The organism is Syntrophorhabdaceae bacterium (assembly GCA_036504895.1).
Lineage (GTDB): Bacteria > Desulfobacterota > Syntrophorhabdia > Syntrophorhabdales > Syntrophorhabdaceae > PNOM01.
The window spans coordinates 1-57,671 of record DASXUJ010000065.1 but is presented as its reverse complement, the minus strand read 5'-3'; the positions used below and the strand labels follow the sequence as shown (position 1 = coordinate 57,671).

Below are 57,671 nucleotides of genomic sequence, written 5' to 3'. Positions count from 1 at the left end.
CTCTGCGCCTTTCACGCCTGCTCTTTCCCGAATGTCGGAGGCATAGCCTGGACCGCATCATGGAGCGTTTCGGGATTACCTGCACGGAGCGCCACCGGGCGTTGGGCGATGCAACCGTGGTCTGGGATTTCATGAAGACCCTTCACGACCGGTTTCAGAAGGAGGAGTTGACCCAGGCGGTCGCGAAGCTCTGCAAGACTCCCATATACCCGCCCCTTGTCGAGGAATACCAGATCAGAAATCTCCCTGAGACTGCGGGGGTCTACATGTTTTACAGCCAGGAAGGCACGCCCCTCTACGTGGGCAAGAGCACCAACATCAAGGGTCGCGTACTGGGCCACTTCTCCGACGGCCATGGCTTCGTGAAAGAGGCCCACATCCACCGGCAGGTGGCTGACATAAAGGCCGTTCCTACCGCGGGCGAGCTGGGGGCGCTGCTGCTCGAGGCGCGTCTTATCAAGGAACTTCAGCCTCTTTACAATCGGCGCTCCAAGGGAGGAAAGGGCCTCATCGCGGCGGTGAAGACGGAGGATGCTTCAGGATATGGGACCATACTGCTCAAGCCTGCATCGGATCTCAGTCCGGAGGCGGTCAGGCAGACGGCAGGCATTTTCAAGACCCTGAAACAGGCGAAGGAGTACCTCTGGCACGCAGCCTCGGAGCACCGGCTCTGTCCCTGTGTTTTGGGGCTTGAAAAAGGCAAAGGCCCCTGCTCTTATCGGCAGCTCGAAAAATGCGAAGGCCCATGCGAGGGCGTGGAGACGCCTTTGCGCTACAATATGAGGTTTATTGAGGCCTTGGAAGGGCGCAGCATCAGGACATGGCCCTTTGCCGGGCCCATACTCATCGAAGAGCGGGCCGAAGGCGCGGAAAGGGGAGAAGCCTTCATCATCGATCAATGGTGTCTCCTCGCTTCCTTTGAATATGACGAACAAGGCAGAAGACCTACGTATCAGAGCGCCCCTGCTTTCGATCACGACATCTACAAAATAATACTTCACTATTTCAGACGGCCGGGAAAGAAACTCAATCTTCGCGAGATAAGCCGCGCGGACCTCGAGAACCTTTAGCCTTACCGGAGTAGACTTCCAAAATTTAAATTGTGTATACAAACTTCTTGACAAGGTCCATTTGTTTTCTTACTATCTTGGTACAGTTATATAGAGAAGTTTGTAAAGCGCACATAGAATCATCAAAGGAGGCTGCCATGAAAGGTATCGTCGCCGTAATGATCCTGGTCTTTACGTCCCTTTTCTCTCTTCCCTGCAGTGCCGCGGAAGAGAAAGTCATCACCCTCAGGTTCTCGAACGTCTACAATAACCTGCACAAAAATGGGATACTTGCGGAACAGTGGTGCAGGGAGGTGGAGAAGAGGACCAACAACAGGGTAAAGATCGATTATTTCCCCGGCGGCACCTTGAGTCCCGGCGCCCAGATATATGACAGCACGGTAAAAGGCATATCGGATATCGGCGCGAGCGTCCTGAGTTACACGAGGGGGAAATTCCCCATGACGGAGATGCTCGATCTGCCGCTCAACATGAAGACAGGCTATCTGGCGACGAAACTGATCAACCAGTTTTACCAGAAATTCAAACCCAAAGAATTCGATGACGTGAAGGTCCTCCTCCTCCACGCCCACGGTCCGGGTCTCCTCCATACCACGAAAAAACCGGTCACCAAGCTCGAAGAGGTGAAGGGAATGAAGATACGCTCCTCCGGCATCAATTCAAAGATTGTCCAGGCCCTTGGGGCGGCGCCGGTGGGCATGCCCATACCCGAGACCTACGACGCCCTGATGAAAGGCGTGGTCGAAGGGGTCATGGTACCCATTGAGGCCCTGAAAGGGTGGAAACTCGGAGAAGTGGTGAAATACACGACCGAGGATTACGGCGCCTGTTATTCGAGCGGCATGTTTTACGTGATGAACAAGGCGAGATGGAACGCCCTGCCTGCCGATATCAAGGCCATAATCGAAAAAGTGAATGAAGAGTGGATCGAGAAACAGGGCAGGCTCTGGGACGAGATCGATAAAGAGGGCCGGGAATTCGCCCTGGCGAGGGGGAATAAATTTGTCACCCTTTCCAAAGAGGAGGACGCCCGATGGGCCCAGAGGGTGAAGCCTATTATCGAAGAGCACGTAAAAGAGATGAAGTCAAAGGGCCTGCCCGCGGATGAAGCCCTGAAATTCTGCCAGGACTATGTCAAGGCTCACCAGAAATAAAGAGGAGAACGAGAAGGAGGCATTGAAAAGATGAAAAAGATCAAAGCCTTAGTTGTATGCGGGGTTTTTATGGCCCTTGCCCTGATGCTGACCCTGCCCGCTTCGGGAGGGGCCGAGACCATTACCTTAAAGGCGATCACCGCATGGCCCAAAACCGCACCCGATAATAAGCCGTTTCAGATCTTTTCGGAGACGGTGGAGCGGCTCGTGGCGAAGAAATATCCGGGCGAACTGAAGATCAATTACGTGGGTGGTCCTGAAGCGGTAAAGACCCAGGACCAGGTCCAGGCCCTGCAGCGGGGTATGGTAGATATCTGCTATACCACGAACGCCTACTATGTCTCGGTCCTGCCTGAGGTTGACGCCATGAAGCTCTCCGAATTCGCTCCGGCGGAAGAGAGGGCGAAAGGCGCCTGGGCGTTCTGGAACGACCTCCACGAAAAGAAGCTGAAGATCCATTATCTCGGCCGCCTGGGCCATGATATGAAGTTTTACCTTTACCTGAATAAGCCCATCAAAGCAGCTGATTTAAGGGGCCTCAATATCCGCGTCTCGCCCATGTACCTTCAGGTAATCAAAGGTCTCGGCGGAAACCCGGTGGTTATACCTCCCACGGAGGTATACGCTGCCCTGGAGAGAAACGTGGTCGACGGCTATTGCTGGGTCTCGGTGGGCATCCGCGACTGGGGTTGGCAGAGGGTGACGAAGTATATCGTGGAGCCGGGCTTCTACCGCGGCCCCAACCCCATACTCTTTAATCTCGCCACGTGGAATAAACTGCCCAGGAAGTTCCAGGACCTCCTGAACGAAGCGGCAATCGAGGCGGAGAAGACCGTGGTCGCCTATTTCGAGGACCTGGCGAAAAAGGAGAGACCGCTCCTCATAAAGGAAGGCATCCAGGTAATCGATCTGCCTGCCGCGGAAAAAGAGAAGTTTCTGAGGGTGGCCTACGAGGAGGGCTGGAAGGATGTGCTCCAGAAAAACCCCCAGACAGGCCCCGAACTGAAGAAGCTCCTCACGAAAGGAAAATAGTTTACACTGCGGGCCGGGAATCCCGGCCCGCGAAGGTATATCCAAAACCAGAGGCATTTAGGATAATGACGGGAGGTTGAAGTGGCGGAAGATAGAGCCGAGCTATACCGGAAACGGGAAAAACTCTTTGAAGACGTGGTGGCCCTTCGGAAGCCGGAGAAGGTTCCTATCATGGTCTCCTTCGGATTTTTCCCTGCCCTCCATTGCGGCATGACGATTGAAGAGGCCATGTACGACCCGGAGAAGATGTGGGAGTCCCAGTGGAAGATCACCCTCGAATTCAACCAGGACATGGAGCAGAACCCTTATGCCCTGAGGTTTCTGGGTCCCCTGCTCGACGTTCTTGATTTCAGGCAGCTTAAATGGCCGGGCCGTGGCCTGCCACCGGACGTGACGTACCAGTTCGTTGAGGGCGAGTATATGGCGGCGGAAGAATACGACCATTTTCTCGCAGATCCGTCGGATTTCATGATGAGGCGATACCTGCCCCGCATATGCGGCTCCTTGAAAGGGCTCGAGAGCTTCCCTGCCTTCACCGGCCTTGTCACCTATGCCATGGGCCTGCCCTTCGGCTTCATACCCTTCACCACGCCGGAAGTCATTGCAACACTTGAAGCGATGGTAAAGGCGGGAAAGGAGTCGCTTCGTATCGCATCCTATACCCGGCGCTTTTCCGAAGAGGCGCGGGAGCTGGGCATCCCCATCCAGACAGGCGCCATGACCCAGGCGCCCTTCGATACATTAGGGGACTATTTCAGGGGAACAAAAGGCCTCATGCTCGATATGTACAGGAGGCCCGCAAAAGTCCTTGCCGCATGCGAGAAGCTTCTCCCCATCATGTTCGATATGGCGGTACGGGGCTCGAAGGCCTCGGGAAACCCGCGGGTCTTCATCCCGATCCACAAGGGGCTCGACGGCTTCATGTCCATCGAGCAGTTCAAGAAGTTCTTCTGGCCCACTCTTAAGGACCTTATGGTTGCCCTCATCGACGCGGGGCTCACGCCCTGTCCCTTCTGGGAAGGCAACTGCACGACCCGCCTGGAAGTGATAAAGGATATCCCGCCGGGAAAGGCGTGCTACAAATTCGAGGCCACCGATATGGTAAAGGCCAAGGAGATATTGAGGGAGACGGTCGCGATCAGGGGCAACCTGCCCCTCTCCATACTCGCCACCGGTACACCGGAGCAGGTGAGGGAATCGGTAAAGAGGCTCATCGATACTGCGGGGAAAGACGGGGGGTTCATTATGGACGCATCCACGGGTCTCGATGATGCGCATTATGACAATATAAAAGCCATGTTCGAGGCAACGCGGGAATACGGAATCTATTAGGGGCAGTCTCTAGTCGCTAGTCTCTAGTCGATAGTCTCTAGTCGATAGTCTCTAGTCGATAGTAGCGACAAGGGCAAAAGGGCAGTGAATAGCTTAAAGGCAGTCAATAGTCGATAGTAACAGCAAGGCTTAACGCACTACATTACAGACAGGGGGTACCAATGAGAAGAAAGAAGATGCAAGTGGCGATCGTCGTACTGGTGAGTATCCTTTTTCTTGCACCTTCGGCCTTTGCCGCCGATGCGATCAAGGTGGGCGTGGTCGACAGTTATTCGGGGGGCGCCGCCTCACTGGCCAACGATAACCTTAAAGGTCTGAAGCTGGCTATCGGAGAGGTAAACGCCAAAGGTGGCGTTCTCGGGAAGAAGATCGAAATAATGACGCGGGATGACAAATTTCAGCCGGGCACCGGCCTTCCCCAGGCGAGAGATCTCGTACTCAAAGAGGGTGTGGACCTCCTCGTGGGCACCTACAACAGCGCCATCGCCCTTGCCATCTCCGAATTCGCAAAGAAGGAAAAAATCCCCTTCCTCGTCACGGGTGCAAAGAGCGAGAGGATTACCGGCCAGTTCGGCCACCGGTATGTCTTTCTCATGGATGAGACTACCGTCATGCCCGGCAAGGCCGCGGCAGCGGTACTCGCAAAGAAGCCCTATACGAAATACTGGATCGCGGGCGACGATTTCGAATTCGGCCATGCCCTGACCGACTCGGTATGGAACCACCTCAAGGCGCTAAACCCGAAGGTCCAGCTCCTGGGGAAGACCTTCTGGAAAATGGGGGAGATAGACTTTACACCCTATATCACCCAGATCATGTCGGCAAAGCCCGACTGCCTCATCATGGGCTCGAGCGGGGCCACGGTCATCGCCTTCCAGAAAGCGGCCAAGGCCACCGGTCTCTCAAAAGCGGTGCCTGAGTACCAGCATACGGCGATCGACTACGCGATCCTCAATGCCCTCGGGCTCAACGCGCCGGAAGGGGTATATGGGACGGCCCATTACCTCTTCTACTATCCCCAGACACCGGAGAACAAGGCATTCGTGGAGACCTACCGAAAGGCCTACAATTCTTATCCCACCATGCCCTCTTATTTCGGCTACATCACCGGCCACTTTATCGCGGAGGCGTATAAAAAGGCGGGCAAGGTGGACAAGGAAAAATTCATCGATGCCCTGGAAGGGGCGGTCCTTGAGAGGAGCCCTGTAGGCAGGCTCGAACTCCGGGCATGTGACCATCAGGTCATGCACCCCACATTCTTCGGCGTCACGAAAAAGGTGCCCGAGTATAAAGACTTCCTCATCGGCACGGATATAGCGACTGTCTCCGCGAGAGATGCGGCGCCTACGTGTGAGGACATAGCGAAGGCGCGGGCGAAGGGAAAATGACAAAGACAGTCTCTAGTCTCTAGTCGTTAGTAACGGCAAGGGATTAGAGGCAGTCGATAGCTTAGAGGCAGTCGATAGTCGATAGTAATGGCAAAGGCTTAGAAGCAGCGAAAGAGCGGAAAAGGGAAAGAGGGTCAGGAAGATTGCGGAAGAGGCGACGGGTGTCGCCTCTTCTTTTTAGTGCGCCCCTGCGCGAGTTGTTGCAGGTTCCTCCTTAAGGTCATCCATTGAGAAAAGAAATTATTGATATGAGTACCGGCGATGGTTATAAGATGAGGAGAGGCGGAGAGATTGGCAAAATTATGGAGGGAGAGGGCATAACTAGCGGCGGATAAGACCGCAGGAAGGGCTCACCTTGTCATGAAGTGCCGAATGATTTTCCTTCTTATCATGGTCCCTATTTATGTAGGAGTTTTTTATCCCGCCATCGCTCAAAATTTTGAAGGAGCCAGGAAAGAGCGGATCGGGCAAGAGGGAGTGACGGTCTTTGCCGACGGCTCGGTTCAAGTGACGGCGAAACTGAGAGAGGAATTCGAGCGGCCATTCAATATCGAGCTACTGGTGCAAAGCGCACAGGAGAGATTTGCAATTGAAACGAATATTATTGCGGTGGCGAATGTTAAAGAGGCCTTTGAAGTTCAAGAAAGACATACTTACCGGAGAGACGGCTATCTTTTTGTAAGGATCGAATGTGGGGGCGGGAATGCCTCGCGTTGTGATCGGAATGTAGTGTTTAGCCTCAGATCGGGCCGTCTCCAGCGTCTTGGCGAGGTCGCCGCCGGGGAACGGGACTCATTCAAGAAATCCGGGAGAAATGGATTTTTTTATGATATCTACGATAAGTTCGAGAACAATCGCATGACAGATCATGCCTCTGCGCCCATATTCGAGCTTGTTCTGTACGAGCAGGACGGACGGCTGGAGGCTGACCTGCCCCGCACCTGGCTTCACAATCAATCTATGTTCAAGAAAAAGGCAGCAAAGATCGATGCCGTTATGGCCGACAAATCTCTAAAGGCCTCGATAAGAGACCCCATATTGTCGGCGCTTATCATTTCAAATGCCGTGATTGCCAAATATTGTGAGAAAAAAGAAGAGGCTTCAAAGCTGAACGAATTAGCTGCATCCTATTTGAATGAAGAGGGGCAGGAGCTTTTTCGTCAGATATTGGATGAGGTGAAACCCGGGGAGTACCCTCTGCCGCCGCTCTGATAAAGCAAAATCTAATTTCGTTATCGTTATCCGTTATCCGATTTCCGTTTCCGATTTTATTCAGAATCAAACAATTCGTATCACCGCGATGACCTTCCCCTGAGGCTCTACGTTCGATGCGTCATAGTAGAGGGGCATCATGTACGGGTTGCATGGCTGGAGGCGAATTCTCTCGTTTTCGTAGTAGATTTTCTTTAGGGTTACTTCCTGCTCGTTTTTGAGCCAGCAGGCTGCGACGTCGCCGTTTTTTATGTCCGGGGTCTGCTCTATTATGACGATATCCGAATCGGCGATCATGGCGTCCACCATGGAATTTCCCTTTACTTCCAGGGCGAAGATATTCTTTTTACCCTTGGTGACAACAGGCGATACCTCCACCGTCCTTTCCGTAATGCCGCTCCACCTGTCGGCTGAGGGGACCCATATGGGCCGGCCCGCGGAGATGGTCCCCAGGATCGGTACTTCCACGAGCTGCCTTGTCTCGGCAGCGGGCAGTGATATGCTCCTGAAATTCTTTTTTGCCCTCGTGATGAGCCCTGCTTCTTCGAGCTTGTCGAGGTGGTACTGGACTACGGAGGTGCTCTTTATGGCGCAGTGCTCGGCGATCTCCCTGACGGTGGGGGCATAATCTTTCCCTGTTTTGAATTCCTGGATGAAGGCGAGGATATTGTCCCTTGTGGGAGAGGTTTTTCCCATTGTTAGAATAAATGTACTAGATAAAAGGTATTAATGTCAAGCACTTTTAGAAATATGTTGCTAAAGTAGAACACATGTTCTATAGTGACGATATGAGGATTGCCTGCGTCCATATCCCACGGTTCTATGTCCAGGTGGAGAGATTGAAGCGTCCCGGGCTTAAGGGGCGGCCGGTGGTGGTGGGGGGCCGCCCCGACGAGCGGGCCCTTGTGCTTGATTGTTCGGAAGAGGCCGGGGAAAGGGGAGTGCGTCCCTCCCTTACCGTGAAAGAGGCGTATCACCTCTGCCCCGGTGCGTGCTTTGTCTGTCCCGACAAAGAGGAGGCGGAGGTTGTGTGGGAAGAGGCGATCTCAATGCTCCAGTCTTTCAGTATGAGGATCGAGGCCCTTGAGATGGGGACCGCCTGCCTCGATATCACGAGAACCCTTAATATCTACGGGAGCGAGCGCTCCCTTGCCGCGCGCATGGTCCGGGAGATCAAAGGGGCCTGCTGCCTGGAGGCGAGGGTGGGCGTCGGCAACTCCATGTTCGTGGCCCGTAGCGCCGCATTCCTGGCGCGGCCCCATGTCCACATAGTCCCTTCCGGTAGGGAAAGGGAGTTTCTGGCCCCCCTTTCCGTGGAAGAGCTTCCCGTGGACGGGGAGATCAAGGAGCGCCTTGCCCTTCTGGGGCTCGACAGGCTCGAAAAGATTGCCGCCCTCTCCATGGAGGCCCTTGTCGCCCAGTTCGGCCGGCCGGGGAAGGTGATCCACGAGATCTCCCGCGGGGCCGGAGAGGTCCGTCCCATCCCCCGGATGGAAGGCGGGACCTGTCTTGAGAAGGAAGTGGTATGCGAGGCGCCCATAGAGGCGATGGGCTATTTGAGGGCCTCTCTCGATGAGGCCCTCAATGAGATTACGGCAGAGATGGCGAAGGGGAGGAGGTCGTGCCGCGTGGTAAGGCTCGTCCTCCATCTTATGAGCAACAAGACTATTGAGAGACAATGGATTATGCATGCGCCCACGTCCTCGAAGGAGGAGATGGTCCGCAGGATCATGGACGGACTCGTCACAATGAGCCTTGAGAGCCCCATAAGGGGATTTATCGTATATGTCCGGGGACTCACGCGGCGCGAGCCTGCCAACGACGGGCTCTTCATTGAAAAAGCGCGTGAGCGGGAGGGGCTCAAGGGCGTGAAAGATTACCTGAGGGCAAAATACGGAAGCCTCCCGCTGGTGAAGGTAAAGGAGACAGACCCCCATTCGCGCCTGCCGGAAAGGAGATTCGTCTTCGTAGAAGCATGAAAGCCTCTCCTTACGAGCCGGAAGCAGTCGACCTCCTGGTGGAGGATGGAATGCCGAAGGCGATCAGGATCGGGAAAAGAAGCGTCAGGGTCCTTCGGGTGCTCAATATGTGGCGCATAGACGAGGATTGGTGGCGATGCCCCGTCTCGAGGCTCTACCTCTCGCTGGAGCTCGAGAGCGGGAAGCGTACGACCCTGTTCAGGGATATGATGAGCGGCATATGGTACAGGCAGAACTACGGGGCGTGAGGACCGGATCATGAAGAAAAAAGGCGGCTTTTACGCGGAGCTTCACAGCCATTCCAATTTTTCCCTCCTCGACGGCGCGGCCCATCCGGGAGAGCTCGTGGCGAGGGCATCGGAGATAGGCATGGCCGCCCTCGCCGTCACGGACCACGACGGCCTCTACGGGGCCTGCATATTTTATAAGGCGGCAAAAGGGGCGGGCATCAAGCCCATAACCGGCGCGGAGCTTACCCTTGAAGGGGGCTTCCATATCACCCTTTTGGCGGAGAACGGGACCGGCTATATGAACCTCTCCCGCCTCGTCACGAAATCCCAGCTTTCAGGGGCCAAGGGTGAGCCCCATCTCTCTTCCATCGATCTGGAAGGCCATACGGAGGGGCTTATCTGCCTCTCGGGGTGCGCCAAAGGGGAGGTCGCCCGACTTCTGGAGAGGGAAGAGGAGGAGAGGGCATACCGTGCGGGACAAAGGTACCGCGCCCTTTTCGGAAAGGACCGGTTTTTTATCGAGCTTCAGAGCCATCTCAATCCCGGCGACATGAAGCAATGCGCCCGGCTTGCAGCCCTCGCAAAGAGGCTCGAGGTGGGCGCAGTAGCGACGAATAACGTCCACTATGGGGTGAGGGAGAATGTGAGGCTCCACGACGTCCTCGTCTGCCTTAAAAACCGGGTAACCCTCGACAACTCGTCCGCCTTCCGGAAGGCGAATTCCGAATACTTCCTCAAAGGGTATGACGAGATGGCGCGCCTCCCCGGGATCACCGAAGAGGCGATACGCCATTCCGTCGAGATCGCCGAGCGATGCGATTTCGAGCTTCAGTTTTCCTCTTATTCTTTCCCCGATTATCCCCTGCCGGAAGGGGAAAAGACCGTGCCCTACCTCAAGAGGCTCGCCTTCGAAGGGGCGAGGCGGCGATACGGGGAGCTTTCGGAGGCTATCAGGGAGAGGCTTTGCCATGAGCTCGAGCTCATCGAAGGGAAGGGCCTTTCAGGCTATTTTCTCATTGTCTGGGATATCATGGAATTCGCCCGTAAGGCGGGCATCCTTGCCCAGGGAAGGGGATCTGCGGCAAGCTCCGTGGCGGCCTATGTCCTCGGGATCACGCCGGTCGACCCCATAAGGCACCAGCTCTTCGTGGGCAGGTTCCTCAATGAGTCGGCGGTCCCTGATATCGACATAGATATCGGGACCAGGAGGAGAGAGGAGGTGATCCAGTATGTCTATGAGAAATACGGCGTGGAGCACGCGGCCATGGTCTGCACCTACGTGACCTTCCAGTCGAAAAACGCCATCAGGGAGGTGGGCAAGACCCTGGGTCTCCCCGCCCATGTGCTCGACAGAATGGCGAAGTCCGTCTCCTCCTACGGCAGCCGCCATGCCATGGAGGACCTCATGGATTTCCCCGAGTTCAGGGGCTATCTCAATACGGAGTCATGGCGCCATTTCCGGGACCTCTGCGGCCGGATCGCCGATTTCCCGCGGCACCTTTCGATCCACGTGGGCGGCATGCTCATTACCTCGAAGCCCATATCGGAAATCGTGCCCTTGGAACGGGCGAGGGCGGAAGGAAGGGTCGTCTGCCAGTGGGACAAGGATTCGGTGGATGACGCGGGGCTCGTGAAGGTGGACCTTCTGGGGCTCCGCATGCTCTCCATGATCGATGAGATCACCCGGCTCATCCGCGAGCGCCACGGGAAAGAGATGAGGTATGACGCCCTTCCCCCCGACGACCCTGAAGTCTACCGCATGATCTCCGACGCGGATACGATCGGCATATTCCAGGTGGAGAGCAGGGCCCAGATGCAGACCCTGCCGAAGGTCAGGCCGCGGTCCATCGAAGACCTCGCAATAGAGGTGGCCATCGTGAGACCGGGCCCCCTTCAGGGGAATATGATCCATCCCTATATCAGGAGAAGGCAGGGCGTCGAGCCGGTCGAGCATTTCCATCCCCGCCTCTCGTCCATTCTCGGCGAGACCATGGGGGTCATCCTCTTCCAGGAGCAGATCCTCCAGGTGGCCTGCGAGATCGCCGGATTCACCACGGGCGAGGCGAACAAGCTGAGAAAGGCGATGGGCCGGAAGAACGCGCGGGAAGAGCTCGAGAAGTGGCACGTGCGCTTCATCGCGGGGGCGAAGGAAAGAGAGGTGGGCGAGGAGACGGCCCACAAGATATTCGCCCATATATGCGGTTTTGCCGACTTCGGCTTCTGCAAGAGCCACGCGGCGAGCTTCGCGATCCTCTGCTATGCCTCGGCCTATTACAAACTGTATTACGCCCCGGAGTTCTTCTGCGCCCTCCTCAATAACCAGCCCATGGGTTTTTACATCCCCGAGGTGGTGACGGGCGACGCGAAGCGGCACGGGGTGGCTGTGCTCCCCGCCCATATCAATAAGAGCCTGTGGGAATGCTCGATCGAGGCAGGGGGCATAAGGATCGGGTTCAGGTACGTGAAGGAGATGGGGGAGGAGAAGACCCTTCCCATTTTAGAAGAGCGGGGAAAGGGCCCTTTCCTTTCCCTCGATGATTTTTATATCCGCACGGGCCTCGACAGGGAATCGCTGCGCCATCTCATCACTGCCGGGGCCTTCGACGACATCAAAAGGTCGAGGAGGCAGCTCCTCTGGGATGCGGGCGTCATGGACGCATCCGGCTCATACGGGATGGGGCTGAAGTCCAAAGAGAAAATCCCCCTTGACGAGATGACGCCCGGAGAGGAGCTGATCGCCGATTATGCCGTCCAGGGCTTCTCCGCATCAGGACATCTCCTCACCCTCTTCAGGAAGAGGCTCGACAATCTCGGGGCCGTAAAAAGTTCCGACCTTCCGAATTTTTCTACAGGCGAGCAGGTGAGGATCGGGGGCTATTGCGTCTGTTTTCAGGTGCCGCCCACCGCGAAAGGCTTTGCCTTTCTCACCCTCGAAGACGAAGAAGGTCTGATGAACGTTATACTGAAGCCGGCCCTGTACAAGAGATTCAAACCCCTCGTCCGCCTCGAGCCCTTTCTCTTTGTCGAAGGCACGATGGAAAAGAAAGACGGCATCATAAACGTCATGGTAAAAAGGATCGCCGACCTGAGAAAAGAGGTCCACACCTTATGGGGAGAGACGGGACCCGGGGCGAACGAAAAAATCGGGGGCTGAAAAGCCCCCGATCCTATTGACATGGAAAGACGGGATCATGTTGTCCCGCCTCTTTTTACAGGCTCATGGTCCGGTGAATATTGCCTGCGTTGTTCTTACCTTGTCCATGGTGAGTGTACACGTGGTCGCAGTCCCCGTGCAGGAGCCGGCCCAGTTCGTGAAGGTGGAAGTGCCGCTTGCTGCCGCAGTCAGGGTCACCGATGAATTCGCCGTAAAGGTGTTCACGCACGTGGTCCCGCAGTCGATCCCCGCGGGAGCGCTCGTCACGGTGCCCGTACCGGCCTTCCTGCTTACTTTTACCACCCTGAGATTGTAGGGCCCGGTAAAGGAGGCGATTGCGGTTTTCACCTTGTCCATGGTGACCGTGCACGTCCCTGTCCCGGTGCAGCCTGCGCTCCCGCTCCATCCCGTGAAGATCGAGCCTGCCGCGGGAACGGCGGTAAGGGTCACGGAAGTGTTCACCGTAAACGCATACTGGCACGTGGTCCCGCAGTCTATTCCCGCCGGAGCGCTCGTCACGGTCCCGTCGCCCCTGTTTACCTTCCGCTTTGTCACGGTCAGCTTCTGGGGACCTGCGAAATTAGCGGTTACCGGTTTTGCCGCGTCCATGGTGACGCTGCACGTGCCCGTCCCGCTGCAGGGGCCGCTCCATCCGGTGAATACGGCGTTACCCGTTGCAACCGCCGTGAGAGTGACAGGCGCACCGGGATAATAATTTTTGGCGCACGTGGAGCCGCAGTTGATCATGGTATCGGATGACGTCACGGTCCCGTCCCCTGCGCTCGTTCTCCTCTTTGTCACGCCCAGTCTGAATTTTTTATTATTGGTAGGGTAGAATACCGCTGCCACGCTGGTATCGGCGGTCATGGTCGCGGTGCAGGCAGGCAGCGCCCCGCTGCACGCGCCTGTCCAGTAGGCGAAGGCGGAGCCGGATGCTGCCGTGGGCGTAAGGGTTACGGCAGTGCCCGGTGCGAAACCCCCGGCGCACGTGGAGCCGCAATCTATTCCCGAGGGCGAGCTGCTCACCGTTCCGGCGCCGGGTCCCGGCTTGGTGACGGTGAGGGTAAAGGTGTCGCCCAGGGAGGAGTAGGCCTGATAAACATTAATTCTTTTCTTTGTAACATCCGGACACTTGCCCGTATCGGTGACGCTCGTTCCCGTGGAGGTAAAGGCTGCAAGGATCTGGTCGACAGTCAGCGCGCTGCTCTTGCTCTTCATGAGCGCCCAGGCACCTGCCACGTGAGGAGTTGCCATGGAAGTGCCGTTCCATGTGCCCCATCCGCTGTTGGGGATGGAGGAGGTGATCCCCGATCCCGGCGCAAAGAGGTTGAGGAAAGAGACGCTGTTGGAATAAGCAGCAACTGCGTCGCCACTGTCGGTTGCCCCCACGCTCACGGCAGACGAAATGCAGCCCGGAGCCCCCATTGAGCCGCAGTAGTAACTGTTGCCGCTTGCGATTACCGTCGCAATGCCGGCTGCTTTTAAACTATCTATTATTGGCTTTCTTGAGTCGTTGTCGCAGTTAGACGTAAATTGGCCACCGCCGAGGCTCATATTCGAAGAAGCAACGGTATAGGTGCTCCTCAGTGCGTACACTCGCTCGAGACCCTTTATTTGATCCGACGTATAGGAGAGAACGCAGGGAGTTCCGTTGCATGAGGAATAAGTGCCGGGAAAAAGAGAGAAGACCTGTATGGCGATTATGTTGGCTGCGGGCGCCACACCCGGGCCGGGACTGCCGGCTATTGACTCCCGTCCCGCAATGGTGCCGGCCACGTGGGTTCCATGGTCGCATTCACCCGCAGGGCAATTGGTGCCGTAGGGAAGGGCCGAACCCAGGGCAGTCGATTCGGATGCACCCCCCGGACACAAAGAAGTACTGCCGTAGGTACCATTGGTGGTAGAGTAACATGCCTCCGAGACTACCGCGCCGCTGAGGTAAGGATGGTTCTTGTCCACCCCCGTATCGAGGACCGCGACCGTAATCCCGCTCCCCTTGACCCCTGCCGTATGGAGGCTGTTCGCGCCCATGAGGGTAATATCCCAACCCGGATCAGCCGTGGGAGGGACGGGGATATCTTCCTGAACGTCAGCCACGCTGCCTGACGCGAGAAGGGTGTCCAGGGTCGCGCGATCCACATCCATGGCAAGATAGGGGACATAGGTATACTTGTGGGTTTGCGTGGGTTTCAAGCCACGCCCCGAAAGGTCGGCTATTACCCGGTCCTGGGCCGTCCTGATGGCGGAGCGCTGGGACTGAACGGCTGCCGGGGAAAGGCTTTTTTCCGGTGCATACTCTGTGGCGACCCGCACCAGGACCTTCACCCTGCCGAGCTCCTGGGCCCGTGATAAGAGGGCGTCGTAGCCGCCGGGGCTTACGACTTTTTTCTGAAGGTTATCCACGGTAAGGGCGTAGCCTGCACCGGGCAGGACAGACAAGACTGCAATTGCAACCGCACATGCCATTGCCATCTCTTTCCAAAAATGAAGTTTTTTGATCATTTGTTTCCCCCTGGGAAGTTTTCAATTATTGTCATCGAAATGCTACCATAATGTCGTCAAAAACGGTATTGTTCTGCCATAGATCCTCTTCTATATTGGGCGAAGCTCGACCTCTTCTTACACTTCAAGGGTTTATGCGGGTAAAGGAAGCACTCACCGTTTTTGCCTTGTCCATGGTGAGCGTGCAAGCCCTCTCCGTTCCGGCGCATGCACCCCTCCAGCCCGTGAAAACCGTATTCTCCGATGGGACGGCGTAGAGGGTGACCGGTGTATTGACGGTGAAGAAGGAGCGGCACGTAGTACCGCAGTCGATCCCCGCGGGCTCGCTCGTCACGGTCCCGTCGCCCCCTCTTGCCCTGCGCTTCGTCACCGTCAGCTTTTGGGGACCCGCGAAGGCGGCGATCGCTGTTTTTGCCTTATCCATCGTAACAATACATGTAGCCCCGGTGCCCGAGCAGGCCCCGCTCCAGCCCGTAAAGACCGCATCTCCCGTGGCGGCGGCGGTGAGTGTGACGGGCGTGCGGGGATAATAATTATAGCCGCAGGCGATCCCGCAGTCGATTCCGCCATCCGATGAGAAGATGGCGCCGTCCCCTGCGCTCACCCTTTTTTTCGATGTGGTAAGCCTGACCTTCGCATTTTTCGTAAGAAAAAAAGCCGCGGCCACAGTCGTATTGGCATCCATGCTGACCGTGCAGGAAGGCAATGCGTCGTTGCACGCCCCTGTCCAGTAGGCGAAGGTGGAGCCGAGGGCGGCTACGGGCGTCAGGGTGATCGGCCGGCCCCCCGGAAATGTGGCCGAACAGACGGCAGGGCAGCTTATACCCGAGGGCCTGCTCGCCACGGTTCCCGATCCGCTCCCTTTTCTGCTCACGGTGATGATATTTCCGAGGTTGAAAGTGGCGCCTATGAATTTGCTGCGGTCCATGGTGATGGTACATGTGCCCGTGCCGCTGCATTCCCCGCCGCTCCAGCCGGTAAATACGGAGCCGAGGGCGGGCGTGGCTATGAGGGTGACCTGCGCGTTGGCGCCATAGCTCGCCGAGCAGGAGGAGCCGCAATCGATCCCCGCGGGCGAGCTGGCTACCGTTCCGGCGCCGCTTCCGGACGTGGAAAGGGTGAGAGAGATGCCGCCGCCAAGGACGCCATAGCCCTTATTCACATCGATCCTCGGCTTCGTGACGAGGGAGCACTTTCCTGAATCAACGACCCTTCTTCCTGTCGATGTGAGAGCAGACAGAATCTCCTCCACTGTTGCGTCGGCCTTTTTACTTTTGAGCAGGGCCCAGGAGCCGGATACATGGGGTGCTGCCATGGAGGTACCGCTCCAGGTTCCCCAGCCGTTCCCGGGAAGAGAAGAGGTGATCTGCGAACCCGGCGCCAGAAGGGTAAGGAAAGAGGCGCTGTTGGAATAGGCCGCCACGGTGTCGCTGCTTTCCGTGGCCCCCACGCTGATTGCAGTAGAGATGCATGCAGGGGCCGACATGGAGCCGCAGAATGCGTCATTTCCACTCGCCCCTATTGTGGCAATGCCCGCTGCCCTCAGATTATCTATAATCGTTTTTATGGAGGAGTTACCCGCGTCGCATTCGGCGGGCGTGGCATACTGCCCCCCACCGAGGCTCATATTGACGGAGGCAATCGCATAAGTATCCCTGAGAGCGTAAACCCTCTCAAGCCCGGCGATCTGATCGGAGGTATAGGAGAGGACGCACGGGGTATAACCGGCGCCTCCGCAATAGAGGGCACTCTCGAAGCGGGAGAATACCTGGATTGCGACAATCGAAGCGCCGGGCGCCACACCGGGACCGGGACTGCCGGAGACCCCGGCCCTGCCGGCCACGGTGCCCGATACATGGGTCCCGTGATCGCACTCGCCCGCGGGGCAGACCCCCGTGGCATAGGGTAAGGCGGAGTCCGGCGCCGTGGAGGACAGAGCGCCTCCGGGGCAAAGGGAGGACCATGAGCCGTCCCCATCGGAGCCGTTACTCGAATAGCATGCCTCTTCCACGATTGCACCGCTTAGATAAGGGTGGTTTTTTTCAATGCCCGTATCGAGAACCGCGACGGTAATCCCATTCGCCGTAATACCGGCGGCATGAAGCGCAGGGGCGTCGATTAAGGCAATATCCCACCCCGGCTGGGTGGGGGGGACCGGAATATCTTCCTCCACATGCGTAATCCCCTCGGACGCGAGGAGAGTATCGAGGGCGGCCCTGTCCACCGTAAGGGCAAGGTACGGCACATAAGTATAGGCCCGGGCCCGCTCCGGTGCGAGTCCCCGGAGCCCGAGATCCTCCATCACCTTCTTCTGTGCGGATTTGATCCTGTCGCGCTGGATCTTGCGCGCGGTTCCGGACAACTGCGTCTCCAGGGCATATTCCACCTTGACCCCGGCAAGGATCTTGATCTTGCCTCTTTCCTGTATTTTGCGGATGAGGCCGCTGTAGCCCCCGGGGCTTGCCGCCTTCTTTTCCCATGTATCAAGGCCGAAGGCATAGCCGGAGCAGGAAAGCAGGACGAGGAGCCCAATGAGGGCAGCCGCCTTGATCCTGTTTCGGCGAATATCATCCTGTGCTGGAATCAAAGAAAATTTTCTCTCCTTTATGCGAGATCCTTCGGCAGGATCAATTCTACCACATAGTCCGTTGAAGTGGGATGTAATACAGGATTAACACTTCAGTTTCACACCAAAAAATTTAAAAACGGAAAATCGGTATCCCAAAAAAATGGGGACGGCCCGGAAGGGCCGCCCCCTCATAAAAGGCTGCGAAGACTATCCCGGCAGATGCCTATCTATTCGTCTGGGTTACGTTAAATACCTTCTTCATGGTGGTTCTGAGGTCCATGATCACGTTGATCCTGCCCGTTCTTGTCCTGCCCGGATTGGCCGGGACGTTATAGGTTACCTGGCCCCCGCTGATGCCGGCGCCGGACGTAACCTGGAGCCACGGGGCCGCCGCGTCGGCTGTTGCCGTCCATGCACAATCGGACGGATTGGTCACGATGCTGAAGGTTTTACCATTCTCACCCGCTTTCGTGACAGTGGCGCGGGGAGGAACAAAGGCTCCGAACGTGCATGGTTTGGCCTTTTGGTTGGTAGGGAGGGGGGTGCCATTTATGGATACGTCAGCAGCTCTTTCCAGAGAGCTGGTGTTGGCCGCGGCCTTGATCTTTACCGTTCCCCTGCCGTTCCTCCAGGTGAGGCCGGAGGCGGTGAGCCATGCCCCGTTCGGTGTTACCGTGGGGGCGGGGCAGGATGTGGAGGATGCCTGTATTCTCACGGTCGCCGTTCCCCCTCCAAAGTTGTAGATCACCGGACTGGTGGAGGTCACCGTATAGCTGCAGTTGGGGAAAGTTACATTCAAAGTCCAGAATTCCCTGGTCCCGTAAGGACCCCCATAGTAGTCCATGGAACAGGCATAATTCATATATATGGGCATGCGAAAGAGCCCGGTACGCCGCCCTGTAGTGGTGCCCCAGCTGTTCAGGACGATCCAATAATGCTTGCTCGTATCAGCGTCGTCGTCGTTATATCCCACGATCAATACGGCATGACCCGCGCCCTCACCTTCCACCCAGGTCCTCCCGCAGTAGGCGTCGGGGGTCCATAAGGTTGCTTCCGTGTGATTACCCCAAAAGTCGTAAAAAGCGTTCCACGAGGCATCATCGGTCAGGTAGAAGCCGAAATACATGGCCTTATTCTGATTCAACACGTTCTTGATATTGCTGATAGCCGTCTCTTGTGATATGTCCTGGGTGGCGATCTGCTCTGCTCCGATAGTGTTCATACGATAATTAGGGCTGGTGGCGATCGAGTTGCAGGAGACGCACGAAGAGGACCCTCCGCCGCAGCTTGCGGACCCATCCTGCCACGACGCATGACTGTTGCTCCACGGGATTGAATATCCGGTCTCGCCGTACCATCCCGCAAAATCAAAGATAGTCCCACCTTGGCACGGGTAAAAATCTGTATAGCATGAATTTAGAAACTGTAGGGAATTGCGGTTTCTGGCGATCTCCTGCACGCTTTGGGCAATTTCCAGGACGCCGGTAGACGCCCATGCCCAGCAGTTCCCGCAAGAGCCCTGGTTTCTTTGGGCCGGGATATAGTCGAGATGGTTAAGCAGGCTCAACGAGGACGAGCGTCCCGCTTTTCTCGCATTCGTCAGCGCTGCCCCCACATCTTCATCGATATACGCTTTAGGAGCTTTCTCATAAGCTTGTTTCCATCGAACCATGGTCTCAAAATCGGGACGCATGACGGCATAGGAAGAAGACTCAGCTCCGCTCACCAGAACCTCCGCCGAATATGCGATCGTGGAAAAGCCGATCGCAACCAGTACCGCACACAGAGTAAGTAAGATTTTCTTCACAGCCCCCTCCTCAGTGACATTGTCGATTCTCTTAGTCAAACGCGATTTTATATTCCCGATCGGCTCTCATCGGCATCTATCCGCGCCGGAAACGGGAATATTTGCACTACGATTCTCATTATACGACATTTAGCCCTATTTGGATAAAAAAGATTTATAATGCCACAGATATCAGTACATCGGCGAGTAGTCAGATATCGACAACGTGGTTGATCCCCGACCCGAGGTTTGGCGCACTAGCCCCGGAATAGCCGGTTTCTTTTTTTCCTCATCATGATGTATATTAGAAGAATGGACCCCGCGACTTCCAAGCCCCCTCCAACCAAGGGGAGGAGAGGGCTTGTTCTCCTCGTTGCCTTATTTCTTCTGCTCCTTCCTCTTCTCGTCCGGGCGGACCTGAACCGTTTCGCAATTGTGAGCGATACCCACGTCGGCTCCCCTGATTCGGTGTACCCCGAATTCATTCGTCTTATGGAAGAGCAGAAGATAGACGTCATCTTGCACGCGGGCGACGCGATCCATAATCCTGGAAACCAGCGGCAATGGACAAAATTGTTCGATATTACCGGAGCGGGGAAGACCCTTCACCTTGCCCCGGGAAACCATGATCTCCATGGAAAGCAGTCCCTCCAGGTCTATCTCAAGTATTTTCCGAAGCCTTACTATTCTTTTACGGACCGGGATACCCTCTTCGTGCTCCTCAACACGGAGCTTCCCGGCGAGGCGGGCAGGATCACGGGGGAGCAGTTCGACTGGCTCAAGGCGGAGCTTAACCGGCCTTTTAAATATAAATTCGTCTTCCTCCATGAGCCCCTTTTTTCACTCCTCTTCGGCCATGGCCTTGACCGGTATAAGGAGGAGAGGGACCGGCTCCACCAGCTTTTCGTGCGTAAAGGGGTCTCTCTCGTGGTGTCGGGCCACGACCATCTCTATCTCAGGCGTGAGAAGAGCGGCATCACCTACATCATCGTGGCCGCGGCCGGGGGGAACCTGAGCCATTTCCCCAAGGACGCCGATTTCTTCCGTTATGTTCTGGTAACGAGAAAGAACGGGGGCTACTCTTTTATCGTGAAGGATATGGGAGGGGGAGAGAAAGACGAGTTTACCATCGAGCGCTAGGACGCATCACGAGCCGGAGGATGGGAGCGGTAGATCACCGGGGGCTGGGTACGACTGCCTTATATCTACCCGTGTCGGAAAAGCTCTTCTTCTCCGTTTCTATGGTCACGAAGCCCTTTGCCCCGCACTTGCCTTTCTGTAGCTCCTTGAGGAACTCCCGGCCGGCCATGCCCTCAAGCCTGATGATAATCCTTTCTCCTCCCAGATCATAAGTCATGAGGCTCCCTTCAACGGATACGACCCTCCGGGCCTCGAGGTTCAACATGGAACGATTTTCCCGGGGAAAAGGTGCGGGCGTCAAAGAGCCCGCGTAACATGAATTTTCCCAGGCAACGCATGGGAGGGGAAGAAAAAAGAGAGCGGCGAGCAGGAGATGGGGGAGAAAGAAAGAGCGCTTCATCGTGCCTCCGGATACATTCTTATGTCTATCTCATTCCGTGTCGCACGTGGCGCCGGGCTCGCATATGATCTCGTCGGGAAGCTCATCCACGGGTACGCCCTTTGCGGGATAGTGGGCGGCGAGAAGGGCGCCCATTTCGGCAATGGCCTCACAAAGCGCATCAGAAGCCCGTCCTGCCTGAATCCCCCGTGACACCATGTCCGCCAGTTTATTGAGCGTGGGCTGGTGGATCTTGCCGTGAATGCCCTTATCCGCCAACACCCACACCTTTCTTTCGAGAAGGGAGAGAAAAAAGAGAACGCCTGTACTCTCTTTTGTCTTATAGAGACCCTTCTCGTAAAATGTCCTGATCGCCCTCTCCCTCACCGCCTTTGCCATTCTGCCGGGACCCGCGAACACAGCCTTCAGCATGGGAGCGGCCTTGAAGAGCAGGTGGAAAGGGAAGAAGAAGAGAAAGGCCATGGGGATAAAGAACCAGACCGAGCCGTGGAAAAAGATGGTGGTAAGTGCGAGGGAGAGGGCGCTCCCGAGGAATATGGACCCGAGAAGCTCCGCCTCGCGATATTGGCTGCTTTGATCGACAATTGCGACCGCGATCTGGCCGATGGTGCCTGCTTCAGCGTGAGTCGCGGTACGTTGTATCTTCTCTTTTTCTTTCGCGGTGAAAAATTTATCTGCCTTTACCGGATGTCTCATTACCAGTCCCCCGAAGCGCCGCCGCCTCCAAAGTCACCGCCGCCGCCTCCTCCGAAGCCCCCGCCGCCAAAGCCGCCGCTATCTCCGCCGCCGCCTCCTCCTCCAAAGCCTCCGCCCCAGAAGAACCATCCTCCCCCGGGACCCCTTCCGGAAAAAAGAAGGGGCAGTACCAGACCGATACCGAGCCCCACAACACCAAGGAGAACCATGGGTATTAAACCCACGGGAAAGAGTGCGAAATTTACGAGGGCCGGCAAACCGACCGCACCGCCCAAGCCACCGAGGATTTTTGAGATACCGCCCATGAAGAGGAGAAAGGCCCCTCCCAGGATCAGGAACGTGATGAAGGCGGAAAAGGATACACCTTTTTTTCCGGGCTTCGGCCTCTCGGCTTTAAATTCTCCACGGCTTGCGTCCACGATTGCGGAGACGCCCGCGATAAAGCCCCCGTCAAAGTCGCCCCTCTTGAACCGGGGTTTTATGACGAGGTCCACGATCTGACCCGCGGTGAGGTCCGTGAGTTTCCCTTCCAGGCCTCGTCCTACCTCTACCCGGATCTTCCTGTCCTGGTTCGCCACGAGGAGCAGTACGCCGTTGTCTTTCCCTTTCTGCCCGATCTTCCATTGTTCCACCACTTTGATGGAATAATCTTCGAGCGCCTCCCCCTGGAGGCTCGGAATGGTGAGGATGAAGACCTGGGTCGAATCGGACTGCTCGAAGGCCTTGAGCTCCGATTCAATTTTCGTCTGCGCCGGTTTCGATATCATGCCCCCGTAGTCGTTCACGTACCCTTTTAAAGGCGGCACATCGAGGGCATGAGCCGGAGCAAAGGCCGAGCTGCGAGAGATAAAGGCAGAAGAAGAGGTGGAGAGGTGAAGGGAGCTATTGAAGAGGAGAAAGAAGAAGAAAAAAGACAGGATGAGGAACGCGATGGCTCCTCTCCTGGAAGCGTTCTCCCGTGTACCCTCCGGTAGCGTGCCCATGGGAAAAGACTAGAATTTCACCCGGGGCGCCTTTTCGGCTCCCGCTTCGGCCTTGAATGATTCTTTCGGCTTCAGGTGAAGGAGCATGCTGTTGGTGAGGCTGTTCGGAAAGGTTCTTATGGAGACATTGAACTGTTGCACCGCTTCATTATAGCGGACACGGGCCACATTAATCCTGTTTTCCGTGCCTTCGAGCTGATGTTGAAGGTCCCGGAAATTCTGGTTCGCCTTGAGGTCGGGATATTTCTCCACTACCACCATGAGCCTCGAAAGGGCGCTGCTCATGGCGCCCTGGGCTTGCTGGAATTGTGCGACGGCCTTAGGGTCGTCGAGCATATCTTTCGACACCTGGATACTGCCTACCCGGGCCCGAGCTTCGGTGACTGCCTGAAGGGTCTCCTTCTCGTGTTTGGCATAGGCTTTTACTACCTCTACGAGATTAGGAATGAGGTCCGCCCGCCGCTGGTATGCAGCCTCGACGTTGCCCCATGCGGCTTTGACCGCTTCTTCGTTTGCCTGCATCACGTTATAGCCGCAGCCCGATGCGGTGAGTATGACCGCCAGAATAAGAACAGACATGACGTATCGCTTCATCCACTCCTCCCCTCAAAATAGAAAATATTCTCTTCTCTTGCATTATAATCATGGTTGCGAAAAATCACATCGGCCGGGCGAAGGATCGGCCTTTGCCGGAGAAAAAGCATATACCCACAGGAGCTATTTTCTAAGCTCGAAATAGAGCCTCTCCTTATCTCTCAACACGATGAGTTTTGCGCCCTCCGTGGCGCCCGATACGATATTGTCCCTGGCTTTGAGCAGCCTTTCGTCGGTTGCGGTTTCACCGTCTATTGCGGCAATGAGATCGTCCTTCCTGAGCCCTGCGTTCTTGAGAGGCCCCGCCTTTACCTGGACTATTTTCAAGCCCCCCTCCACCTCATTCCATTTGACGCCGAACTTTGCGCGGGAGCCTAATTGTATGACTGCCGCGGGCGGGTTATCTTTTCCCTTTGGCGGTGACGCGTCCGGGGGGGCCTTTGAATCTTTTGGCGTGACAGGCTGGGGCAGAGCTTCCATTAAGATGGAGGCGGTTATCGATTTAGCGGGAGCCCGGGCAGAGACCACATCTCCCTTACTGTCCCCTCGATAAGAAAAATAGAATACAATCCCGATCACCGCAAGAAATACCACGCCCCATACGGCATAAAGCTCGGCCATAAGACGGCGGTCCCGGACCAGGAACCGGTGACGGCAGTTTGCGCACCGATAAGGCAAGGAGGCGGTAAGAAACAGAATGAGCCGCTCTCCCCGAATCCGATGGGAGCGCGTTATCTCTTCACTTCTGCATTTAGGACATTCCATATCGTGGTGAAACTGGGCAATCAATCCGAAATTCCCCCCTGAGCCATACAATATCATATCTCCGGAAAAATGAAAATGAGACTTTAAATTTATATACTTTTCATCTGCCCGTCTCCTCATAAGGGGGAGCGTGCGACCCTCCTAGCCCACCCCATAGGTGATTTCGAGAATTCTGTCGATCCTGAAGGATCGCTCGCTCTTTCTCAGCCGGCAGTAGGCCCTCAACCCCTCGAAGGTCTTGCCTTTGAACTCCATCTGCTCGATCGAGAGGGGCACTATGGTACGAAGCGATTTGGTGTCATCAGGCTTGAGGTAGAGAATTTCAAGGCCTACCCCACGCTTCATGGCATCCTCTATGATCCGCCTTCTTTCATCGTATCCGACCCTCTGCAGCGCCTTCTCGTACTGGAATTGGGTGAGAAAGGCCGCCACCCGCCAGTCCATCCTGATATGGCCTTTGGTGATCTTCTTAAGGAGGGTGATGCCGCCAAAGCTCGTGCACCGGCTGAGCGCGACATAGACCTGGCCGTGGGCGAAGGCGCCCCGTCCTATATCTATCACCACCCTGTCGAAGGTCTTTCCCTGGCTTTTATGGATGGTCACGGCCCACGCGAGGCGGACGGGATACTGGGTAAAGGCGCCGGTCTTCCTCGTCGATATGCGCTTCGTCGCCCTGTCATATTCATACTCGAAAAGCTCCCACGTATGGGGGATCACCTCTGCGACGACTCCGTCATTGAGGGCGACGATGAGAACGTCGTCGACCTCGGGCCCTTTTTCGATGGACCTGATCCGCCCGATAGAGCCGTTTACCCATTGGCCGCCCTTGTCGTTATTGACCAGCATGACCTGGGCGCCTTTTTTGAGCACAAGGGTCTCTTCGGTGGGCAGACTCGACTGGTCTATCGAGCCGCTCACCGTGCATTCGTAGCGCAGCGGGGTCCCGGGGAGAGATTGGAGCTTTTCGAGGTTTCTCGTGTGGGCCAGGTCGTTGGTACTGGTGAGGGTGATGTAGAATTCATGCTCGGGCGGAACAAATCCAGGCGCCCAGCGCTCGTTCAGCTTCTCGAGGTCGCGTTCCGTGCAGGACCTGTTCCTGATGGCGGAGAGAAGGTCGATGAATTCCGGCTCAGTCTGGCGGTAGACGGTGGTAAGCTCGATGAACTCCATCTCAAAGCCCGGCTCCTTAAAGACGAGGGACGAGAAAAAATAAGGGGTCTCGTAGCGGTGGGTGAATATCTCCCTTTCCCCGGTGCTCACCACGGGAGGGAGCTGGTAGAGGTCCCCTATGAAGATCATCTGGATGCCCCCGAACCAATCGTTATGGCGCGGCCCGTTGAGGCGGAGGAATTTCTCCACGCAATCGAGGAGGTCCGCGCGCACCATGGAGACCTCATCGATAATAATAGTGTCGAGACCCTTGAAGATATCGGCTTGCCAGTCAGGGACCTTCTTCACCTTATCGGGGGTGATGCCCGGTTTGAACCCGAAAAAGGAATGTATGGTCTGGCCCTGCACATTGAGGGCCGCCACGCCCGTCGGGGCAAGGACCACCACCTGTTTGCGGGTGGAACTGCGGAAGCAGTCGAGAAGTGTCGATTTTCCCGTGCCCGCCCTGCCTGTAATGAAGACATGCCGGGCCGATTCTTCCATCGCGCTCAAGGCACGTTGGAATCCCGGGTTTATCTCGATGGGCGCCTGTTTTTTCACGTAAGGACAATTATACACTGCTTTGTGAGATAAAAACCGAAATTTGCACTGGATTTTTTCTGCCGTCACCCTGTAAAATTGATGCTATGGCAAAGGTAAAAAGCTCAGAATTTGCATTGGCTTACAACAAAAGGGGCGACAACTGCCGTAAGCTTGGAAATTATGCGCAGGCCATCGTCAATTATTTACGCGCCATAGAATTCGATCCGGAGTACGTGGAGGCATTTATCAATCTCGGCGACACGTTCAGAAAAAATGGACATTATGAAGAAGCGGTCGCCTATTATTCCAGGGCCATAGAATTGAAGCCGGAGTGCGCCGATTTCTATGCCTACCGGGCGAGCGCCTACGGGAGCCTTCAGGACTACGAGAAAGAGATCGCCGATTATACCGCCATTATACGTCTCAAGCCCGGCGATGCCGCGGCCTACGGTAAGCGGGGCATGGTCTCGATGAAAAAGGGCGAGTACCTGCAGGCGATACATGACTACACCAGGCTTATGAATCTGAAGCCGGATTTCGATTGGGCCTATGTAATACGAGGGGATGCCCGTGAAGCCCTCGGCGCCCATGACGACGCGATCGCGGACTATACGAAATTTATCGGTATGAGACCGGATCAGGCCCAGCCATACGTAAACAGAGGAAAGGCCTATTGCAGTCGCGGAGACGAAGAAGAAGGGATAAAGGACTTTACCCTGGCCATAGCCCTGAGCCCGGACCTGGCGGAGGCGTATTTTTGCCGCGGCAGGATACTCAAAAAAAAGGGCGACCACCTTGCCGCGGTAAAAGACCTGAGAAAGGCCGTCAAACTCGGCAGTAATGAAGCCCGGGATCTTCTGGGCAGCTTGACGTGATCGGACCGGAGGCAGGCAACCCTCTTTTCAATAACCCGTCCTATCGAAGACAATCCCCTATTGAATCATAATTTTAATTAGGTGCCTGAGGCGTTGCCAATCAAAAAAATGGCGCGACCATTTTCTTTTGGCCGGGCTTGCGCGATGCCCATCGCCTTCTTACATTCCATTTATCGACAAATTACAAATTACGGGGACAGCCATCATGCAAAAGATCTCACCCTTCTTATGGTTCGATGACAATGCCGAGGAGGCGGTGAAATTCTATACCTCCGTCTTCAAAAATTCGAAACTCGATCGCATCACCCGCTACGGCGAGGCGGGTCCCGGTCCTCAAGGAGCGGTAATGATGCTGAGCTTCACTCTCAACGGCCAGGATTTTGTGGCCCTCAACGGCGGTCCGGTCTTCCGGTTCTCTCCCGCCATATCATTTGTCATATACTGCGAAACGCAGGCCGAAGTAGATTATTACTGGGAAAAATTATCGGAAGGGGGAGAAAAAGGCCAGTGCGGCTGGATCAACAGAGACAAATTCGGGATCTCCTGGCAGGTGGTACCGGAGGTTCTGATGGAAATGCTAGCCGATGAAGACAAAGAAAAGGTACACAGGGTCATGCGGGCAATGCTGAAGATGGAAAAAATCGATATTCGAACATTGGAGCAGGCATATAGGCAGTAATAAAGGGCAAACGGGACAAGGCTGCCCTCAACGCGAGGCTACACTCCGTGCAGTCTACTGATGGAGATCCAATTACTCATACTCTTTCGGAGCGCCGCATATCATTACCATCGATCCGTCCGAAGTATTCCGGTATTGGTGTTTCTCGTGAGGGAGGACCAGGACGAAATCTCCCTTCTTCACTGGTCTCTCTTCTCCACTCCCGGTGACCAGGACGCCGCTTCCCTCTATGATGTAATTTACGTGTTCGAAGGGATGGGTATGATAGGGCGTGTGCCCTCCCGGTTCGAAGGTGAAGACCCTGAGCGACATCAGGGGAGTGCCGTCATCCTTTCCGATAGGGACCTGTTTGAAGACCTTGTCGGCTCCCTCCAGCTCCATTTTTTTCTTTTCAACTTTTGTAAGGTCCGTGATCTTCATACGTCTCTCCTTCTGGAATGGAATAACTCCGCGGAGCAGTCCGCAACGGAGAATATCTCTTATCCTTCTCTTCAATAAGGTGCCTTGAAAACCGCCTTGCCCTCTGATTAGCTTAGTACAATGGAAGAAGAGTGCATTTTCTGCCGGATCGTACGGAAAGAGAGGCCTGCCGAGATCGTCTATGAAGATGATACGATCGTGGCCTTCAAGGACAGGTTTCCCCACGCGCCGGTCCACCTTCTCCTGGTGCCCCGGAAGCACATCAGGAGCATCAACGATCTTGCCGATTCAGACTGGGCCGTCGTCTCCACCCTGGTCATGAAAGCCCGGGAACTGGCGGAGCGATTCCATATTTCACGCTCCGGCTATAAGCTGCTTTTTAATGTCGAGCGCGGCGCGGGGCAGGTGATTTTCCATCTTCACCTCCACCTAATCGGAGGCTGGGACCGCGAAAGGGCCTAAAGCGCCTGAAATGCCTCCCATTCCCCCCGCTCTTTAAGCACATCCCTGTAGACTTCCAGGGCCTTGTTGACCAGGGGCATTCCGCCGTAGGGCGCCAGCTGGAAGAAGACCTCGGCCAGCTTTTTGGGATCGCAGCCCACATTGAGGGCCGCATTCACGTGGAGCTTCAGCTCGTCCGCCGCGCCTAAGGCCGCGAGCATGGCGCAGGCAGCCATCTGCCTCTCAGGCAGGGTGAGGACGGTCCTGGAATAGAGATTGCCCGTAATATGCTTCGAGAGGTCATTTGCCAGGTCCCTGTCGAACTGTTTCCACATTACGTAAGGAGGGTCCATTTTTATGCCTTTACCGAAGAGCTTCCTGGCTGTCTCCTGGGTCCGCTTCTTTATTTCTTCCTCATTCATTCCGAAAAAACCTCCCCTTTTTTTATGCGAGACTTTCCTTATTCACAGCCTTCCCCTATTTCCCGGGGGCCGTTAATCAGGGCATTTCGAGATATGATTCGGCAAAATCGATGACGCACATGGTCCGATAGACATGGTGGGGACCGCATGCGATGCCGATTACGTTAAAATTGGGGCTGACGAGATTGTTCCTCTGCTCCCATCCCTGAGAGCCTCCCTCGGTAAGGGCCGCCTGCATCAGCCTGTGGGCGTCCCCGTAGCCATAGTAGAGGTTCTCCCCTGCCTTGCCATCCCACTGGCCATACTTGTTCATCCGCACGAAAGACGTGCTGCCGTCGCTCCCTTTATGGCCGGTGAGCCCCCTGGGGCCGTGATCGATGAGAAGCTCCCGCGCCGCAAGGCAAAGGCCGCGGGAGACCTTGAGAGGGGGCAGGGGGGTTATTTTATTGAGAAAGAGAGCCGCTTCCTCCGTTTCCTCCCCGCCCTTCAGGCCGGCAGCCCGTTTTTTTGGATTGGCCCTCAGATCGTTGATCTGCCTCACCACATCCCTTTCCATATCGGAGAGGGTGACACTTCGTGCGCCTTCATTAAGAGGAAGCCCGTTATCGGCGGGGGCCGCGCTTCTCATCACGGGGCCGGCGCAGGACCAGAGCGCGGCGCTCGCCAGAAGGGTGGCGACAAGGAGTGCAAGGGATCTGGTGATGACGGTTTTCATGGCGACCATATTCTATATCCTGCAAGGGAAGTTGTCAAAAGAGAAGTCACACAAAAAAGCAGCGTGGTTCGACGTGAATACGGGAGGGTCTCTCCTTATGATGGCCTGAATCGCGGCATTCTTTCTGAATTCCTTCGCGAGGAAGGTCCTCACCTGCTTTCTTCCCCACCCTTCGGGATGGGTGAAATCGCGATAGAGGGAGAGGTCCCCTTCGTAGAAATCGACCGTCTCCAAGACGCCTGCTTCCTGCGAGTTCACGGGAAGGTTGAATACGGCGACATTGAGGAAGTCGATGAGGTCCGCATGGGCGGCGGTATAGGAAAGGGTCTTCCCTGCCGTCTCCTCCGTCTCCGTAGGCGTCCCGAAAAGGAGATACACATAGGTGGCGATTCCCGCCTTTTTCAAGGCTTTTAACGCGTCCGAGGAAACGGTGAGATCGGTGCCCTTGTGCATGGCGTCGAGGACGGCCTGGTCGCCCGATTCCAATCCCACCTTCAACATGACACAGCCCGATTTCCTGAGGGCCGCGCAAAACCCGGGATCCGTGAGGTGTGGAGTGATCCGGGCAAAGCCATACCACGGGGCGCCCGGTGGATCGAGGGCCAATCCCTTCATCAGCGACGGGCTCAACGCATTATCTACTATATGGATCAGAGATGGCTTAAGCTTTCGGGTAAGGTCGCGAAGATCTTTTGCCGCCACGGGATCGGGCGTCTTATCATAGGGGCTCCCCTCCGCCCTCTCCGGACAAAAGGCGCACCCGCTCCAGTAGCACCCGGTGGACGCGCTGTAGGGAAGGATGAGCCCGGGCGCCAGATAAAGGTCTACGGGCAACAGACTATATTCAGGCATGCAATGGAGGTCCGGTTTTAGTTCGATCCCGGCGAGCGCGAGAAGGGCCTCTTCTCCGGGCCCTGCCACGAGATAGTCGACCAGGCCTCTAAAAGGGTTACTCCACCCCGGTCTTCTCATCCATGAGGTGACGAGCCCCCCTCCCAGCACGATCTTCTTCTCGGGAAACTTTTTTTTCAGGAAGCCGGCCATGGCGAAGGTAGTGAGGGCCTGGCTCAGATAATTGAGGGAGAAGCCGACGATCTGTGATGGGGATTTTTCCAAAAGATTCTCGAGCCTCTCGCGAAAATAGGGATAGAAAGGGTTGAGGGACTCTTCTTCCGCAGCCCGTATCAAATCCCCGCTCTTAACCGGGGAGAGGAGCGTGTGCCGGTAATTTCCGAGCCCGATCTGTATTCCGGGGGCTCCGGCCAGCCTGAGGACCCGGTCTACGTCATTCACGGCCCTTCTGTAGCGGTCAGGGGAAAGATAAGTTGTTCCCTTCCTCAGGGCTGTCAGATTTCTGCCTCTGTTACGGACCGCCCTATTGCTCCACGTATCTCCCGGTTTCCATTCCTGCCCCAGAAGCCAGAGGATGCCTTCCAGGTTGGCGTCCACAAGTTGGCATTCGACCCCGTGGGCGAGTAATGCACCTGCGAGCCTGGCCAGGCCCGGAGGGGGCTCGGACGGTTTGACGATGGGGGGATGGATGAGGATCATGGCAGAATACCCATAGGGACTCCAATTTTAGACCAAACTCCCCCTCCGGTCAACTAAGGCATTGCCCGGAAATTGCGAGGACATAGGGCGGACTTAAGTGAATCGGCCCTATGGATGATAACCTTTAAGGGTCCGGTATCGAGCGCCGGCTCCCGTAAGGACTCTGTGTGTTGAAGACCTATACCGCAATCAAGATTGCCGTGGTGATGATATCTTTCCCTTTCCCGGGACGAGAAAGGGGTTTCTCGTGGCTCGCCGTCTGATTACACATTTTGGAGTGGGAGGAAGCACCCTCATACTGAGCAGTCTGTCTGTTCTCGCCTCCTTTTTCATGTATTTGATAGTGGGCTTCTCTGTCGGCTCACTCCGACCCTTCGGCATAATGGCCTCCCTCATTACCCCGGCCCTTGTCGCTCCCCCAATCTGCATCATTCTCCTGAGGGCATCCCTCGCTCTCGACCTCACCAGGAAGAGCCTTCTCCGGGTTAGGGAAGATCTGGAGGCCAGGGTTGAAGAGCGTACCGAAGCCCTTCGGAACGCAAACGAACGCCTGACGCGGGAGATTCAGGAAAAAGCCTCGGCGGAAGAAGAGCTGTGGAGACATCGCGCCCTTCTCGAAGAGCTGGTCATCGAGCGAACGACCGAGCTTGAGACCAAAAATTCCCAGCTTAAATCCGAGATCCTCGAGAGGAGGAAATCGGAGGAGAAGCTCAGAGAGAGCGAGGAGCGGTACCGAATCGCGGTTCAGGCGTCTCCCGACGGTGTCTTTATCCACGTGCACGGTTCCATCCAATTCGCGAACAGGTCCTTTGCAAATCTGGTGGGGGCGAAGGAGCCGGAAGACCTGTACGGGCTGACGCCTTTGTCCCTCGTCCATCCTGATTCACTTGAACTCGTGCAGGAGAAGATCACGAATTTTGCACAGGGAAAAGAGCAAAACCCTTTGATCGAGCAGAAACTCCTCCGTATGGATGGTTCCACGGTTGAGGTCGAAGCCCATGGGGTTCCTGTAAGCTTCGGCGGGACGGACGCAATTATGGTCGTTATGAGGGATATAGGAGAGCGGAAACGGGCGGCGGCCAATCTCCGGAACCTGTCCCGGGCTATCGAGGCGAGCCGGGCAACGGTAGTCATTACGGATATGGACGGCGCGATCGAATATGCGAACCCCGCCTTCACCTGGATTACCGGATATACCCTCGAAGAAGCCCTCGGCCGGAACCCGAGGGTCCTCAAGTCCGGTGTTCACCCCCCTGAATTCTATGAAACCATGTGGAACACAATCCTCGCCGGGAACGTGTGGGAAGGGGAGATGTGCAACAAAAGGAAGAACGGCACCCTTTACTGGGAGTTGGCATCCATCTCGCCGGTAAGAAGCAGCACGGGGGAAATCTCTCACTTCGTGGCGGTGAAGGAAGATATCACGGAGAAGAGGAGACTCAGCTAAGAGGTCCAAAACCAGTATGCCTTTCTCCAGACCGTGATCGATGCTATCCCCAACCCCATCTTTATCAAGGACCGGGAGGGAAAATACCTTGGGGCCAACTCCTCCTTTGAAAAATATGTCGGTATGGCGACCGATGAGATCATGGGTAAAACCGTGTATGAATGGGCGCGCCCGGACCTTGCCGTTGAATATGAAAACATGGACAGGGACCTTTTTCTTCACGGAGGCGCCCAGGCCTACGAGACGAAAACCATTTTTCCCGCTACCGGCGAGTTGCGGGACGTGATCTTCAATAAGGCCACTTTCCATGATGCCGATGGGGCGGCAATTGGTCTCGTGGGGGTGATCCTCGACATTACGGAACGGAAGAAAATGGAAGAAACGGTCCGGCAAAGCGAGCTGAAAGCAAGGACTATACTCGAATCGGTTTTTGCGGGCATTATGGTTATTGATCCGGAAACCCATATGATAGTCGACGTAAACCCGGTGGCAGCTAAACTTATCGGAATGGCGAAAGAGGATATTGTAGGTCATGTATGTCACGAATTCACGAGCCTTGCCCGGAAAGGGGAATGTCCCGTCACAGACCTGGGCCAGGTGACCGATAATGCCGAGCGCACCCTTGTCACGAAAGGGGGAAAGAGGGTGCCCATCATCAAGACGGTCGTGCCTGTCATCCTGGACGGACGTCCTCACCTCCTTGAAAGTTTCGTCGATATCACCCAGCTCAAGCAGATGGAGGAGCGGCTGAGAGACGCCAAGCAGGTTGCTGACGCGGCGAACCTGGCAAAAAGCCGGTTCCTCGCGAATATGTCTCACGAGATCAGAACACCCATGAACGCCATTCTGGGTTTCTCCCAGCTCATCGAACGGGAGACGGCGGTAACGCCCCTCCAGAAGCAGCGCCTCGATATTATCAACCGCAGCGGGGAGCACCTTCTCGCCCTTATTAACGATATTCTGGAAATGAGCAAGATAGAGGCGGGCAGAGTCGTGCTGAACCCCGGTGTTTTTGACTTTCATGCCCTTCTTGACGACCTCGAGCGGATGTTCGGCCTTCGGACGGACGGGAAAGGTCTCAATTTTACCATGCAACGCACAGACGAGGTGCCACGCTTTATTGTCACCGACGAGGGCAAATTGCGGCAGGTACTCGTGAACCTCCTGGGCAATGCAGTCAAATTCACGGAGGAAGGAGAGATCGCCGTGCGCATCAGTACTGAAGGACCTGGGCTGCTCTCCGTAGAAGTGGAAGATACGGGTCACGGCATCGGGGAAGAGGACAGGGCACGCCTCTTCCGGCCTTTCGAACAGACGGACGTGGGGATCAAAACGGGCGGGGGAACGGGGTTGGGTCTTGCGATCAGTCGTGAATTCATCCGGCTCATGGAAGGAGAGATCGGGGTGAGGAGCGAGAAAGGCAAGGGGGCGCTCTTCTATTTTCGGGTGCCTTTCAGTGAAGGGTCGGAGATCGCACAGATTGAAGCAAAACCGGGCAGGATCGAAGGACTCAAGTCCCACGTGCCTGCCCCTCGTATCCTCGTTGCAGACGATAACGATGATAACCGTCTTCTCATCGCGAGCCTTCTGGGGCACGTGGGGTTTGAAATCCGCCAGGCAGTGAACGGCATCCAGGCGGTCGATGAGGTCCTGCAATGGCAACCGCACCTTGTGCTCATGGACCTGCGCATGCCCCTTATGGACGGGTATGAGGCGATTCGCCGTATCCGTTCCAGTCCCCGGATCGATCAGCCACGGATCATCACCCTCACGGCCAGTTCTTTAGGGTCGAATGCACAAGAGGCGCTTATTGCCGGCTCCGACGACTTCGTAAGCAAACCCTTCAGGGAGACCGACCTGCTGGAGAAGATGGGGCGGCTTCTGGAGGTGGAGTATATATACGGGGGCGAGAAAGAGGAAGAAGGCTTTGCCGGCACGGAGGACGCCGACAGGCCGCTCGCGGGCCACATCCCGGAGGAGATGATCGGACGGATAAAGGAAGCGGCCATAGACGGGGATTTCGAGCACATTCTCGAGCTCGCTGCCGAAGTCGAAACCCTGGACCTCGGCCTCGCCCGGAAGCTGAGGGGCCTCGCGGAGATATTCGATATGAAGAGCCTCCTTAAAATGATCGAGAAAAGGTGACATATGACGACTGAAAAGGCAGGGCAGCAACAAAGTATTCTTATTGTAGACGATAACCCCGTGAACGTGCAGCTTTTGACGGGAATGCTTAAAAAAGGGGGATTCAAGGCGAGAGCCGCCCTCAGTGGAAAACTGGCCATTCAGGCAGTGCAGAACAATCCACCGGACCTCGTCCTCCTGGATATAAACATGCCGGAGATGAGCGGTTACGAGGTGTGCGAGCGGCTGAAGGCCGACAGCGCCTTGAGAGAGATTCCTATAATCTTTATAAGCGCCCTCAACGAAACTGTAGACAAGATCAAGGCCTTTCAGACAGGCGGCGTCGATTATATCACGAAGCCTTTCCAGTTCGAGGAGGTGGAGGCCCGTGTGAAAACTCACCTCGAGCTTCGCGCCCGGGGGCGGGAGCTGGAGCGCAGTTACGAACAGCTCCGTGAAGCGGAGAGACTGCGGGATAACCTCGTCCACATGCTCGCCCACGACTTAAGGAACTCCCTTACCGCCGTCTCCGGATATCTTGGCCTCATCGAGATGACTGGGAAGAAGACTCTTTCGCAGAAAACCCTGGGATATGTGCGCAAAGGCGCCCAGTCCCTGGCCACCACGGTCTCCATGATCTCGACCATGCTCGACGTGAGCAGGATGGAGGCGGGGGTCCTGAAGCTCATGCCTATCAGGTTCGATGTCGCGGCGCTCATAAAGGCGGTATTATCGGATATGGAGGCCCTTCAGGGGCAGGGGGAGCTGCAATTCGACCCGCCTTCCGGCGATTATTATGCAAGCGCGGACCGGGAGCTGATAAGAAGAGTATTGCAAAACTTGGTGGATAACGCGCTGAAAGCGATTCCGGCCGGTGGTGCGGTCCGTGTCAATGTGGAGCAGGAGGACGGCTGCGTTCGCATGACCGTGCAGGACAATGGACCGGGAATAAGGAAGGAGGATCAGGAAAGGATCTTCGAGAAATTCGGCCAGGCGGACCTGGGCTTCGGCAAAGGCAAATATTCCACCGGCCTGGGCCTGGCCTTCTGCAAACTGGCTGTGGAGACACATGGGGGCAGGATAGGAGTAGAAAGCGAGGAAGGCAAGGGGAGCACCTTCTGGTTCGATCTGCCTGTGGCATAAACAGAAGCGTAAGGCAAGGCGCGTTTACCTGGACGGCCGCTGAATCGGCCGGAAGTGGGCGCCTTGAGGCGGAAAAATGTCCCATCTTCGCCGCCCATGCTCCGGTCGCCGGGCTTTGGCGTCCATACACGCCGACGGGCGGCGATATCCTCCTCCTCGCTCGTTTTGATAGTGTGAATTTCCGCGTGAAAAACCTCCCCCCGCGAGCCCGAGTGCGTTTAAGCCTCTTCACTATCTCCCGGACCATGCATATATCAATACGCCGGGAACAGGGATTAAAAGGCCGGCCCCCGTCCGGGTTGCTCATATCCTCGCAGGCAGAGGTGTGAATGAATACAGTACGGCGTCGAAAGCATTGCAGAAGGATGCCGGGAGGATATAGCCGATTTGACTATACACGAACAAATGCTATCTGTGAAAGAAGAGGGCTACGTCGGTTATGGGGCAGCGGCTCTCGAACACGGTGGGTTTACCATAGGGGATCTCGGCTCCTCCGGACTGTTCCTTGCCCCATTCGATGCCGACCTGGGCGAGCCTGACGCCCGTGTCGGAGGATATAAGGCCGTCCCTGAAAAGATCCTCCCTGAAGCAGACCCCATTGAAGACCAGAAGCTCCAGGTCGTCGCCGGTTCTGCGATGCAGTTGTCTCACCATATAGCGATCGAGGGCCTTGCTCAGGGTGACGTCGAATTCATATCCCATCTCCGTGAGGGGCTCTACATAGATGCGACGGTAATCGGCATACCACCTCTGCCTATCCTCCCGGACCGGGGGATCGATGGATGCCCGCAATTGCGCGACCATTTGGAGATATTTCGCGGTCTCTTTCTCATGCTCGTAACCTGCAAGGGGAAGCTGCTTCTCGGAAATTATATTTCTTCGCTCCACCGCCTTTGCAGCTTCTCTCTGGGTCGTTACGATACCGGTGAGACCCCAGACAAAGATGAAAAGAACCACCGCGACAAAGCCTCCCCCGACGAGAACGATGGCCGTGGTGATCACGTTAATGCTCCGGTCGCCGGGCCAGCTGCTCCTTTCCAGCGCACTCCGTATGGGATGGAGGGCTAAAAATGCCACCAGGACTGACGCCCATCGGGCCGTTTCACCCTGAAATAACCACCCGATCATACCGAGACAGAGGGGCGCCACCACAAGGGCGGAGATCTGAAATGCGATAATTGAAGACAGTTTTAGGGTGAATGTTTCCTTGAGATTTTCCGCAGGAGGAATTTCTTCGAAAGAAGGGCAGGAGTTGCCCTCGTCTCCACCCGATCCGGGGCCGTCAGACCCTTTGGGGGGCGGCTCATCCGCCTCGGCCGGGACCGCGGTCTCCTCCTTCCCGGTGCCGGACCCCTGGAGCCTGCGTATCTTTTCCTCTTCCCATTCATCAAGTTGGGACATAATTGTCCTCCCTTAAATGTTATCGCCCGTGGGGCTGCTGAATTAAGGTTTTTGAGAGGACGGCGGTCGCCTAAGCTTCGGACTTTGTATCGAGTACTCGTCTGATCGCAACTGCAAGTTCCTGTTTGCTGAGGGGTTTCATGAGGAATCCCTTGATTCCGGCTTCTTTTGCTATTTTCGGAGACACGCTGGCGCTGTGTCCCGTGCAAAGGATGATGGGGATGTCGGGCCTTATCTCCAGAAGGTTCAGGGCCAGATTGAGGCCGGTGAGCGCCGGCATAGTCTGGTCGAGGATCACCGCGTCAAAACGGGATGGATCATCGGAAAAAAGCGTAAGCGCCTCCATGCTGTCAGTCAGGGCTGTCACTATGTATCCGAGACGTTCCAGTGTGGTCTGCCCCCATTCCGTCAGGGCCTCCTCGTCGTCGACAAAGAGGATGCGCTCAGAACCCCTGGGAATTGGCCCTCTTTCAGCCTCTTCCACCGGCTCGCCGGTCCGTGCTGCAGGAAGACATACTCGGAACGTGGAGCCCTCTCCCGGCTCGCTTTCAACAGTGATAGTGCCGTCGAGGCTTTGCACTATTCCGTAGACGACCGCCAGGCCCATACCGGTCCCCTCGCCGGTCTTCTTCGTGGTAAAGAAGGGTTCGAAAACCCGTTGTATAACTTGGGGTTCTATGCCGCGTCCGGTATCCGACACTATGAGCTGGACATACTCGCCCGGTTCTAAATCCTCATCCGGAACCGGAGAATCGGGTCCAAAATCGATATCGGTAGTGCCTATACCCAGGATTCCGCCTTTCCCCCTCATGGCAAAGGACGCATTGGTGGCGAGGTTCATGACGATCTGCTGGAGTTCAGTGGGAGAGGCAACGACCATGTCTCTGGAAGCCTTCAAATTGAGCCTGATATCGATCGTGGCGGGGATCGAGGCCCGCAGGAGCTGGACCGTCTCCTTGACCAGCGCAGATAGTGATACCGGTGTTCTTGCTACTTTGGCCTTCCGGGAAAAGGCGAGAATCTGCTGCACCAGGTCCCGTCCCCGGAGAGCCGCACTGATTACCCTGTGCATATGGGAGAGGCTCGGGCTACCCGGAGGGAGATCTTCTTCGACCATTTCCCCAAACCCGAGGATGGCGGCAAGGATATTATTGAAATCGTGGGCGATGCCGCCGGCAAGGGTTCCTACCGCCTCCATCTTCTGTGACTGCCGGAGCTGCTCCTCAATGCGTTTCCTATCCGTGATGTCACTGTTGATCTCAAGCAAAGCGATTGGCTTCCCCTGATTGTCCCGCCGTAATGCCCGCCTGCTCGCCACGATAATTTTCCTGCCTTCCCGGGTCGTGTGTACGACCTCCCCTTCCCATCGGCCGTGGAGGAGGAGTTCCTTGTCTATTTCCTCCCGCGGCTGGGTAAATACGGTCTGAAGGAGGCTATCAGTCACTTTTCCCTTCACCTCAGCGCTCGTCCAGCCGTACCGCTCCTCCGCGCCCCTATTCCAGAAGAAGATTCTATTGTCGAGGTCATGGGCGATAATGGCATCGTGGGTGAGATTCAGTAACTCCGCCTGCCTCGCTAAGTCCTCTTCGATCTTTCGGCGCCGATCGATTTCTTCATGGAGTGCATCGACTGCCTCGCTCAGGTCGGCCGTCCTTTTCTGCACGCGAAGATCAAGCTCATCATGGGCTTTTTGAAGCATATCCTCGGCGCGCTTACGCTCCGTGATGTCACGCACGATTGCGACGGATCTTAAACTCCCGTTACTGTCGGTGAAGAGACTCGTGGAGACTTCACCGGGAAAGATCGTGCCATCCGCTCGTCTGTACATTAACTCTCTGCTGTACCGGCCTGTCTCCCGTTCCCTGAGCATAGCGGCCGGTTCGGGCGTGGGGGAGGCTAATATTTCATCCTGTGACAGACCGATCATCTCCTCTTCGGTTCGCCCAAACATGCGGCAGGCAGCAGGGTTGGCTGAGAGAATAGTATCTTTTCCGGAGGGGTCAGCGAGAATGACTGCATCGAGGCTCTTTTCGAAGAGTGTGCGATAGCGCTGCTCGCTTTCCTGCAGTGCCGCCTCCATCCGCCTGCGTTCCGCAAGATGAGTCACCAGACCGGTGTTTTCGAATCGCAGCTTCACGGACGCAATTCTCACGGCATAAATTTGTTTCGCGGTGAGGAACATCATCAGCCCGAAGAGAAGGGCCATCCCTCCCATGGCCAGATGTAACTCGTCGCCAAGCAGTACAAAGCGGATGATGATTGGAGTCAGGGCAGGCACACTATAGGCGAGAAAGGCTATGACTATACTGGAGAATGCCGCAGCAGCACCAGCCACCATGCCACCGGTCACAAAAGCAAGGAAGGTCTGATGGGCAAGTGATTCGATTGGAAAGAGGAAGACGGCTGAGGAGCCCCATGCCATACCTGACAACGTTAAACCTGCGATGAACCGCGTGCCCCAATAGCCGGCCTCTGATATCTCCGGCGATCTCCTGAAAAATATATGGACATCACGGAATCGCAAAAGGCTTATCCCCGCCAGCACCGCAACCCATGCGATCAGGACAGTGGGTGAAGTGACATTTCTTTGGATGATAACGAGAACGACAGAATTGATTGCCGATGCACACAGACCCACATAGGAATTACCGTATAATTGCGTGACTTGCTCCGCGTAAAGCGCCTTTTGCTCTTCCGTTAAAGGGGCCCCTTGTTCAATATCTCCCGGAGGTTTCATGTATCCTGCCCTCTCCTTATCGTACAGTGGAGGTGCGGTCTTCCTCGGGTTTGCCGGCCATCCATCCTCCGCAATTACAAAGACTATAATCACTTATGGCTTGACAGCGAATAGACGCCCGACGGTTCTTCAACATTCACTCTTCTTTACAAAAGCCTCCCATCCGTACTTTAATATCCCTTCTGATGCAACCCGCACTACACCCGGGAAAAAAGAAACAGGAGAGGACCGTTGCCCGAAGATCTTAAGAGTCAGCTTAACCCGTCTCAATTCGAGGCGGTAACCGCCACTGAAGGACCGGTGCTCGTGATTGCGGGGGCGGGGAGCGGCAAGACCCGGGTGATCGAATACCGCTGCCTCCACCTCGTGCAAAACGGTGTCGAGCCTGAATCGATCCTGCTCCTTACCTTTACTCGCCGGAGCGCCCATGAGATGATCGAGAGGGCTTCGCGCAATGACCCGCGCTGCTCCCGCATCGAGGGGGGCACCTTTCATTCCTTTGCTTCCAAGGTGCTGCGCCGCTACTGCCGGGGCCTCGGGATATCGTCCAGTTTTACCATCTATGACGAAGGTGATGCGGAGGAGGCGATCAGGCGGTGCTGCAACAAGATGGGCTTTGACGGGGACAAGGAATTTCCGAAAAAGAACGAGCTCAAGAACGTCTTCAGCCTTTGCGTCAATAAGGGCATGGAGGTGGACGATGCGGTGGGCAAGTCCTTTCGCGATTATGACGACCGTGTGGACGAGATCCGCTCGGTGCAGAAGGAATATACGGACTATAAGCTTCGCAGCAACTGCGTCGACTATGACGACCTTCTCGTCTATCTCAAGGTGGTCCTGGAGATAGACGAGGTGCGGGAGAAGCTCTCCGAGCAATACCGCTACCTCATGGTGGATGAATACCAGGATACCAACGGGGTCCAGGCCGACATCGTGCGCCTCCTCGCGAAGAAATTTGGAAACGTGATGGTGGTGGGGGACGACGGGCAGTCCATCTACGGCTTCAGGGGCGCCAACCACCGTAATATTCTCGATTTTCCCGATAACTTTACGGGCTGCAGGGTCGTGAAGCTCGAGGCGAACTACCGCAGCACCCAATCGATCCTCGATATGGGCAACGCGGTACTCGGCACCATGACCCGAAAGTTCGAGAAGAAACTCCTGTCCGCGACCGGCTATACCGGCGAAAAGCCGATGCTTCGCCGCTTCGAAGACCCCTACGATGAGGCCGCATGGGTGGTTCGGAAGGTCCAGAGCCTGAAGGCCGAGGGCATCGATATGAGGGAGGCGGCGGTCCTCTTCAGAACCGCCTTCGCTTCGATGCAGCTTCAAGCCGAGCTGGTGAAATGGGGGGTGCGATTCAAGCTCTTCGGCGGCAGGAAATTTTATGAGACGGCCCACGTGAGAGATGTGATCTCCTTTCTCAGGCTGGTGGCGAATCCCACGGACGAGCTCGCGTGGCACCGGGTCCTGCTCCTTTTGCCCGGCATCGGCGTCAAGACCGTGGAGAGGCTCCTCGGCCTGATCGCCCATTACGCCGCCATGGGCGAGATCGTGGAAAAGGTATTCGCGCCTTTTGCCTCCGGCCGCACCCAATCGGAGGTCTTCGCGCGCTTACGTGACCTCCTCCTGTCCATTTCCCGCCCCTCCCTCTCTCCCGGGGCCCTTCTCGACACAGTGATCGCGTACTACGATCCGATTTTGACCGCAAAATATAAGAAGGAGCCGGGGAAGGTGAAGGAGCTTGTGATGCTTCAGGGCATGGCCCGGCGGTACGGGTCGCTCAGGGATTTTCTCGCGGACGTGGCAGTTGATCCCGATAAAGACGCGAAAGACGGGGACCTCGAATATCTCACCCTTTCCACGGTCCATTCGGCAAAGGGCCTTGAATGGGGCAGGGTGTTCCTCATCAGCCTCATGGATGGCGTCTTCCCTTCTGCGAGGGCTTTTTTCGACGGAGACGGCAACGAGATCGAAGAGGAGAAGAGGCTTTTTTACGTGGCCGTCACAAGGGCAAAGGACGAGCTTTACCTCAGCTACTGCGCAAAAGACGGAGTCGGCGAGAAAGGCGTCAAGCCGTCACGGTTCCTCAATGCGCCGGACGTGAAAAAGACCTTTGAGGAGCGGGCGGTCGGCTCCACGAAAAAGGCAGTGGGCCGTAATTCGCGGCGGTCGACGCGCAGGGGCAGGTAAAGGGGAAAGAGCAAATACTTTTTTTCACTTGATTGACATGGGTCTATCCGCTGCTATACTTGGTAGTGATATTACTTGCCGTCAAAAGGGGGTAGCTGTCATGGATCTGAAGGAATCCGTAAAATTACGGACCCTGAACCTGAAGGATCTCGAAGCACTTTCCGAGATCGATTATGATCTGTTGGGAAAAAAGAGGAGAGAATACTGGGAGAGCAGGCTCGAGCACTCGGCAGTCTCCGGGGTGCCGTCCCTTGCGGCCGAGAAGGACGGCCGTGTAATCGGGTTCATCATGGGGACCGCGAGCGGATGGGAATACGGCATTCCGGAAAATGTGGCCTGTATAGATACCATCGGAGTGGTCAAGGACTATCAGAATCAAGGCGTCGCGCGGCTTCTCTTTCACGAGATGACTTCCATGTTCAAAAAGACCGGAATTGAAACGGTCTATGTATTCGTCAACTGGAAGGATTGGGGTCTTCTCCAGTTCTTCGATAAAATGGGGTTCAGGCGGGGAGATATGATAAACCTCGAGCTGGATATTTAGTTCTTCGATCTCACCACGCGGGGGTAAGGCAGGGCATGGAACCATCGGAAAATATCGTGATACGACCGCTTAAATTCACTGACCTGGAAGCGGTCTGCCGGATCGACTATTCACTCCTGGGAAAAAAAAGGGATGTGTACTGGGAAAACAGGCTCGAGAAGGCAGAGGTGTCGGGATTACCTTCCCTGGCGGCTGAAGTTGACGGCACGGTAATAGGCTTCATTATCGGCAGCTCGAGCGGATGGGAATACGGCGTGCCGGAGAATGTGGGATGGATCGACAGCATGGGGGTAGCCGGGGAGTGGCAGGACAAGGGGGTATCTCAGCTCCTTTTTCAAAAAATATATGAAATTTTCAAGACAGTCGGCGTGGACAAAATATATGTCTTCGTGGACTGGAAGAAGTGGGATATCCTCAAATTTTTCGATAACATGGGCTTCCGGAGGGGAGACATGGTTAACTTCCGCCTCTCTCTATAGTTAACAGTTACCGTTTCCGGGAGAAAGGCGATTTCATTTCCCGGGCAACAGGGAGGGAGAAAAAGGTATTATTGAACCACCTTCTTTATCTTTTTGTCTTGACACGGACTTTGTTCATATATAATATTATTACAAATACATTTTTTCACAATTAAATACCAAGAGAGGTACCTTATGAAGCTAGAGGGCAAGAACGCCGTTGTCACTGGTGGTGGAAGGGGGGTAGGAAGAGCTATCAGCCTTGAGTTTGCCAAAGAAGGCGCAAATGTCGTGGTGAATTACGCAGGAAACCAGAAGGCAGCCGACGAAGTTGTGAAAATGATCCAGGATATGGGCAGGAAGGCAGTTGCAGTAAAGGGGGATGTGGGGCAGGAAGAGGATGCGAAGAAGGTAATTGACGCGTGTGCGGAGAATTTCGGGACCATCCACATTCTCGTAAACAACGCGGGCATTTCCAAGCCGGGCATGCTTCACAAGCTGTCGGTGCCCACCTGGGATGAGGTGGTAAACGTGCAGATGAGGGGCCCCTGGCTCACCACCAAAGCAGCATCGAAATATTTCATGGAACAGAAATACGGCAGGATCATCAATGTCACCTCGGTCGCCGGGGTGGCGGGCACCATCGGTCAGATCAACTACGCGGCCGCAAAGGGCGGGGTGATCTCCCTGACCAAGTCGGTGGCAAGAGAGCTGGCAAAGTTCAACGTCACGGCGAATGTCATTTCATTGGGCATCGTGACCACGGAGATGACCCATACGATCTCGACTGATGAAAAGCTCAAGGAGATCTACGTGCGAAGAATACTCCTTGGCCGATATGCGGAACCGGAAGATGTGTCACCAGCCTTTGTGTTTTTTGCCTCTGATGACTCACGATACATTACGGGTCAACTTCTGGCCGTGGATGGCGGTTACGGAATGACGTAAAATCAGGGGGGTGATAGTTTAATATTCCACTAAAATGGGAGGTGTTACATGGCTGATGTACCAAATGTGATAAAGCAGTGGCAGATGGTTCAACCGACGTCCGTGAACAGGGAAACGAAAGAGGTTACTCCCGGCAAGCTCGCAGTGGCCGAGATTCCCGTACCGGAATTGAAGGAAGGCGAAGTACTGGTGAAAGTGGCCGGCTGCGGCGTGTGCCATACGGACCTCGGGTATTTCTTTGACGGCGTTCCCACGGTAAGCAAGCCACCGCTGGCACTGGGTCATGAGATTGCCGGCACGGTCGTGGCAGGCGATGCCGCATGGATCGGTAAAGAGGTAATCATTCCCGCGGTTATGCCGTGCAGAAAATGCATCCTTTGCAAGACAGGCAGGGGCAACAGGTGCCTCGCCCAGAAGATGCCGGGAAACTCTATCGGCGTGTACGGCGGTTTCGCGAACTATATACCTGTCCCTACGGTAGACCTCTGCGAAGTCAAGAACAGGGGAAGCTATGCCCTCGAGCAGCTCGCCGTGGTGGCTGATGCGGTAACGACTCCCTATCAGGCGGCCAAGAGAGCCGACCTGCAACCGGGCGACAATGTAATTATCATCGGAGCGACAGGCGGCGTAGGCGTCTATATGGCCCAGACCGCGAAAGCCCTCGGCGCGAAGAACGTCATCGGCATCGCCCGGAATCCCGATAAACTCAAAAGAGCCCTGGAATATGGGTGCGACGCGGTAATAAGCACCATCGACAAGACGAATAAAGATGTAGTGGGCGAATGGAGAGCGTTCTGCAAATCCAAAGCCGTCGATAACACGGGCTGGAAGATCTTCGAAGTAACAGGCTCGAAAGCCGGCCAGGAACTGGCCCTCGACCTTCTTTCATTCGTAGGCAAACTGGTCCTCGTCGGTTTCGGCATGGCGAAGAGCGAGTATATGTTCTCCAAGCTCATGGCTTTCGACGCGGAAGTCATCGGGACCTGGGGCTGCCTGCCCGAGTATTATCCGATCGTTCTCGACATGGTCCTCTCCAAGAAGATCACGATCGATCCCTTCGTCGAGGTTCGGCCCATGAGCACGATCGCGGCCACCTTCGAAGAGATTCACAAGGCCGGCTCTCCCGCAAAGAGAGTTGTTTTGACACCTGATTTTTAACGACGTCTAATAAACCTTATAAGGAGGAAATTTATGCTGAGTTGGATGCCCAGAGAAGAATCGATGAAGGATCACAGCAGGCACGGCGAAAACCATTGGGGAACGGAAGCTCCCTGCACCGTATACGAAAAGAAACCCCTCACGGACCCGAAGGGCAATGTAGTTCCGGGTCTTTATGTCGCATGGATCAGGCTGAACAACCCTGGCCAGTATAACTCCTACACCACCGAGATGGTGAAGGGCGTAATCGCAGGCTTCGAGAACTCCTCCACCGACCGCTCGGTCGTGGCCGTCGTTTTCACCGGCACAGGCCCGATGGCCTTCTGCACGGGCGGCAACACGAAAGAATATTCAGAATATTACAGCATGCGTCCGGAAGAGTACGGCTCATACATGGAACTCTTCAACAACATGGTCGATGCCATCCTTATGTGCAAGAAACCCGTTATCTCCCGCGTAAACGGCATGAGAGTCGCCGGCGGCCAGGAAATCGGCCTTGCCTGTGACCTCGCTATCTCTTCCGACCTCGCCATCTACGGCCAGGCCGGTCCGCGTCATGGTTCAGCCCCTGTGGGCGGCTCCTCCGATTTCCTCCCGTGGTTCCTGACCGCAGAAGATGCAATGTGGAACTGCGTAAGCTGCGAGATGTGGTCCGCATATAAGATGAAGGCGAAAAACCTCATCTCCAAGGCAGTCCCCGTCCTGAAAGACGACAGCGGCAAATGGGTAAGGAACCCGCAGGTAATCACCGAGTCATACGTCAAAGACGGCGAGATCGTTTACGGCGAGAACAAGACCGGCGACGAGGGCAAACAGGCCAGAGGCTGGGTCAACGAGAAACTGAAAAACAACGACTACGATTTCGCACTCCTCGACGCAGAGGTCAACAAGGTCGTCTGGACCTTCGCGAACCTCTTCCCGGGATGCCTGAACAAGTCAATCGACGGCATCCGTCAGAAAAAGAAATTCTTCTGGGATACCATGAAGAACGACCACAGATACTGGCTGGCCACGAACATGATGGGCGAAGCCTATCTCGGTTTCGGCGCATTCAACACCAAGAAGATCACCGGTATGGATACAATCGATTTCATCAAGTATCGCCAGCTCATCGCAGAGGGCGCACTGGTGGACGACAATTTCATGGGCGCTGTTATGGGCAAACCCAAGTAAGACGCGCATTACGAAGGGGGGGTATATCCCCCCCTTTTTTATTCACCCTATGAGGGTATTGCGGGCGCAGGAATAAAACAAGACCAGCCCCTCTCGAATGAAGGCCCGTCATCGGCGCCGCACAAGGTGGGGCGGGAAAGAAGGGAGAATTATCATGAGCTTCAATTCCATCACATATGAGAATAAGAATAAAGTAGCACGGATCACCCTGAATACGCCTCCTTCCAACTGGCTCACTATCTCGATGATGAAAGAGATCAACCAGGTAATTATGGAAGTGAAAAAGGATCCTACCGTACAGCTCCTCGTCTTTGACCACGCAGGAGAAAAGGCGTTCTGTGACGGCGTCGACGTAGCGGACCATACCCCTGACAAAGTGAACGAGATGATCGAAGTCTTCCATCGCATGTTCCGACTCATGGCGGAGCTCGATGTGACGACCGTGGCGGTAGTGAATGGGAGGTCCCTGGGTGGAGGGTGCGAGCTTATGGCCTTCTGCGATATCGTGATCGCGTCGGAGAAATCGAGGATCGGTCAGCCTGAGATCGCCGTGGGCGTATTCCCTCCCGTGGCGGCTGCATGGTTCCCCAAGATCATCGGACTTAAAAAAACCTATGAGCTGCTGCTCACGGGCAAAGTGATCAGCGCGAAGGAAGCCGAGGCGATCGGCCTCGTGAACGCAGTCATTCCCGTTGAAAATTTCAAGGAAGGGGTGGACAAGTTCCTCGCCGAGTTCCTGAACAAGAGCCGTCCGGTGGCCATGTGGACGAGACGGGCCATCAAGGCCGGGCTCAATGTGGACTTCATGGAAGCCCTCAAGGCATCGGAGATGATCTACCTCCACGACTGCATGAAGACGGAAGATGCCAATGAAGGCATAAGCGCATTCATGGAGAAGAGAAAGGCAGTGTGGAAGGATAAGTAGGACGGTCTATGCAATACGCTTCAAAAGAAGAGATCGGCAGCAGGATCGCAAAACTGAAGCCGTTGATGGAAAAGGCCTCTCTCGATGGGGCCTTCTTCCATTATAAAATCGATTATTTTTACCTTTCAGGCACCATGCAGGACAGCCTCCTCTTCGTGCCCCTCGACGGCGAGCCCATCCTGTTCGTAAAGCAGGAAATCAACCGGGCAAGACGAGAATCTCCCCTCTCTGCAATCATCCCCATCCGGTCGCATAAGGATATCAAGACCCACATAAGCCCCATGAAGAGGGTGGGGCTTCAGCTCGACGTGATCCCCTACAATGATGTAGTGAAGTTTCAAGAGATAATCGACGACGCCGAGCTCATCAACGTATCGCCTCTCACCAAGGAGCTCAGGAAGATCAAATCACCTTTCGAGATCGGACTGATGGAAAGGGCGGCGGCCATTCAAAAAGAGGTATACGGGATCATTCCCTCCATACTGAAGGAGGGAATGACGGAGATCGAGATCGGCGGGATACTCGAAGCTCATGCCAAGAAGCTGGGCCACGAGGGGCTTCTCCGGACCAGGTCCCTCAATTACGAAGCTTACACGTGGCATATAATAAGCGGACGGACGGGAAGCATCGTGAGCCAGTCCGATTCCCCCATGGGCGGTCTCGGCTTGTCGCCCGCTTTTCCGGTGGGGGCAAGCATGAAGAAGGTGAGGAAGAACGAGCCCATTCTCATCGATTTCGGCATCTGTTACCATGGATACCAGGTAGACCAGACCCGCATGTATGCCATCGGCTCCATGCCCGATCTATACATCCTCGCCTACGAGGCATGCCGCGAGATCCATTACCGTGTCCTCGAGAAGGCCCTGACCGGCATGGTAAGCCGCGACCTCTTCGAATATTCGGTCGACCTTGCCGATGAGCTCGGCTTTGGCGATGTTTATCTCGGCTATAAACCTCACAAAGTACGCTTCCTCGCCCACGGCATAGGCATCGAGCTTGCCGAATTTCCCTTCATCTCCGCAACCCATGATTATCCCCTCGAGGAGGGCATGGTCTTTGCGATCGAGCCCAAGATCGTCTTTCCGAAGAAAGGCGCGTGCGGCATCGAGAACACGGTCGTCATCGAAAACGGGAAATACAGGATCCTTACCGATATCGACGAAAGAATAATGATCCTATGACGGTTCATTGCGCGTCCCTCCGCGGCAGTATTGCCTACCTCCCTGCGTCACGAGTCGGGTAAAAGCGCCAAAGTGAAGATACTCTTCTCTACCGGCTGTCTCTATTACCTGCCGATCAGGGATATCTTCACCATAGCCGGGGAAGCGGGCTTCGAGGGCTGCGACCTCGTGATCGACAGCCGTTTCAACGATCCGCGCTTTATCGACAAAGTCCGGGAATGTCTTGACATACTCCCCGTATATTCGGTGCACGCACCCTTCGCGAAAATGAGGTCCTGGGGCTCATCACAGGAGATCCTTTCCCGCACCCTTGAAATAGGCTCCATTCTCGGGGCCGGGGTAGTGAACTTCCATCCCCCTTCGTGGTACAGTATGGAGATGAAATTCTTCCGCTGGTTCAAAAAAGTAAAGGATTTTCAGGAGGAATTCGAATGCCGGGGGTGTTCCCTTGCAGTCGAGAATATGCCCCTTCTGGGCAAGCGGCTCATGCTTGCCCCTTACGTGCTCAATGCCTACGAAGACCTCATCTCCTTCGGGATGGAGAGGAACCTCTATTTCACCTTCGATACGACCCATCTCGGCACTTTCGGGGGTGATGTGGTGGCGGCCTTTCTCAAATTCTTCTCCACCGGGCGGCTGAAAAATATTCATATAAGCGATTATGGCGGCTACAAAAGCCACCTTTTTCTCGGCAGAGGGGACCTTCCCGTGGCCAAGCTGCTGAATACGGCCCGAAGGCTCGGGTACGACGAATACGTGACCCTGGAGCTGGCCCCCCATGAGCTGCCGAAGACGAGGCCATGGCTCGTCAAAATGCTCGAATATCAGGCATCTCTTCTCAAACTTCACCTGGGCGTATCGCGCAATGGCTAAAAAAACCGCCTTTATGTGCGACGAGTGCGGGTATGAGACCTCGAAATGGCTCGGCAGATGCCCGCGGTGCGGGAATTGGGAGACGGTCAAGGAGTTCAGGGCCGAGAGCGGGTCGATCGAAGCCCCGGAGAAGCCCGTACTGGTAAGGGAAGAGGATTTTATCGAGGAGCGGGTGGTCCTCGGTATCGAGGAGATGGACCGCGTCTTGGGAGGCGGTCTCACCCGGGGCTCATCGATCCTCCTCGGGGGAGACCCGGGAATAGGCAAAACCACCCTCTGTTTCGAAATCGCATCGAAGATGGTGGAGCTCGGACATGGGGTTCTCTACGTGTCGGGGGAGGAGTCCTTAAGGCAGCTCTCCTCGCGAAGACGAAGACTCATGCTCTCCCATCCTTTCCCCATGCTCACCACGAGCAGCATGGAAGATATCCTCACGGCCATCGAGGAGGCCTCCTACGGCCTCGTCATCATCGACTCCATCCAGTCGATCTATAATCCAAGACTGCCCATGCTTCCGGGCAGCCCGAGCCAGATCAAGGACGTTTCGTCCAGACTCATTCGGGAGATGAAACGGAAGGAAACGGCCCACGTCTTCATCGGCCATGTCACGAAAGAAGGGGCCATCGCAGGGCCGAAGATCCTCGAGCACATGGTCGACACGGTGCTCTATTTCGAGGGGGACAAGACCCTGCCATACAGAATGCTCCGGGCGATAAAGAACAGGTATGGCTCCGTCGATGAAGTCGGCATATTTCAGATGCAAAAGGAAGGGCTCATCAGCGTGGAGAACGCCTCCCAGTTTTTCGTTGCCGAGAGGGGCGAGATCGGCCCGGGCAGTACGCTTTTCCCCTATATCTCGGGATCGAGGCCCCTTATACTGGAAGTGCAGGCCATCACGCCGAAGACCAATTTCGCCATGCCCAAGCGACTCTCCCTGGGATACGATATGAACCGGCTCTACATCCTCATTGCCGTAATCGAGAAGGTACTCGGCAAGACCCTTTTCGACAGGGATATCTACGTCAACGTGACGAGCGGCATGAAGGTCACCGAGACGGCCATAGACCTCGCTGTGGCCGCCGCGATTTTGTCGAGCTTTCTTGACCGGAGCCTCGGCAAAGATACGGCCCTGGTCGGAGAGGTGGGCCTCACGGGAGAGGTGAGAAGGGTGGCGGGTATCGAGGCGAGGGTGAAGGAGTGCGAGCGGCTGGGCATCACCAAGATATTCTGTCCGAGGAGCATGGAGAAAATGGACGGTATGGACATAGTGACTCTCAAAAACCTCAAAGAGTTTTACGAGCATATCACGGGGAAGTAACATCTCCCACGGGTACGAATAAATATTAGTTTTTCAGGGGGTTTTCGACATCCCGCCCGCCGCGCCTGCCAACGGGGCCTTTCCGGCAATTTCCTGTTTTATGAGCCTTGCCGCGATCCTTACGCCTTCCGCACCCCAATGGGTATCGTCCGACAGGTAGAGTTCGGGACCATTCTCACGGTAGGTCCCCTCAAAGGCGTTCAGGACATCGACCGTCTCTATCCCTTCCTTTCGAAGTGCCGGTACGAGGCGGGTCAGAAAAAGAGGTTTCTCTTTCAGGGGAACGAGGTCATGGTAGATATTCTCCTTATCCGGAATGGGAAGAAAGAGAAAGCGGACTCCCCGCCGCTCGAACGCGTCCCGGTACCCTGCAATCACTTTCACGCTTTCCTTGAGGAGCGCCTCGGGTACCTCGTGACCGAAGAGTCCCGGGGGGAGAAAGAGTACCCTCTTTTGCCCTTCCCCTTTTCCTCCGCCGGGGGTGGATAAGGAGAGGTTCCGTCTGATCTCGGCCCGTACATAATGGAGCATGATCGCCTTGAAAGCCCTGTCAACGGGTATGGCGACCTTTTCGACCATCCGGTTTTCCGACATGAGGGAGCGTGCCCGGATGAGTTGACGTTCGAAGGCGGACGGGGAGACGAGCTCTTTCTTTACCGGCCTGAGCGTCACGACCTGTCGCTCTATGGACAGGAGTATCACGAGGGAGGGAGGGTGATCGAGAAAACGCTGCTCCTTCAAATAGGCATTCACCGAGCCGGGGGCGAAGCTGTAGACCTTTGCCCCGAGCTCACGCGCCAGGGCACGGGCCGGCGTATCTTCCTGGGTAAGGCCGGTGCCCACGCCATTCGAATCGCCGATGATGAGCGTCCCACATTCGCTCGCGGGCCACGAGTTCCGGTAGCCGCCCCGGTCCGTCCTCCACTCTACCCTTCGTTTCACTCCATTGACTGAATGGTGCCCGAGATCTCCTTCCTCCACTTTAGTAACGCTCATGTCCGGGTAGAAATAGCCCGGCAGGTATTTGCTCATGCTGTCCGTTTTCAAGGCTTCCCATACCCTGAAGGTAAAAAAGTCGATAGGAAGCAGAAAAATCTCGATCGCAAGCAGGGCCGCGAAGGGGACCAGGAAAAGCAAAATTCTAAGAACGAACCGTTTCATCCTGCCCACCTAGAACTGAAAGTATATAAATTGCCGGGAGCCGAAACTGCCCAAAAGGAGGACCGCCGCAATAAGGCCGTAATAGAGGGGCCAGCGTACCCATGCCGGACCGCTCCGGAACATATCCCTCGCTTTCGGCCTGTCCTGCACCAGGTGGACCGTCTCCATAAGCGCCACGGAGAGGAGACCGACTGAAAATTCGAAAAAATTGGACCGGATAAAGGCCATCAAGGCGCCTGCGCCGTCTTGCCCGAATGTGCCGCCCCATCCCGTCACGAGCCGCTCTACGATCGTCACACCATGAGATAGGGTGGGGGCCCTGAAGAATATGAAGGCAAAGGTGACGAGGCAGAAGGTAATCGCCACCCGCAGCCCTTTGTGGACCGATGGTACGCGCGCCAGGCCCGTAAGGACCGCGATCCGCTCCCGCACGCCCAGAGTCAGGGTAGAGATCACGTAGAAGCATCCATGGATGGCGCCCCATACCACAAAGGTCCAGTTGGCGCCATGCCACAGGCCGCTCACGAGAAAGACGATCATGAGATTCATGTACCAGCGGGCACGGGAGCCTCGATTGCCTCCCAGCGGGATATAGAGGTAATCCCTGAACCAGGTGGAAAGGGAAATATGCCATCGTCTCCAGAATTCCGGAATGGAGGCGGAGAAGTAAGGACGATCGAAATTCTGCATCGATTTGTAGCCAAAGACCCTTGCTGCCCCTATGGCAATATCGGAATAACCGGAAAAATCGCAGTATATCTGAAAGGTGAATAACAGGCTCGCGAGGGCAAGGACCGGCGCCCCGTGGAGGGCGGGATTGTCGTAGACCTTATCCACCATGACGGCCAGATTGTCGGCGATGACCATCTTTTGAAAGAATCCCCACAGCATAAGGGCCAGCCCGTCCCTTACCCGCTGGTAGTCAAATCCGGTCTTCTCATGGAACTGGGGAAGGAGCTTGGCGGCCCGGTCAATGGGCCCGGCAAGCAGTTGGGGGAAGAAAGCCGCATAAAGGGCAAAAAAGCCGAGTCTCCTTTCAGGCTCCACCTTCCCCCGGTAGACATCGACGGTATAGTTCATTATCTTGAGCGTGTAAAAGGAGATTCCCACGGGGAGCGCCAGGGAGACAACCGGGATCGCCACTGTCATATTGAGAGACCTGCACAGGGCTTGAACGGAAAGGGAGAAGAGTCCTAGGTATTTGAAGAGGAAGAGAAGGCCCGCATTCGAAAGGAGGCTGAGGATGAGTGCCGTCTTTTTCTCGCGCACCGATTGCGCCCTCGCGATACGGAGGGCCGCATAATAATTGAAAAGGGTAAGGGCGGCGAGAAGCACCGTATAAGCAGGCTCCCATGACATATAGAGGACATAGCTGGCAAGAAGCAGGAGGGCCCACCGGAAACGTTCCGGTATGGCAAAAAATCCGATGGCGGTAAGGGCGAAAAAAATGAGAAAATCTAGTGAATTAAATAACATAGCCTCGTGAGGTCAGTGAAAAAGGATTGATGAAGCCTTTCATTTTATCACATGAGGGGGAGAAGTCAACGCAAAATTGAAGATGCAAAATCGAACGCGTGAATTGCCGCAGGAAACGGCCACGGAAGGCGAAGGAGCGGTCCGGCCCTTCCGGATATATTTGGTAAACCCCCGTGGGCCGGCAAAGAGCGGCGCGTTTCCCCACGTGCCCGAGCTGTCGAAGGGACAATATGCACGCCTAGAGGCGCTTTTTTTGAATTCGCTCTATATCTACCTCGCCGGCGAAGGCCGCTTTGAGGGCTGATTCAAGTGCCTCATAATTCCCCTCGTCCTCCATCTCGAGGACCAGCTCTGAATCGTCGAGGACCTTCATTTTGGCGTGCTCCTTCACCACGGCAATGACCTTTGCCGGATCGGTAGTCACCCACCCCTTCATCCGGCGGATCAGCTCTTCGCCGTTGAAGGCCCTTTCGATCGTGAGGTCGACCCTTCGCTGCTTGCCTTCCCAGCCCACGAGCGCGGGCTGGACCACCTTCGGGGTGACGGGGTCGTGCATGGCCGCGCACCGGAACCACAATTTCGCTCGTATCATGAGGCGCTCCTCTTATTATATAGTAGTGGTATCAGAATAATTGGTTTGGCCGCCCCTTGTCAACTGGGAGGGCCGCCGAGCGCGAAAATACCTTCACATGTGCCGACACATTGGCTACCATTCGCCTTATATTTAAATAAAGGCAGTCGCTAGTCGTTAGTGATAAAGGCCTTCGGCCGAGTCAAGGGACCGGCCCTTGAATCGATAACAGGAAGCGCTCCATCACCGGCAACCGGGGACGTTGCTTCGTCCGTACCGGCGGCGGTTGTGCCTCATCGGCCCGGGATCAAGGCAACAAAAAATCGGGGAGGGACCTATGACGAGCACCACTTTGGAGGAGAGGAAAAAAGGACTGGCGGAGATTATAGGGGCGGGCTTCAGTAGTTTTCTGAATGGGAAGAAGGGGCTGGTCCTCGGCATGGCCAATGAAAACAGCATCGCTTACGGATGCGGCCTCGTGTTCCGGCTCCTGGGGGCCGAACTTGCCGTTACCTATTCTCATGAGAAGACGGAAAGATATGTGAGACCCCTGGCCGAAGAAATGGGGTGTCCCATTATCATGCCCTGCGATGTCACGGTCCCCGGCCAGCTTGAGGCGGTATTCGAAAGGATAGACGAAACATGGGGGAAACTCGATTTCGCCCTCCACTCCATCGCCTTTGCGCCGAAGGAAGACCTCCATGCACGGGTGGCGGACAGCTCGCGCGAGGGTTTTCTCACTGCCATGGATACGTCATGCCACTCGTTCATCCGCATGGCGAGACTCTGTGAGCCTCTCATGACCGACGGAGGGTCGCTGCTTACGATCACCTATTACGGGTCCGAAAAGGTAGTGGAGCACTACAACGTGATGGGGCCCGTGAAGGCGGCCCTGGAGAGCGTAGTCAGGTACCTCGCTGCGGAGTTGGGTCCGGAGCGGATCAGGGTCAACAGCATCTCGCCCGGCCCGATCAGGACGCGCGCCGCTTCGGGCATCGACCATTTTGACGACCTTGTCACCCGGGCCGAGACCGTATCACCCGAGCGTCACATCGTCTCCATCGAAGAGGTAGGGTTCCTGGCGGCTTTCCTCGTGAGCAACCGGTCGAGAAGCATCACCGGGGGACTTCACTTCGTAGACGGAGGGTACCACATCATGGGCTAAAGTGCGGCGAGAGTCCCCGGGACCCTTACTCCTTCTCCCACGACATGACGGCCCATCTGCATTCCCGCTCATAGGGAAGCCTCCACCTGCCGTCCGCCTCTATGAGGGTGCGGTCGAGATGGCGTCTCAGCTTCTCGTCTTCCTCCATGGTCAGATCGCCGAACATCCATTTTTGACTGTCCAGAGCCTCCTGGAGAGAGGACCATTCATTCTCCCGTGATTCTCTCACGAACGCGATATTGGCGAGGATGCCCATGCGCCGGTAGATCAGGTTGTAATAGACATAGGTATAGCTGGGGCCCATATTCAGTGTTCTGCCTGTCGCCTCATAAATTGCACGGTCAAAGGGTCCGTCCCCTACCGCGGTGGAGAGGTATACCCGTTTTTTTGCAAACGAATTGAGCTTGAGGACCGTGTCGAGAAGGTCGTCCGCCCGGACCGAACGGGATGCCACGGCAACATCGTGCATTCCGATCCCGAGGCCGTTCCAGTCGTCTTCCCATTGCCCGTGAATAGGTTTCACGTTTGTGATGGACTTGGTGATAAGGCGTGCCTTGAGGATTTCGAGCATGTTTTCCGAAAAATCGACGGCCGTCACATGTTTCACCCGCTCTGCCAGGGCAATTGCAAGTGCCCCGTCGGCGCAGGCCATATCGAGCACGGTCCATTCCGGTTTCACATCCATAATATTCAGAATCCCTTCGGTGTAGCCGGTCCCGTTGTCTGATGATGCAAGCCCCGCGGGCCTGCCTTCATGGAAATATCGCTCCCGGACCGTGCAGTACCGTTGGGTGCTCCTGTCGGGCCATGAAAATTCTTCCCGCTCGATAATTCTGCTCTTCATAATGCACTCTCCCTCATCGTTATCTTTGCCTCCTGTCGCCCCATGTTTCCCGTATCTTTTCGAGCGGCAAAGACACCACGCTTCACACCCATCCCTTGTTCACGTTCGACCTTTCAGTATAATACTAGCACAGATAGAGCAGGGGATTGACGATTAATAAATGATTAGAAAATGATGATAAAAGATCATCATCTAGAGAGGGACATGAGATAGGTCCTCAGATTTGTTTTTCGGTTGGCGAGACCGAGCTTATTCCTGATGTGCTGCCGATGGGTGTTGACGGAGCTCTCCGATACCCCTATTATCCGGGCGATTTCCTTGATGGTTTTACCTTCCCTTATAAAGTTTGCTACTTTGATCTCAGCCGGGGTAAAACCACCGAACACGGACGTCAGCCTGTGCATAAAGGGAGAGATGATATTCTTCAGATTTATCTCGAGGACATTCAGATATGCGTTCTGCTGCTCGTCCATCCTTCTTTGTTTCAAGATGTCTATGTAGGGGAGCACGAGGTCCTCGACGTTGCGCAGAATATGGTCACCGACCTCATTCTTATCCTTTTCCCTTTGCCGGAGAAGCACCCTCAGGGCGACGTTCACTTCTTCAAGGCTTAAGGATTTCGTTTCGAGCTCCCGCTCGGTCTCTTTCCGTTGGGTAATATCCTGAATGATGACCTGGAGCATATACTCCCCCTCAAGCTCGATGCGGCTCAGGCTGATCTCTGCGTCGAAAGGGGACCCATCGTATCTGACGGCTTTTGACTCGAAAAACTGGGTTTGACCGGCGAGGGCCGCGGCAAATCTTTCCCGTAACCTTTGAGAAGGGTCTTTGGCTTCACCTTCACCGGAAGGGGCAAAGCGAAACGCGGTTTGGGCCATTATTTCTTCCCTGGAACAGTCAAACACGGTTAACGCCTTTTGATTACAGTCTATGAATTGATCGTCTTTTACGATAAAGATCGCGGCGGTGGCGTGGTCGAAGAGGGTCCTGTATTTGCTTTCGCTCTCCTGCAGCTTATCGAGGGCTATCTTGCGCTCCGTGACGTCTCTTAAGTAGACGAGGCCCGCCGGCTCGTCCCTGTACGTGATTTCCGTGGCCGAGACTTCCACGTGGATGGGGCTCCCGTCTTTTCGGACGCCTTTGAATTCATAACGGGAAGGAACCGGCTCGCCCTTTTGTCTCGCCCGATTTATTGCCCTCACCTTCTCGCGATCATCGGGGTGGACGGTATTGAATATATTTTTCTTGAGCGGCTCTTCCACCTTATCGTAGCCGAATATCTCGAGATACCTTTGATTTACATAGACATGGTGGTCCCCTTTCAGGATGCCGACGCCGTCGTTGGAATGTTCGATGGCGATACGGTAGCGCTCCTCCGATTCGGAGAGTCTCGTCTCCGCCCTTCTGCGTTCGGTAATGTCGCGAATGACCCCGATCAGCCCTCCGATCGCACCTTCTTTATCGAGGAACGTGCCCTTCACAAAGATGACGTCGTGCCTCATCCCGTCGGCGTACATGAAAGAGGCCTCATAGGTCTGCACCCCCGGGTTCTGAAAAAGCTGGGAATCTTTTTCTTGGTAATGGCGGGCAAGATCAAGGGGATGAAGATCGAAGACGGTCCTCCCCACGATCTGCTCTCTCTCTTTCCCCAGGACCATGGCAAAGGCCTTGTTGCAGTTCAGGTACTTCCCGTTCCCATCCTTATAATAGATAGGGTCCGGAATAGAGTCGATCAGGGCCTGAAGAAAACGGGAGCTCTCATCGGCCGGCTCGATTGCACCCATAACGCGGGTAACATTGCCCACGGAGACCGCGCCCGTCATGGTGCCTTTTCCATCTCTCCCGATGTGGTGGCTCCACTCGCAAGTGATCGTGCTGCCTTGCTTATTCGAATGGGTCCTTATCTCATGGACGGGAACGCCATCGGCGGCGGGTAGGGGAGAAGGCGTTTCGTATGGGGCAGGGGGAGCCGTAAATATAAAGAAATCATTACCCACGGCCTCGTATGAGGACCAGCCGAATACCTTTTCCGCATAATGGTTCCATCCGG

At 55.6% G+C, this 57,671-nt stretch carries 48 protein-coding genes and 1 pseudogene (1 of these 49 running past the window's edge); 28 read left to right on the top strand and 21 right to left on the bottom strand.

The features are described 5' to 3' along the window. The 6 genes from VGJ94_09065 to VGJ94_09040 form a co-directional block, all read left to right on the top strand. Positions 1-1,070: the 3' portion of an exonuclease domain-containing protein gene (locus tag VGJ94_09065; GenBank protein HEY3276757.1), read on the top strand. The gene continues 349 nt to the left of window position 1, outside the view; 1,070 of the gene's 1,419 nt are visible here — the last part of the coding sequence; the start codon falls outside the window, past its left edge; it ends in the stop codon at positions 1,068-1,070. Between the two features lie 137 nt (positions 1,071-1,207). Then, entirely contained in the window at positions 1,208-2,224 is a 1,017-nt protein-coding gene (locus tag VGJ94_09060) for a TRAP transporter substrate-binding protein (GenBank protein HEY3276756.1), read from the top strand. A gap of 30 nt (positions 2,225-2,254) precedes the next feature. Beyond that, entirely contained in the window at positions 2,255-3,256 is a 1,002-nt protein-coding gene (gene dctP, locus VGJ94_09055) for a TRAP transporter substrate-binding protein DctP (protein HEY3276755.1), read from the top strand. 81 nt (positions 3,257-3,337) lie between these two features. Continuing rightward, the gene (locus VGJ94_09050) at positions 3,338-4,588 is read left to right on the top strand and encodes a uroporphyrinogen decarboxylase family protein (GenBank protein ID HEY3276754.1); all 1,251 of its coding nucleotides are present in this window, start codon (positions 3,338-3,340) and stop codon (positions 4,586-4,588) included. Between the two features lie 161 nt (positions 4,589-4,749). After that, positions 4,750-5,976, top strand: coding sequence for an ABC transporter substrate-binding protein (locus VGJ94_09045; protein ID HEY3276753.1), 1,227 nt, complete (start codon positions 4,750-4,752; stop codon positions 5,974-5,976). A gap of 372 nt (positions 5,977-6,348) precedes the next feature. Next, positions 6,349-7,188 carry a hypothetical protein gene (locus tag VGJ94_09040; protein ID HEY3276752.1) on the top strand — a complete coding sequence of 280 codons (840 nt, stop codon included), beginning with the start codon at positions 6,349-6,351 and terminating at the stop codon, positions 7,186-7,188. Between the two features lie 66 nt (positions 7,189-7,254). On the opposite strand, the gene lexA is transcribed toward VGJ94_09040, so the two are convergent. Further along, positions 7,255-7,884: a transcriptional repressor LexA gene (gene lexA / locus VGJ94_09035; GenBank protein ID HEY3276751.1), complete on the bottom strand. Its 630-nt coding sequence runs from the start codon at positions 7,882-7,884 to the stop codon at positions 7,255-7,257. A gap of 74 nt (positions 7,885-7,958) precedes the next feature. Between lexA and VGJ94_09030 the strand changes: the two genes are divergently transcribed. The 3 genes from VGJ94_09030 to VGJ94_09020 are packed head-to-tail and all read left to right on the top strand — an operon-like array spanning position 7,959 to position 12,551. Then, positions 7,959-9,167: a hypothetical protein gene (locus VGJ94_09030; GenBank protein ID HEY3276750.1), complete on the top strand. Its 1,209-nt coding sequence runs from the start codon at positions 7,959-7,961 to the stop codon at positions 9,165-9,167. After that, positions 9,164-9,415, top strand: coding sequence for a hypothetical protein (locus VGJ94_09025; protein HEY3276749.1), 252 nt, complete (start codon positions 9,164-9,166; stop codon positions 9,413-9,415). Before VGJ94_09030 ends, VGJ94_09025 begins: the two co-directional genes overlap by 4 nt. A gap of 10 nt (positions 9,416-9,425) precedes the next feature. Continuing rightward, positions 9,426-12,551 carry an error-prone DNA polymerase gene (locus VGJ94_09020; GenBank protein HEY3276748.1) on the top strand — a complete coding sequence of 1,042 codons (3,126 nt, stop codon included), beginning with the start codon at positions 9,426-9,428 and terminating at the stop codon, positions 12,549-12,551. 63 nt (positions 12,552-12,614) lie between these two features. On the opposite strand, the gene VGJ94_09015 is transcribed toward VGJ94_09020, so the two are convergent. The 3 genes from VGJ94_09015 to VGJ94_09005 all read right to left on the bottom strand — a co-directional run bounded on the left by VGJ94_09015 (position 12,615) and on the right by VGJ94_09005 (position 19,429). Next, positions 12,615-15,053 carry a S8 family serine peptidase gene (locus VGJ94_09015; GenBank protein HEY3276747.1) on the bottom strand — a complete coding sequence of 813 codons (2,439 nt, stop codon included), beginning with the start codon at positions 15,051-15,053 and terminating at the stop codon, positions 12,615-12,617. A gap of 124 nt (positions 15,054-15,177) precedes the next feature. After that, positions 15,178-17,640, bottom strand: coding sequence for a S8 family serine peptidase (locus VGJ94_09010; GenBank protein HEY3276746.1), 2,463 nt, complete (start codon positions 17,638-17,640; stop codon positions 15,178-15,180). A gap of 205 nt (positions 17,641-17,845) precedes the next feature. Further along, positions 17,846-19,429, bottom strand: a complete 1,584-nt coding sequence (locus tag VGJ94_09005) for a C1 family peptidase (protein HEY3276745.1) — start codon at positions 19,427-19,429, stop codon at positions 17,846-17,848. 291 nt (positions 19,430-19,720) lie between these two features. Here VGJ94_09005 and VGJ94_09000 point away from each other — a divergent pair, with 291 nt between their 5' ends. Next, on the top strand, positions 19,721-20,548 hold the full coding sequence (locus tag VGJ94_09000; GenBank protein ID HEY3276744.1) for a metallophosphoesterase: 828 nt from the start codon (positions 19,721-19,723) through the stop codon (positions 20,546-20,548). Positions 20,549-20,582: 34 nt separating this feature from the next. Here VGJ94_09000 and VGJ94_08995 read toward each other — a convergent pair whose 3' ends face one another. The 6 genes from VGJ94_08995 to VGJ94_08970 form a co-directional block, all read right to left on the bottom strand. Then, positions 20,583-20,948 carry a hypothetical protein gene (locus tag VGJ94_08995; protein HEY3276743.1) on the bottom strand — a complete coding sequence of 122 codons (366 nt, stop codon included), beginning with the start codon at positions 20,946-20,948 and terminating at the stop codon, positions 20,583-20,585. Between the two features lie 30 nt (positions 20,949-20,978). Beyond that, the gene (locus VGJ94_08990) at positions 20,979-21,644 is read right to left on the bottom strand and encodes a TPM domain-containing protein (protein HEY3276742.1); all 666 of its coding nucleotides are present in this window, start codon (positions 21,642-21,644) and stop codon (positions 20,979-20,981) included. Further along, on the bottom strand, positions 21,644-22,627 hold the full coding sequence (locus tag VGJ94_08985) for a TPM domain-containing protein (GenBank protein ID HEY3276741.1): 984 nt from the start codon (positions 22,625-22,627) through the stop codon (positions 21,644-21,646). The genes VGJ94_08990 and VGJ94_08985 overlap by 1 nt, the downstream gene beginning before the upstream one ends. A gap of 9 nt (positions 22,628-22,636) precedes the next feature. Beyond that, positions 22,637-23,221 (bottom strand): LemA family protein, encoded by a 585-nt coding sequence (locus tag VGJ94_08980; GenBank protein HEY3276740.1) that lies wholly within the window; start codon positions 23,219-23,221, stop codon positions 22,637-22,639. A gap of 123 nt (positions 23,222-23,344) precedes the next feature. Further along, the gene (locus VGJ94_08975; GenBank protein ID HEY3276739.1) at positions 23,345-24,043 is read right to left on the bottom strand and encodes a PDZ domain-containing protein; all 699 of its coding nucleotides are present in this window, start codon (positions 24,041-24,043) and stop codon (positions 23,345-23,347) included. 84 nt (positions 24,044-24,127) lie between these two features. Beyond that, positions 24,128-25,696, bottom strand: a complete 1,569-nt coding sequence (locus VGJ94_08970; protein ID HEY3276738.1) for an AAA family ATPase — start codon at positions 25,694-25,696, stop codon at positions 24,128-24,130. A 116-nt stretch (positions 25,697-25,812) separates the two neighbouring features. Between VGJ94_08970 and VGJ94_08965 the strand changes: the two genes are divergently transcribed. Both VGJ94_08965 and VGJ94_08960 read left to right on the top strand, forming a co-directional pair. After that, a complete protein-coding gene (locus VGJ94_08965; protein ID HEY3276737.1) occupies positions 25,813-26,553 on the top strand; it encodes a tetratricopeptide repeat protein in 741 nt (246 codons plus the stop codon). 205 nt (positions 26,554-26,758) lie between these two features. Then, positions 26,759-27,232: a VOC family protein gene (locus VGJ94_08960; protein ID HEY3276736.1), complete on the top strand. Its 474-nt coding sequence runs from the start codon at positions 26,759-26,761 to the stop codon at positions 27,230-27,232. Between the two features lie 72 nt (positions 27,233-27,304). On the opposite strand, the gene VGJ94_08955 is transcribed toward VGJ94_08960, so the two are convergent. Next, a complete protein-coding gene (locus tag VGJ94_08955) occupies positions 27,305-27,652 on the bottom strand; it encodes a cupin domain-containing protein (GenBank protein ID HEY3276735.1) in 348 nt (115 codons plus the stop codon). Positions 27,653-27,772: 120 nt separating this feature from the next. On the opposite strand from VGJ94_08955, the gene VGJ94_08950 reads away from it, so the two are divergent. Further along, a complete protein-coding gene (locus VGJ94_08950) occupies positions 27,773-28,114 on the top strand; it encodes a histidine triad nucleotide-binding protein (GenBank protein ID HEY3276734.1) in 342 nt (113 codons plus the stop codon). Here the strand turns inward: VGJ94_08950 and VGJ94_08945 are convergent. The 3 genes from VGJ94_08945 to VGJ94_08935 form a co-directional block, all read right to left on the bottom strand. After that, complete coding sequence (locus VGJ94_08945; protein ID HEY3276733.1) at positions 28,111-28,515, bottom strand: carboxymuconolactone decarboxylase family protein; 405 nt, start codon at positions 28,513-28,515, stop codon at positions 28,111-28,113. The genes VGJ94_08950 and VGJ94_08945 overlap by 4 nt on opposite strands. A 76-nt stretch (positions 28,516-28,591) precedes the next feature. Next, a complete protein-coding gene (locus VGJ94_08940) occupies positions 28,592-29,239 on the bottom strand; it encodes a CAP domain-containing protein (protein HEY3276732.1) in 648 nt (215 codons plus the stop codon). A gap of 3 nt (positions 29,240-29,242) precedes the next feature. After that, the gene (locus VGJ94_08935; protein ID HEY3276731.1) at positions 29,243-30,781 is read right to left on the bottom strand and encodes a radical SAM protein; all 1,539 of its coding nucleotides are present in this window, start codon (positions 30,779-30,781) and stop codon (positions 29,243-29,245) included. Between the two features lie 247 nt (positions 30,782-31,028). Between VGJ94_08935 and VGJ94_08930 the strand changes: the two genes are divergently transcribed. From VGJ94_08930 to VGJ94_08915, 4 genes and pseudogenes are all read left to right on the top strand, one after another. Next, the gene (locus VGJ94_08930) at positions 31,029-32,228 is read left to right on the top strand and encodes a PAS domain S-box protein (GenBank protein HEY3276730.1); all 1,200 of its coding nucleotides are present in this window, start codon (positions 31,029-31,031) and stop codon (positions 32,226-32,228) included. A gap of 30 nt (positions 32,229-32,258) precedes the next feature. Further along, a pseudogene (locus VGJ94_08925) lies at positions 32,259-32,597 on the top strand (PAS domain-containing protein). Between the two features lie 3 nt (positions 32,598-32,600). After that, positions 32,601-34,373, top strand: coding sequence for an ATP-binding protein (locus VGJ94_08920; GenBank protein HEY3276729.1), 1,773 nt, complete (start codon positions 32,601-32,603; stop codon positions 34,371-34,373). 3 nt (positions 34,374-34,376) lie between these two features. After that, complete coding sequence (locus tag VGJ94_08915; GenBank protein HEY3276728.1) at positions 34,377-35,495, top strand: hybrid sensor histidine kinase/response regulator; 1,119 nt, start codon at positions 34,377-34,379, stop codon at positions 35,493-35,495. Positions 35,496-35,903: 408 nt separating this feature from the next. Here VGJ94_08915 and VGJ94_08910 read toward each other — a convergent pair whose 3' ends face one another. Continuing rightward, positions 35,904-36,896, bottom strand: coding sequence for a hypothetical protein (locus VGJ94_08910; protein ID HEY3276727.1), 993 nt, complete (start codon positions 36,894-36,896; stop codon positions 35,904-35,906). 70 nt (positions 36,897-36,966) lie between these two features. Further along, complete coding sequence (locus VGJ94_08905; GenBank protein ID HEY3276726.1) at positions 36,967-39,633, bottom strand: PAS domain S-box protein; 2,667 nt, start codon at positions 39,631-39,633, stop codon at positions 36,967-36,969. Positions 39,634-39,864: 231 nt separating this feature from the next. Between VGJ94_08905 and VGJ94_08900 the strand changes: the two genes are divergently transcribed. The 10 genes from VGJ94_08900 (at position 39,865) to radA (ending at position 50,404) form a co-directional block, all read left to right on the top strand. Then, positions 39,865-41,826, top strand: coding sequence for an ATP-dependent helicase (locus VGJ94_08900; GenBank protein ID HEY3276725.1), 1,962 nt, complete (start codon positions 39,865-39,867; stop codon positions 41,824-41,826). A 100-nt stretch (positions 41,827-41,926) separates the two neighbouring features. Then, entirely contained in the window at positions 41,927-42,370 is a 444-nt protein-coding gene (locus VGJ94_08895) for a GNAT family N-acetyltransferase (protein ID HEY3276724.1), read from the top strand. Positions 42,371-42,405: 35 nt separating this feature from the next. Next, on the top strand, positions 42,406-42,849 hold the full coding sequence (locus VGJ94_08890; GenBank protein ID HEY3276723.1) for a GNAT family N-acetyltransferase: 444 nt from the start codon (positions 42,406-42,408) through the stop codon (positions 42,847-42,849). Positions 42,850-43,023: 174 nt separating this feature from the next. Then, positions 43,024-43,776: a 3-oxoacyl-ACP reductase family protein gene (locus tag VGJ94_08885; GenBank protein HEY3276722.1), complete on the top strand. Its 753-nt coding sequence runs from the start codon at positions 43,024-43,026 to the stop codon at positions 43,774-43,776. Positions 43,777-43,824: 48 nt separating this feature from the next. Continuing rightward, complete coding sequence (gene had / locus VGJ94_08880; protein HEY3276721.1) at positions 43,825-44,934, top strand: 6-hydroxycyclohex-1-ene-1-carbonyl-CoA dehydrogenase; 1,110 nt, start codon at positions 43,825-43,827, stop codon at positions 44,932-44,934. Positions 44,935-44,967: 33 nt separating this feature from the next. Beyond that, complete coding sequence (oah, locus tag VGJ94_08875; GenBank protein ID HEY3276720.1) at positions 44,968-46,107, top strand: 6-oxocyclohex-1-ene-1-carbonyl-CoA hydratase; 1,140 nt, start codon at positions 44,968-44,970, stop codon at positions 46,105-46,107. A 154-nt stretch (positions 46,108-46,261) separates the two neighbouring features. Continuing rightward, positions 46,262-47,032, top strand: a complete 771-nt coding sequence (locus tag VGJ94_08870) for an enoyl-CoA hydratase/isomerase family protein (protein HEY3276719.1) — start codon at positions 46,262-46,264, stop codon at positions 47,030-47,032. 8 nt (positions 47,033-47,040) lie between these two features. Further along, entirely contained in the window at positions 47,041-48,213 is a 1,173-nt protein-coding gene (locus VGJ94_08865) for a Xaa-Pro peptidase family protein (GenBank protein HEY3276718.1), read from the top strand. 30 nt (positions 48,214-48,243) lie between these two features. Beyond that, on the top strand, positions 48,244-49,086 hold the full coding sequence (locus tag VGJ94_08860) for a sugar phosphate isomerase/epimerase (protein ID HEY3276717.1): 843 nt from the start codon (positions 48,244-48,246) through the stop codon (positions 49,084-49,086). Beyond that, positions 49,079-50,404, top strand: a complete 1,326-nt coding sequence (gene radA, locus VGJ94_08855; protein ID HEY3276716.1) for a DNA repair protein RadA — start codon at positions 49,079-49,081, stop codon at positions 50,402-50,404. Before VGJ94_08860 ends, radA begins: the two co-directional genes overlap by 8 nt. Before the next feature lie 33 nt (positions 50,405-50,437). Here the strand turns inward: radA and VGJ94_08850 are convergent, their stop codons facing one another. From VGJ94_08850 to VGJ94_08840, 3 genes are all read right to left on the bottom strand, one after another. Continuing rightward, entirely contained in the window at positions 50,438-51,565 is a 1,128-nt protein-coding gene (locus VGJ94_08850) for a hypothetical protein (protein HEY3276715.1), read from the bottom strand. A 9-nt stretch (positions 51,566-51,574) separates the two neighbouring features. Next, entirely contained in the window at positions 51,575-53,041 is a 1,467-nt protein-coding gene (locus VGJ94_08845; protein ID HEY3276714.1) for an MBOAT family O-acyltransferase, read from the bottom strand. Positions 53,042-53,279: 238 nt separating this feature from the next. Next, positions 53,280-53,633, bottom strand: coding sequence for a hypothetical protein (locus VGJ94_08840; GenBank protein HEY3276713.1), 354 nt, complete (start codon positions 53,631-53,633; stop codon positions 53,280-53,282). Between the two features lie 316 nt (positions 53,634-53,949). Between VGJ94_08840 and fabI the strand changes: the two genes are divergently transcribed. Next, complete coding sequence (gene fabI / locus VGJ94_08835) at positions 53,950-54,777, top strand: enoyl-ACP reductase FabI (GenBank protein ID HEY3276712.1); 828 nt, start codon at positions 53,950-53,952, stop codon at positions 54,775-54,777. Positions 54,778-54,802: 25 nt separating this feature from the next. Here fabI and VGJ94_08830 read toward each other — a convergent pair whose 3' ends face one another. Both VGJ94_08830 and VGJ94_08825 read right to left on the bottom strand, forming a co-directional pair. After that, entirely contained in the window at positions 54,803-55,621 is an 819-nt protein-coding gene (locus VGJ94_08830) for a methyltransferase domain-containing protein (GenBank protein ID HEY3276711.1), read from the bottom strand. A 188-nt stretch (positions 55,622-55,809) separates the two neighbouring features. Then, a partial coding sequence (locus VGJ94_08825) for a PAS domain S-box protein (GenBank protein ID HEY3276710.1) occupies positions 55,810-57,671 on the bottom strand: 1,862 nt, incomplete at its 5' end.

What these genes read in the sequence shown, in the direction of transcription:
- VGJ94_09060 (HEY3276756.1), top strand. Translation starts at nt 1,208, where the DNA reads ATGAAAGGTATCGTCGCCGTAATGATCCTGGTCTTTACGTCCCTTTTC.
- dctP (HEY3276755.1), top strand. Translation starts at nt 2,255, where the DNA reads ATGAAAAAGATCAAAGCCTTAGTTGTATGCGGGGTTTTTATGGCCCTT.
- VGJ94_09045 (HEY3276753.1), top strand. Translation starts at nt 4,750, where the DNA reads ATGAGAAGAAAGAAGATGCAAGTGGCGATCGTCGTACTGGTGAGTATC.
- VGJ94_09040 (HEY3276752.1), top strand. Translation starts at nt 6,349, where the DNA reads ATGATTTTCCTTCTTATCATGGTCCCTATTTATGTAGGAGTTTTTTAT.
- lexA (HEY3276751.1), bottom strand. Translation starts at nt 7,884, where the DNA reads ATGGGAAAAACCTCTCCCACAAGGGACAATATCCTCGCCTTCATCCAG.
- VGJ94_09030 (HEY3276750.1), top strand. Translation starts at nt 7,959, where the DNA reads ATGTTCTATAGTGACGATATGAGGATTGCCTGCGTCCATATCCCACGG.
- VGJ94_09025 (HEY3276749.1), top strand. Translation starts at nt 9,164, where the DNA reads ATGAAAGCCTCTCCTTACGAGCCGGAAGCAGTCGACCTCCTGGTGGAG.
- VGJ94_09020 (HEY3276748.1), top strand. Translation starts at nt 9,426, where the DNA reads ATGAAGAAAAAAGGCGGCTTTTACGCGGAGCTTCACAGCCATTCCAAT.
- VGJ94_09015 (HEY3276747.1), bottom strand. Translation starts at nt 15,053, where the DNA reads ATGATCAAAAAACTTCATTTTTGGAAAGAGATGGCAATGGCATGTGCG.
- VGJ94_09000 (HEY3276744.1), top strand. Translation starts at nt 19,721, where the DNA reads ATGGACCCCGCGACTTCCAAGCCCCCTCCAACCAAGGGGAGGAGAGGG.
- VGJ94_08995 (HEY3276743.1), bottom strand. Translation starts at nt 20,948, where the DNA reads ATGAAGCGCTCTTTCTTTCTCCCCCATCTCCTGCTCGCCGCTCTCTTT.
- VGJ94_08990 (HEY3276742.1), bottom strand. Translation starts at nt 21,644, where the DNA reads ATGAGACATCCGGTAAAGGCAGATAAATTTTTCACCGCGAAAGAAAAA.
- VGJ94_08985 (HEY3276741.1), bottom strand. Translation starts at nt 22,627, where the DNA reads ATGGGCACGCTACCGGAGGGTACACGGGAGAACGCTTCCAGGAGAGGA.
- VGJ94_08980 (HEY3276740.1), bottom strand. Translation starts at nt 23,221, where the DNA reads ATGAAGCGATACGTCATGTCTGTTCTTATTCTGGCGGTCATACTCACC.
- VGJ94_08975 (HEY3276739.1), bottom strand. Translation starts at nt 24,043, where the DNA reads ATGATATTGTATGGCTCAGGGGGGAATTTCGGATTGATTGCCCAGTTT.
- VGJ94_08960 (HEY3276736.1), top strand. Translation starts at nt 26,759, where the DNA reads ATGCAAAAGATCTCACCCTTCTTATGGTTCGATGACAATGCCGAGGAG.
- VGJ94_08955 (HEY3276735.1), bottom strand. Translation starts at nt 27,652, where the DNA reads ATGAAGATCACGGACCTTACAAAAGTTGAAAAGAAAAAAATGGAGCTG.
- VGJ94_08950 (HEY3276734.1), top strand. Translation starts at nt 27,773, where the DNA reads ATGGAAGAAGAGTGCATTTTCTGCCGGATCGTACGGAAAGAGAGGCCT.
- VGJ94_08945 (HEY3276733.1), bottom strand. Translation starts at nt 28,515, where the DNA reads ATGAATGAGGAAGAAATAAAGAAGCGGACCCAGGAGACAGCCAGGAAG.
- VGJ94_08940 (HEY3276732.1), bottom strand. Translation starts at nt 29,239, where the DNA reads ATGGTCGCCATGAAAACCGTCATCACCAGATCCCTTGCACTCCTTGTC.
- VGJ94_08935 (HEY3276731.1), bottom strand. Translation starts at nt 30,781, where the DNA reads ATGATCCTCATCCATCCCCCCATCGTCAAACCGTCCGAGCCCCCTCCG.
- VGJ94_08920 (HEY3276729.1), top strand. Translation starts at nt 32,601, where the DNA reads ATGGAAGAAACGGTCCGGCAAAGCGAGCTGAAAGCAAGGACTATACTC.
- VGJ94_08915 (HEY3276728.1), top strand. Translation starts at nt 34,377, where the DNA reads ATGACGACTGAAAAGGCAGGGCAGCAACAAAGTATTCTTATTGTAGAC.
- VGJ94_08910 (HEY3276727.1), bottom strand. Translation starts at nt 36,896, where the DNA reads ATGTCCCAACTTGATGAATGGGAAGAGGAAAAGATACGCAGGCTCCAG.
- VGJ94_08905 (HEY3276726.1), bottom strand. Translation starts at nt 39,633, where the DNA reads ATGAAACCTCCGGGAGATATTGAACAAGGGGCCCCTTTAACGGAAGAG.
- VGJ94_08895 (HEY3276724.1), top strand. Translation starts at nt 41,927, where the DNA reads ATGGATCTGAAGGAATCCGTAAAATTACGGACCCTGAACCTGAAGGAT.
- VGJ94_08890 (HEY3276723.1), top strand. Translation starts at nt 42,406, where the DNA reads ATGGAACCATCGGAAAATATCGTGATACGACCGCTTAAATTCACTGAC.
- VGJ94_08885 (HEY3276722.1), top strand. Translation starts at nt 43,024, where the DNA reads ATGAAGCTAGAGGGCAAGAACGCCGTTGTCACTGGTGGTGGAAGGGGG.
- had (HEY3276721.1), top strand. Translation starts at nt 43,825, where the DNA reads ATGGCTGATGTACCAAATGTGATAAAGCAGTGGCAGATGGTTCAACCG.
- oah (HEY3276720.1), top strand. Translation starts at nt 44,968, where the DNA reads ATGCTGAGTTGGATGCCCAGAGAAGAATCGATGAAGGATCACAGCAGG.
- VGJ94_08870 (HEY3276719.1), top strand. Translation starts at nt 46,262, where the DNA reads ATGAGCTTCAATTCCATCACATATGAGAATAAGAATAAAGTAGCACGG.
- VGJ94_08865 (HEY3276718.1), top strand. Translation starts at nt 47,041, where the DNA reads ATGCAATACGCTTCAAAAGAAGAGATCGGCAGCAGGATCGCAAAACTG.
- radA (HEY3276716.1), top strand. Translation starts at nt 49,079, where the DNA reads ATGGCTAAAAAAACCGCCTTTATGTGCGACGAGTGCGGGTATGAGACC.
- VGJ94_08850 (HEY3276715.1), bottom strand. Translation starts at nt 51,565, where the DNA reads ATGAAACGGTTCGTTCTTAGAATTTTGCTTTTCCTGGTCCCCTTCGCG.
- VGJ94_08845 (HEY3276714.1), bottom strand. Translation starts at nt 53,041, where the DNA reads ATGTTATTTAATTCACTAGATTTTCTCATTTTTTTCGCCCTTACCGCC.
- VGJ94_08840 (HEY3276713.1), bottom strand. Translation starts at nt 53,633, where the DNA reads ATGATACGAGCGAAATTGTGGTTCCGGTGCGCGGCCATGCACGACCCC.
- fabI (HEY3276712.1), top strand. Translation starts at nt 53,950, where the DNA reads ATGACGAGCACCACTTTGGAGGAGAGGAAAAAAGGACTGGCGGAGATT.
- VGJ94_08830 (HEY3276711.1), bottom strand. Translation starts at nt 55,621, where the DNA reads ATGAAGAGCAGAATTATCGAGCGGGAAGAATTTTCATGGCCCGACAGG.